General features: G+C 71.5%; 51 protein-coding genes and 1 tRNA gene. 26 read left to right on the top strand and 26 right to left on the bottom strand.

Annotated features, from left to right (window positions below; genetic code table 11):
* The first annotated feature begins 76 nt into the window (after positions 1 to 76).
* The 3 genes from ACN6LB_RS32595 (at position 77) to ACN6LB_RS32585 (ending at position 2,308) form a co-directional block, all read left to right on the top strand.
* Positions 77 to 1,228, top strand: a complete 1,152-nt coding sequence (locus ACN6LB_RS32595; RefSeq protein WP_445028976.1) for an acyl-CoA dehydrogenase family protein — start codon at positions 77 to 79, stop codon at positions 1,226 to 1,228.
* A 59-nt stretch (positions 1,229 to 1,287) separates the two neighbouring features.
* Positions 1,288 to 1,575 (top strand): YiaA/YiaB family inner membrane protein, encoded by a 288-nt coding sequence (locus ACN6LB_RS32590; protein WP_356147134.1) that lies wholly within the window; start codon positions 1,288 to 1,290, stop codon positions 1,573 to 1,575.
* A 106-nt stretch (positions 1,576 to 1,681) separates the two neighbouring features.
* Positions 1,682 to 2,308, top strand: coding sequence for a TetR/AcrR family transcriptional regulator (locus tag ACN6LB_RS32585; RefSeq protein ID WP_445028975.1), 627 nt, complete (start codon positions 1,682 to 1,684; stop codon positions 2,306 to 2,308).
* Between the two features lie 49 nt (positions 2,309 to 2,357).
* Here ACN6LB_RS32585 and ACN6LB_RS32580 read toward each other — a convergent pair whose 3' ends face one another.
* Entirely contained in the window at positions 2,358 to 2,819 is a 462-nt protein-coding gene (locus ACN6LB_RS32580; protein WP_356147132.1) for a MaoC family dehydratase, read from the bottom strand.
* A gap of 121 nt (positions 2,820 to 2,940) precedes the next feature.
* Here ACN6LB_RS32580 and soxR point away from each other — a divergent pair, with 121 nt between their 5' ends.
* Positions 2,941 to 3,453 (top strand): redox-sensitive transcriptional activator SoxR, encoded by a 513-nt coding sequence (soxR, locus tag ACN6LB_RS32575; RefSeq protein WP_445028974.1) that lies wholly within the window; start codon positions 2,941 to 2,943, stop codon positions 3,451 to 3,453.
* Positions 3,454 to 3,511: 58 nt separating this feature from the next.
* On the opposite strand, the gene ACN6LB_RS32570 is transcribed toward soxR, so the two are convergent.
* Complete coding sequence (locus ACN6LB_RS32570) at positions 3,512 to 4,579, bottom strand: RNA ligase (ATP) (RefSeq protein WP_445028973.1); 1,068 nt, start codon at positions 4,577 to 4,579, stop codon at positions 3,512 to 3,514.
* Positions 4,580 to 4,750: 171 nt separating this feature from the next.
* Here ACN6LB_RS32570 and ACN6LB_RS32565 point away from each other — a divergent pair, with 171 nt between their 5' ends.
* Positions 4,751 to 5,485: a hypothetical protein gene (locus ACN6LB_RS32565; protein WP_445028972.1), complete on the top strand. Its 735-nt coding sequence runs from the start codon at positions 4,751 to 4,753 to the stop codon at positions 5,483 to 5,485.
* On the opposite strand, the gene ACN6LB_RS32560 is transcribed toward ACN6LB_RS32565, so the two are convergent.
* Together ACN6LB_RS32560 and ACN6LB_RS32555 are read right to left on the bottom strand one after the other, a co-directional pair.
* Positions 5,431 to 6,159 carry a 3-keto-5-aminohexanoate cleavage protein gene (locus ACN6LB_RS32560; protein ID WP_445028971.1) on the bottom strand — a complete coding sequence of 243 codons (729 nt, stop codon included), beginning with the start codon at positions 6,157 to 6,159 and terminating at the stop codon, positions 5,431 to 5,433. The two genes, ACN6LB_RS32565 and ACN6LB_RS32560, sit on opposite strands and share 55 nt — an antisense overlap.
* Before the next feature lie 153 nt (positions 6,160 to 6,312).
* Positions 6,313 to 6,915, bottom strand: coding sequence for a hypothetical protein (locus tag ACN6LB_RS32555; protein ID WP_356147116.1), 603 nt, complete (start codon positions 6,913 to 6,915; stop codon positions 6,313 to 6,315).
* Positions 6,916 to 7,179: 264 nt separating this feature from the next.
* Between ACN6LB_RS32555 and ACN6LB_RS32550 the strand changes: the two genes are divergently transcribed.
* Positions 7,180 to 9,969 (top strand): penicillin acylase family protein, encoded by a 2,790-nt coding sequence (locus tag ACN6LB_RS32550; protein ID WP_445028970.1) that lies wholly within the window; start codon positions 7,180 to 7,182, stop codon positions 9,967 to 9,969.
* Between the two features lie 17 nt (positions 9,970 to 9,986).
* Here the strand turns inward: ACN6LB_RS32550 and ACN6LB_RS32545 are convergent, their stop codons facing one another.
* The gene (locus ACN6LB_RS32545; RefSeq protein WP_445028969.1) at positions 9,987 to 11,297 is read right to left on the bottom strand and encodes a serine-threonine protein kinase; all 1,311 of its coding nucleotides are present in this window, start codon (positions 11,295 to 11,297) and stop codon (positions 9,987 to 9,989) included.
* 81 nt (positions 11,298 to 11,378) lie between these two features.
* Complete coding sequence (locus ACN6LB_RS32540) at positions 11,379 to 12,641, bottom strand: exo-beta-N-acetylmuramidase NamZ family protein (protein ID WP_445028968.1); 1,263 nt, start codon at positions 12,639 to 12,641, stop codon at positions 11,379 to 11,381.
* A 173-nt stretch (positions 12,642 to 12,814) separates the two neighbouring features.
* On the opposite strand from ACN6LB_RS32540, the gene ACN6LB_RS32535 reads away from it, so the two are divergent.
* From ACN6LB_RS32535 to ACN6LB_RS32525, 3 genes are read left to right on the top strand one after another with little or no spacing between them, the layout of a single operon-like run.
* The gene (locus ACN6LB_RS32535) at positions 12,815 to 13,579 is read left to right on the top strand and encodes an SDR family oxidoreductase (protein ID WP_445028967.1); all 765 of its coding nucleotides are present in this window, start codon (positions 12,815 to 12,817) and stop codon (positions 13,577 to 13,579) included.
* On the top strand, positions 13,576 to 15,240 hold the full coding sequence (locus tag ACN6LB_RS32530; RefSeq protein WP_445028966.1) for a class I adenylate-forming enzyme family protein: 1,665 nt from the start codon (positions 13,576 to 13,578) through the stop codon (positions 15,238 to 15,240). Before ACN6LB_RS32535 ends, ACN6LB_RS32530 begins: the two co-directional genes overlap by 4 nt.
* A gap of 56 nt (positions 15,241 to 15,296) precedes the next feature.
* The gene (locus tag ACN6LB_RS32525) at positions 15,297 to 15,890 is read left to right on the top strand and encodes a TetR/AcrR family transcriptional regulator (RefSeq protein WP_356143480.1); all 594 of its coding nucleotides are present in this window, start codon (positions 15,297 to 15,299) and stop codon (positions 15,888 to 15,890) included.
* Between the two features lies 1 nt (position 15,891).
* Here the strand turns inward: ACN6LB_RS32525 and ACN6LB_RS32520 are convergent, their stop codons facing one another.
* The gene (locus ACN6LB_RS32520) at positions 15,892 to 16,617 is read right to left on the bottom strand and encodes a response regulator transcription factor (RefSeq protein ID WP_445028965.1); all 726 of its coding nucleotides are present in this window, start codon (positions 16,615 to 16,617) and stop codon (positions 15,892 to 15,894) included.
* Positions 16,618 to 16,643: 26 nt separating this feature from the next.
* Positions 16,644 to 18,707 carry a sensor histidine kinase gene (locus ACN6LB_RS32515; protein WP_445028964.1) on the bottom strand — a complete coding sequence of 688 codons (2,064 nt, stop codon included), beginning with the start codon at positions 18,705 to 18,707 and terminating at the stop codon, positions 16,644 to 16,646.
* A 177-nt stretch (positions 18,708 to 18,884) separates the two neighbouring features.
* Between ACN6LB_RS32515 and ACN6LB_RS32510 the strand changes: the two genes are divergently transcribed.
* A complete protein-coding gene (locus tag ACN6LB_RS32510; RefSeq protein WP_356143474.1) occupies positions 18,885 to 19,457 on the top strand; it encodes an LGFP repeat-containing protein in 573 nt (190 codons plus the stop codon).
* 120 nt (positions 19,458 to 19,577) lie between these two features.
* Here ACN6LB_RS32510 and ACN6LB_RS32505 read toward each other — a convergent pair whose 3' ends face one another.
* The 6 genes from ACN6LB_RS32505 to ACN6LB_RS32480 form a co-directional block, all read right to left on the bottom strand.
* Positions 19,578 to 20,792 carry an acyl-CoA dehydrogenase family protein gene (locus ACN6LB_RS32505; RefSeq protein WP_445028963.1) on the bottom strand — a complete coding sequence of 405 codons (1,215 nt, stop codon included), beginning with the start codon at positions 20,790 to 20,792 and terminating at the stop codon, positions 19,578 to 19,580.
* Positions 20,793 to 20,798: 6 nt separating this feature from the next.
* Positions 20,799 to 21,821, bottom strand: a complete 1,023-nt coding sequence (locus ACN6LB_RS32500; protein WP_356143470.1) for a phosphotransferase family protein — start codon at positions 21,819 to 21,821, stop codon at positions 20,799 to 20,801.
* Positions 21,822 to 21,958: 137 nt separating this feature from the next.
* Positions 21,959 to 22,282, bottom strand: a complete 324-nt coding sequence (locus ACN6LB_RS32495) for a DUF202 domain-containing protein (RefSeq protein WP_445028962.1) — start codon at positions 22,280 to 22,282, stop codon at positions 21,959 to 21,961.
* Positions 22,279 to 22,671 (bottom strand): YidH family protein, encoded by a 393-nt coding sequence (locus ACN6LB_RS32490; RefSeq protein WP_356143467.1) that lies wholly within the window; start codon positions 22,669 to 22,671, stop codon positions 22,279 to 22,281. Before ACN6LB_RS32490 ends, ACN6LB_RS32495 begins: the two co-directional genes overlap by 4 nt.
* Before the next feature lie 46 nt (positions 22,672 to 22,717).
* Positions 22,718 to 23,233 carry an NUDIX hydrolase gene (locus ACN6LB_RS32485; protein WP_445028961.1) on the bottom strand — a complete coding sequence of 172 codons (516 nt, stop codon included), beginning with the start codon at positions 23,231 to 23,233 and terminating at the stop codon, positions 22,718 to 22,720.
* Between the two features lie 62 nt (positions 23,234 to 23,295).
* The gene (locus tag ACN6LB_RS32480) at positions 23,296 to 24,192 is read right to left on the bottom strand and encodes a DMT family transporter (protein ID WP_445028960.1); all 897 of its coding nucleotides are present in this window, start codon (positions 24,190 to 24,192) and stop codon (positions 23,296 to 23,298) included.
* Positions 24,193 to 24,345: 153 nt separating this feature from the next.
* On the opposite strand from ACN6LB_RS32480, the gene ACN6LB_RS32475 reads away from it, so the two are divergent.
* The 5 genes from ACN6LB_RS32475 to ACN6LB_RS32455 all read left to right on the top strand — a co-directional run bounded on the left by ACN6LB_RS32475 (position 24,346) and on the right by ACN6LB_RS32455 (position 30,271).
* Positions 24,346 to 26,001: an FAD-binding dehydrogenase gene (locus ACN6LB_RS32475; RefSeq protein ID WP_356143463.1), complete on the top strand. Its 1,656-nt coding sequence runs from the start codon at positions 24,346 to 24,348 to the stop codon at positions 25,999 to 26,001.
* Positions 26,002 to 26,211: 210 nt separating this feature from the next.
* Positions 26,212 to 27,162, top strand: coding sequence for a hypothetical protein (locus ACN6LB_RS32470; RefSeq protein WP_445028959.1), 951 nt, complete (start codon positions 26,212 to 26,214; stop codon positions 27,160 to 27,162).
* A gap of 44 nt (positions 27,163 to 27,206) precedes the next feature.
* Entirely contained in the window at positions 27,207 to 28,775 is a 1,569-nt protein-coding gene (locus ACN6LB_RS32465) for an APC family permease (RefSeq protein ID WP_445028958.1), read from the top strand.
* A 115-nt stretch (positions 28,776 to 28,890) separates the two neighbouring features.
* Positions 28,891 to 29,658 (top strand): molybdopterin-dependent oxidoreductase, encoded by a 768-nt coding sequence (locus tag ACN6LB_RS32460; protein WP_445028957.1) that lies wholly within the window; start codon positions 28,891 to 28,893, stop codon positions 29,656 to 29,658.
* Positions 29,642 to 30,271, top strand: coding sequence for a cytochrome b/b6 domain-containing protein (locus tag ACN6LB_RS32455; RefSeq protein WP_356143457.1), 630 nt, complete (start codon positions 29,642 to 29,644; stop codon positions 30,269 to 30,271). The genes ACN6LB_RS32460 and ACN6LB_RS32455 overlap by 17 nt, the downstream gene beginning before the upstream one ends.
* A gap of 46 nt (positions 30,272 to 30,317) precedes the next feature.
* Here the strand turns inward: ACN6LB_RS32455 and ACN6LB_RS32450 are convergent, their stop codons facing one another.
* The 4 genes from ACN6LB_RS32450 to ACN6LB_RS32435 form a co-directional block, all read right to left on the bottom strand.
* Positions 30,318 to 31,349: an L-idonate 5-dehydrogenase gene (locus ACN6LB_RS32450; protein WP_445028956.1), complete on the bottom strand. Its 1,032-nt coding sequence runs from the start codon at positions 31,347 to 31,349 to the stop codon at positions 30,318 to 30,320.
* 13 nt (positions 31,350 to 31,362) lie between these two features.
* The gene (locus ACN6LB_RS32445) at positions 31,363 to 32,121 is read right to left on the bottom strand and encodes an SDR family oxidoreductase (protein ID WP_356143453.1); all 759 of its coding nucleotides are present in this window, start codon (positions 32,119 to 32,121) and stop codon (positions 31,363 to 31,365) included.
* 10 nt (positions 32,122 to 32,131) lie between these two features.
* Positions 32,132 to 33,529, bottom strand: a complete 1,398-nt coding sequence (locus ACN6LB_RS32440; protein WP_445028955.1) for a GntT/GntP/DsdX family permease — start codon at positions 33,527 to 33,529, stop codon at positions 32,132 to 32,134.
* A 130-nt stretch (positions 33,530 to 33,659) separates the two neighbouring features.
* Entirely contained in the window at positions 33,660 to 34,178 is a 519-nt protein-coding gene (locus ACN6LB_RS32435; RefSeq protein ID WP_445028954.1) for a gluconokinase, read from the bottom strand.
* Between the two features lie 130 nt (positions 34,179 to 34,308).
* Between ACN6LB_RS32435 and ACN6LB_RS32430 the strand changes: the two genes are divergently transcribed.
* On the top strand, positions 34,309 to 35,010 hold the full coding sequence (locus tag ACN6LB_RS32430) for a FadR/GntR family transcriptional regulator (protein WP_356143447.1): 702 nt from the start codon (positions 34,309 to 34,311) through the stop codon (positions 35,008 to 35,010).
* A 179-nt stretch (positions 35,011 to 35,189) separates the two neighbouring features.
* On the opposite strand, the gene ACN6LB_RS32425 is transcribed toward ACN6LB_RS32430, so the two are convergent.
* The 4 genes from ACN6LB_RS32425 to ACN6LB_RS32410 form a co-directional block, all read right to left on the bottom strand.
* On the bottom strand, positions 35,190 to 35,573 hold the full coding sequence (locus tag ACN6LB_RS32425; protein ID WP_445028953.1) for a YchJ family protein: 384 nt from the start codon (positions 35,571 to 35,573) through the stop codon (positions 35,190 to 35,192).
* A gap of 11 nt (positions 35,574 to 35,584) precedes the next feature.
* The gene (locus tag ACN6LB_RS32420) at positions 35,585 to 36,964 is read right to left on the bottom strand and encodes a M1 family metallopeptidase (protein WP_445028952.1); all 1,380 of its coding nucleotides are present in this window, start codon (positions 36,962 to 36,964) and stop codon (positions 35,585 to 35,587) included.
* A 125-nt stretch (positions 36,965 to 37,089) separates the two neighbouring features.
* A complete protein-coding gene (locus ACN6LB_RS32415) occupies positions 37,090 to 40,965 on the bottom strand; it encodes a Pls/PosA family non-ribosomal peptide synthetase (protein ID WP_445028951.1) in 3,876 nt (1,291 codons plus the stop codon).
* Between the two features lie 291 nt (positions 40,966 to 41,256).
* Positions 41,257 to 41,341 (bottom strand) — tRNA-Leu (locus ACN6LB_RS32410).
* A gap of 188 nt (positions 41,342 to 41,529) precedes the next feature.
* On the opposite strand from ACN6LB_RS32410, the gene ACN6LB_RS32405 reads away from it, so the two are divergent.
* The 3 genes from ACN6LB_RS32405 (at position 41,530) to ACN6LB_RS32395 (ending at position 44,264) form a co-directional block, all read left to right on the top strand.
* A complete protein-coding gene (locus ACN6LB_RS32405) occupies positions 41,530 to 42,855 on the top strand; it encodes a M20/M25/M40 family metallo-hydrolase (RefSeq protein WP_356149576.1) in 1,326 nt (441 codons plus the stop codon).
* A 182-nt stretch (positions 42,856 to 43,037) separates the two neighbouring features.
* The gene (gene chpH, locus ACN6LB_RS32400; RefSeq protein ID WP_200700911.1) at positions 43,038 to 43,271 is read left to right on the top strand and encodes a chaplin ChpH; all 234 of its coding nucleotides are present in this window, start codon (positions 43,038 to 43,040) and stop codon (positions 43,269 to 43,271) included.
* 186 nt (positions 43,272 to 43,457) lie between these two features.
* Complete coding sequence (locus ACN6LB_RS32395; protein ID WP_445028950.1) at positions 43,458 to 44,264, top strand: chaplin family protein; 807 nt, start codon at positions 43,458 to 43,460, stop codon at positions 44,262 to 44,264.
* A 119-nt stretch (positions 44,265 to 44,383) separates the two neighbouring features.
* On the opposite strand, the gene ACN6LB_RS32390 is transcribed toward ACN6LB_RS32395, so the two are convergent.
* Positions 44,384 to 44,572 carry a DUF5703 family protein gene (locus ACN6LB_RS32390; RefSeq protein WP_445028949.1) on the bottom strand — a complete coding sequence of 63 codons (189 nt, stop codon included), beginning with the start codon at positions 44,570 to 44,572 and terminating at the stop codon, positions 44,384 to 44,386.
* 47 nt (positions 44,573 to 44,619) lie between these two features.
* Here ACN6LB_RS32390 and ACN6LB_RS32385 point away from each other — a divergent pair, with 47 nt between their 5' ends.
* Positions 44,620 to 45,336, top strand: coding sequence for a hypothetical protein (locus ACN6LB_RS32385; RefSeq protein ID WP_445028948.1), 717 nt, complete (start codon positions 44,620 to 44,622; stop codon positions 45,334 to 45,336).
* Between the two features lie 112 nt (positions 45,337 to 45,448).
* Here the strand turns inward: ACN6LB_RS32385 and ACN6LB_RS32380 are convergent, their stop codons facing one another.
* Positions 45,449 to 47,737, bottom strand: a complete 2,289-nt coding sequence (locus ACN6LB_RS32380) for a helix-hairpin-helix domain-containing protein (protein ID WP_445028947.1) — start codon at positions 47,735 to 47,737, stop codon at positions 45,449 to 45,451.
* Entirely contained in the window at positions 47,734 to 48,717 is a 984-nt protein-coding gene (locus tag ACN6LB_RS32375; protein ID WP_356147850.1) for an aldo/keto reductase, read from the bottom strand. The genes ACN6LB_RS32380 and ACN6LB_RS32375 overlap by 4 nt, the downstream gene beginning before the upstream one ends.
* A 174-nt stretch (positions 48,718 to 48,891) precedes the next feature.
* On the opposite strand from ACN6LB_RS32375, the gene ACN6LB_RS32370 reads away from it, so the two are divergent.
* Both ACN6LB_RS32370 and ACN6LB_RS32365 read left to right on the top strand, forming a co-directional pair.
* Complete coding sequence (locus ACN6LB_RS32370) at positions 48,892 to 49,947, top strand: LLM class F420-dependent oxidoreductase (RefSeq protein WP_445028946.1); 1,056 nt, start codon at positions 48,892 to 48,894, stop codon at positions 49,945 to 49,947.
* A 268-nt stretch (positions 49,948 to 50,215) separates the two neighbouring features.
* Complete coding sequence (locus ACN6LB_RS32365) at positions 50,216 to 51,004, top strand: ferritin-like domain-containing protein (protein ID WP_356147844.1); 789 nt, start codon at positions 50,216 to 50,218, stop codon at positions 51,002 to 51,004.
* A 28-nt stretch (positions 51,005 to 51,032) separates the two neighbouring features.
* On the opposite strand, the gene corA is transcribed toward ACN6LB_RS32365, so the two are convergent.
* Positions 51,033 to 52,031, bottom strand: a complete 999-nt coding sequence (gene corA, locus ACN6LB_RS32360) for a magnesium/cobalt transporter CorA (protein WP_445028945.1) — start codon at positions 52,029 to 52,031, stop codon at positions 51,033 to 51,035.
* Between the two features lie 62 nt (positions 52,032 to 52,093).
* On the opposite strand from corA, the gene ACN6LB_RS32355 reads away from it, so the two are divergent.
* The 4 genes from ACN6LB_RS32355 to mshC all read left to right on the top strand — a co-directional run bounded on the left by ACN6LB_RS32355 (position 52,094) and on the right by mshC (position 55,625).
* Positions 52,094 to 52,780, top strand: a complete 687-nt coding sequence (locus tag ACN6LB_RS32355; RefSeq protein ID WP_356147837.1) for a histidine phosphatase family protein — start codon at positions 52,094 to 52,096, stop codon at positions 52,778 to 52,780.
* 121 nt (positions 52,781 to 52,901) lie between these two features.
* Complete coding sequence (locus tag ACN6LB_RS32350; RefSeq protein WP_356147835.1) at positions 52,902 to 53,492, top strand: DUF3090 domain-containing protein; 591 nt, start codon at positions 52,902 to 52,904, stop codon at positions 53,490 to 53,492.
* Complete coding sequence (locus ACN6LB_RS32345) at positions 53,456 to 54,274, top strand: SCO1664 family protein (protein ID WP_445028944.1); 819 nt, start codon at positions 53,456 to 53,458, stop codon at positions 54,272 to 54,274. The genes ACN6LB_RS32350 and ACN6LB_RS32345 overlap by 37 nt, the downstream gene beginning before the upstream one ends.
* A gap of 121 nt (positions 54,275 to 54,395) precedes the next feature.
* On the top strand, positions 54,396 to 55,625 hold the full coding sequence (mshC, locus tag ACN6LB_RS32340; protein WP_445028943.1) for a cysteine--1-D-myo-inosityl 2-amino-2-deoxy-alpha-D-glucopyranoside ligase: 1,230 nt from the start codon (positions 54,396 to 54,398) through the stop codon (positions 55,623 to 55,625).
* Positions 55,626 to 55,700 lie beyond the last annotated feature (75 nt).

The following is a 55,700-nucleotide window of genomic DNA, read 5'->3' as shown; positions in this document are numbered from 1 at the left end:
AGTGCTAATTTAATGTGTGACTTTCGATGGATTTCCCAACGGCTTCCAAGACACGTTCTCTGTGGGGTGACTCGGCATGAACCTGGAGCTCAGCGAGGAGCAGACCGCCGTACGGCAGCTCGCCCGGGACTTCGTGGACCGGGAGATCGCCCCCCACGTCATCGCCTGGGACCGCGCGGAGGAGGTCGACCGGGGCATTGTGAAGAAGCTCGGCCAGGTCGGGTTCCTCGGGCTGACCGTCGACGAGGAGTACGGCGGTTCGGGCGGCGACCACCTCGCCTACTGCCTGGTGACCGAGGAACTCGGCCGCGGCGACTCCTCGGTGCGCGGGATCGTGTCCGTCTCGCTCGGGCTGGTCGCCAAGACCGTCGCGGCCTGGGGGAGCGAGGAGCAGAAGCGGCGGTGGCTGCCGGGGCTCACCGCGGGCGAACTGGTCGGCTGCTTCGGCCTGACCGAACCGGGCACCGGCTCCGACGCGGGAAACCTGTCCACGCGGGCCGTCCGTGAGGGCGGCGACTACGTCGTCAACGGCACCAAGATGTTCATCACCAACGGCACCTGGGCCGATGTCGTGCTGCTGTTCGCCCGCTCCATGGACGCCCCCGGCCACCACGGCGTCTCCGCCTTCCTCGTGCCGACGGACACCCCGGGCCTGTCCCGCCGCACCATCCACGGCAAGCTCGGCCTGCGCGGCCAGGCCACCGCCGAACTCGTCCTTCAGGACGTGCGCGTCCCCGCCTCGGCCATGCTGGGCCCGGAGGGCAAGGGCTTCTCCGTCGCCATGTCCGCGCTCGCCAAGGGGCGGATGTCGGTGGCGGCGGGCTGCGTCGGCATCGCCCAGGCCGCCCTGGACGCGGCGGTGACGTACGCGACCGAACGCGAGCAGTTCGGGAAGACCATCGCCCACCACCAGCTCGTCCAGGAACTCCTCAGCGACATCGCCGTGGACGTCGACGCGGCACGCCTGCTGACCTGGCGGGTCGCCGATCTGATCGACCGCGGGCTGCCGTTCGCCACCGAGTCCTCCAAGGCCAAGCTCTACGCCTCCGAGGCCGCCGTGCGCGCCGCGAACAACGCCCTCCAGGTGTACGGCGGTTACGGCTACATCGACGAGTACCCGGTCGGCAAGCTGCTGCGCGACGCCCGCGTGATGACTCTCTACGAGGGCACCAGCCAGATCCAGAAGCTGCTCATCGGACGTGCGCTGACGGGGATTTCGGCCTTCTGAGTACGTTCCTGAGTACGCCGACGGATGTGGCCGCCGCCTCGTGCGGCGACGCTGTCCCCATGAGTGAGACACCGGTCAAGCAGCAGTCCACGGCGGCCTTCTACGGCCAGGCCGTGGCCTCCTTCGCCGTCGCCATGGCGGCCACCTCCATCGGCATCTTCCGGCTGCACGCCGACGCCTGGGTGCGCGGCTTCCTCGCCATCGCCGTCCTCTACCTGGTGACCTCGTCCTTCACCCTCGCCAAGGTGATCCGCGACCGGCAGGAGGCCGGGCAGATCGTCAGCCGCGTCGATCAGGCCAGGCTGGAGAAGCTGCTCGCCGAGCACGACCCCTTCGAGAAGATCTGACGGTTTCGCCGCTTTCGTGCGGCCCACGGCGCTGAGCGGGCACTCTAAGCGCTCGCTCACCTTCGGAGGTATGGTGTTCGTCATGCCACTGGAAGGGGCGCGAGCGATGAGTACGGCGGAGGAGACGGCCGGCGGCGAGGCGGCGCCGTGGGCCGAGGTCACCCCGGACGCGGCACGGCGGCTGCTCGTCGCCGCCGTCGAGGCCTTCGCCGAGCGCGGGTACCACGCGACGACGACCCGGGACATCGCGGGCCGTGCGGGCATGAGCCCCGCCGCGCTCTACATCCATTACAAGACCAAGGAAGAGCTGCTTCACCGGATCAGCCGGATCGGCCACGAGAAGGCCGTGGAGATCCTGCGAACGGCCGCCCAGGGCGAGGGCGGCGCGACCGAGCGGCTCGCTGACGCCGTCAGCTCCTTCGTCCGCTGGCACGCCGGCGGGCGCACCACCGCCCGCGTCGTGCAGTACGAACTGGACTCGCTCGGCCCGGACGCCCGCGCCGAGATCCTCGCGCTGCGTCGCCAGGCCGACGCCGAGGTGCGCGGGATCATCCAGGACGGCGTGGCGGCGGGCGAGTTCGACGTGCCCGACATCCAGGGCACCACGCTCGCCGTGCTCTCCCTCTGCATCGACGTGGCCCGCTGGTTCAACGTCAACGGCCCCCGGACGCCCGACGAGGTAGGCGCGCTCTACGCCGACCTCGTGCTGCGCATGGTGGGAGTCAAGGGCTGACCCGGTGCGTGCCCCCGCCCGGGGCCCCCACCGGACGCCGTGGCGCGACTCAGAAGTAGAAGCGCGACACCGACTCCGCCACGCACACCGGCTTGTCGCCGCCCTCGCGCTCCACCGTCACCGCGGCCGTCACCTGGACACCGCCGCCCGCCTCGGTGACCTCCTTGAGGACCGCGGTGGCGCGCACCCGGGAGCCCACCGGTACGGGGGCCGGGAAGCGGACCTTGTTCGAGCCGTAGTTGACGCCCATCTTCGCGCCCTCGACCCGCATCACCTGCGGAACCAGTGCGGGCAGCAGCGACAGTGTGAGGTAGCCGTGCGCGATCGTCGTGCCGAACGGGCCCGCGGCCGCCTGCTCCGGGTCCACGTGGATCCACTGGTGGTCGCCGGTGGCGTCCGCGAACAGGTCGATCCGCTTCTGGTCGACCTCCAGCCAGTCGCTGTGGCCCAACTGCTCGCCCACCGCCGCCGTGAGCTCGTCGGCGGATGTGAAGATCCTCGGGTCTGCCATGTTCCTGGCCTCTCGCGTCGCGGTGTCTCCGACTGTATGTCTAAGCAACTGCTTAGCATGGTCGGACGGGAAGCCCATGTCAACGAAACCGCGGTGTGACGCAGTAGGTAGGGTTCGAGGGATGCCCCAGATTCCCGAGAAGATCCACGAACTCACGGTCGGCCAGCTGTCGGCCCGCAGCGGCGCCGCCGTCTCCGCCCTGCACTTCTACGAGTCCAAGGGCCTGATCAGCAGTCGCCGCACCACGGGCAACCAACGCCGCTACTCCCGTGACGCGCTGCGCCGTGTCGCGTTCGTACGGGCCGCGCAGCGCGTCGGCATCCCTCTGGCCACGATCCGCGAGGCGCTCGCCGAACTCCCCGAGGAACGCACCCCGACCCGGGAGGACTGGGCCCGCCTCTCCGAGGTCTGGCGGATCGAACTCGACGAGCGCATCAAGCAGTTGAACCGGTTGCGCGACCACCTCACCGACTGCATCGGGTGCGGCTGTCTCTCCCTGGAGGGCTGTGTGCTCTCCAACCCAGACGACGTCTTCGGTGAGCGGCAGTCCGGCTCCCGCCTCATGGTGGAACGCCGTACCAACGGCCGACCCGACCGGGCCGTGCAGCAGAAGGAGCCCGAGGACTGCCGCTGAGCAGCCCCCGGGCCGGACGCACCCGCGCGGGCGGCGGCGCGCCGTCATGCGTGCTCCCTCACTCGTACTCCGTGCCGCCCTTCCGCGTCAGATACGCCGGGCTGACCGCCTTCGCGATCGCCCGGCCGCCGGTCACCGGGCTGTACCGCTCGGGGGCGGGACGGATGACGACACCTTCGCGCAGGTGCAGCTCGCGCCCGGAGACGGTCTCCCGGCCCGAGGCGATCTCCAGGACACGGCCGATGTCGTACGGGCCCTCGTACAGCCTTGGCACGAGCGGCAGTTCACCCTGCAGCAACTCCGCCGCGTCCAGCCAGCGGACCTCGCCGTCGATCTCCGCCGACACGTCGAAGACGGCGTAACCCAGCGACTCGCGGCGGCCGTCCGCCCCGTACGTCAGATCCTGTACGCCCGCCCCGTACACCTCGCCGAAGATCCCGACCCGGCGCGCGCCGAGCCGCTCGGCGAGCCGGGCCGCGGCCTGCGCGACCCCGTGGCCGTGCACGGCGCGCCAGTACAGGTTGCGCGGATCCTCGCGCAGGGCAAGAGACTTGGCGCCGAAGCCCTTCGACGAGACGTGCACACGGGCCTCGTCCGCGAGGTAGGTCAGCAGGCAGGCGGAGCCGTGCAGCTTCTCGGTCAGGACGACGGGCTCGCCCGGCGTGAAGATGTCCGGATAGCGCTGGATGTTCTCCATGTCGACCCAGGGCAGCAGATCGGGCGCGACCTCGACTTCGCCGTTCATGGTGGGCGGGATCGGCGGCACCCACTTGACGATGCCCAGCGCCTCCGCGAAGTCGGCGTCGTCCTCGGCGGCCCGCGCCAGGTCGACGTCCGCGAGCGCCTTCGGCCGGCACACGATTCCCTGCGACAGCTCGCCGCGCAGCCGTACCGCCCTGACGCGGTCGGACCTACTGCCCGCGAGCCGTCCGGTCAGCCCCAGCTCCTCGACGAGCGGGGCCGGGAGCACGGCCTGCTCCGGAATGTAGACGGCGGTCTCGCCGGTGCGATACGCCCCCTTGGCGACGACGGCCCGGTACAGGCCCACCTGGGCCAGCTCCAGTGCGTCGGCGTTGGGGTGTTCGTGAATGGTCAGCACTTCGGCGGTGACGCGCAGCGTCGACATCGGGACTCCTCGGTTCCTTCCGCGGGGTTGCTCAGCTGGGTTTCATCACCGCCAACTGTCGGGACGGGAAAGGGGTGGAGCGAGAGATTTTGTGCCTGGTAATGTCGCGATCTTCGGTCGGCGGACCCCGCTGGTCCCGCCCGGTCCGGAGTCCTGACAGGACCGACTCGCATGCGTTCCACCGCGCTTGACGCCGCACTCGTGGCCATCGACGCCGCCTTCGACGGCTGCACCAGCCCGGGCGAGACCGGCTGCGGCCGCTGCCACTCGCCCGAGGAGACCGCTTACCTGCGCACTCCGCACGTCGCCGTGCCGATGGACGTGGTGCGGATGTACGTCTACGAAGTCAGCGATCACTTCGACGACCACGCCGCCGCGATGCGTCGACTGCTGCCGCAGGCGGCGCGGGCGATGGCCGACGGCAGCCTGGAGGGGATCGGCTGGGGAGCCCATGGCCTGAGTCGGGTCAACTGGCGCTGCTGGCCCGCCGACCAGGCCGCGGCCGTCGAGACGTTCGTGCACACCTGGTGGCAGGACGTCCTCGCGACGCCCGAGCCGCCGTACCCGGTGGAGGCCGTCTTCGAGACCTGCGCGTCGATCGCCCGGACCGTGACCCCGTTCCTCGACGGGTGGGCCGACGGCCCGGTTGCCGACAGGCACCTCGCCGCCTGCGCCGACGAGTGGCTCTACCATCTGCTCTCCGACCTCTCGCCCTTCGACTGGTGGTACGACGACAGCAAGGACGCGGCCGTCGCGGACCTGCGGGCCTGGCTGTCCCGGCATGCCGCCCCGCGCCTGCGCGCCTGCGGACAGCCGGATCCGGCCATCCGGTCCGAACTGCTCGCTCTCCCTTACGACGAGCGCTGGGCGCATCCGTACTGGGCCACCGCCTCGGCCACCAACTGAGCGTTGGACAGCGCCCGTTGCCCGTCCGGCAGGACCAGTGTGTCCTCCAGGCCGATACGCGTCGCGAGTCCCAGCCGACCGGCCAGCCGCAGCACCGGCCAGGCGCCGCCCTCCTCGCCGTGCAGCAGCACCGGGCGGCCGGGGCCGCTGCCGAGGCCGGCCAGAAGAGCGCGGGCGGACCGCACGGCCGTCGCCGCGTCGGTGTCGGTCACCTCGGCCAGTACGCGCAGCACCCGCGACCGGAGCGGCGACACCGCGAACCGCGCCGCGCCGTCCGTGCCGGACCACAGGCCGGCCTCCACACCGATCCCGCGGTCCAGCAGGGCCGCCGCGACCTCCTCGGCGCCCGGCTCGTGCCAGTTGACCGAGGCGTGGTCGGGCAGCACGGTCCAGGAGCGGACGCGCTCCACCCGGGCCGCGGGGTCAGGATCGGCCCACGCGCCCGTGGTCACACCGATCGGGACCCGCACCTGCGCGCGTATCGCCACCAGGGTGGCCGCGACCGCCTTCGGCGAGAGGGTGTCCTGTCCGCAGGGGGACTTGGGGTGGACATGGACATCCGAGGCCCCGGCCGCGACGGCCTCGGCCGCGGACCGGGCCATCGCCACCGGGGAGAGGGGCACGACGGCACCGTCGACCGCCCCACGCGCTCCGTTCAGACAAACCTGCACCATGCCTCGAATGGTGCCGGCCGCCACTGACAACCCGGCCGATCGCGGACCGCAGGTCACCGACCGCCGTCCGCAGGCCGCCCTCTGCGGGTCAGGGCGCGGCAGGCACCCGCACGGGGGGTGCGGCTTCGTGATGCGCACGCACCCCCGTCGTGCTCATGCCGACATCAGCAACGGCCCGCGCCTGGCGTCCGCCAGGGCCTCGGACGTCAGGACGGGCCGCGGCACGACGATTCCGCAGCGGGTGCACACCGGGCCGGAAGAGGGCTCATGGGCCAGGTCGTACCTCCAGGTGAGGCGCTCGCCGCCGCACACCGGGCAGCCGCCGCCCGGCTCGCGCTCCAGTGCGGCGATCAGCCGGCGCAGTACCTCGGCCAGTGGTTCACGGGGGTGGATCCTCGGGTCGTCGCACCAGGCGACACCGAACCCGCCCCAGGTCAGCCGGTGCCAGTCGTCGACCGTGCCCGGCCTGCGCAGCCCGTCGTGCTTCTCCTTCTTGCGACGCTGCGCGAACTCGACCTCATAGGCGAGCCAGACGGAGCGGGCCTCCTCCAACTCCTCCAGTGCGGCCACGAGCCGCGCCGGATCGGGGGAGCGGTCCTCGGGGCCGAACCCGACCCGGGAGCACAGGTGGTCCCAGGTGGCCCGATGCCCGTAAGGGGCAAACCTCTCAAGGCACTTGCGCAGTGAGTACCGCCGCAGCGCCAGATCGCACCTCGGATCTCGCACCTGTCTCGCCAGACTCCGGAAACCGGCCATCGCCCTGCACCTCCGTCACACCTGCACCTGTACTTCGGTTACCTCGGCGTCGTCGAACGGACGTCGCCGAATAGACGTATCGACAAGCGATTCGGCTCCATCCGATTTCCGATGACCTCCATCAGCGGGCCGCGAGGACACCTCGGACGGCTGCCGTTTCTCGCGTGTCTGCCGTGACGACTCCAAAAAGTGACGCATGTTCATCTTCTATCTCGGGGCTACCGGCGGTAACGTCCCGCCCACCCCCGTAGGGAGGAAGTTGCCATGCCACGGCGCACCCCACGTACCACCCTGGACAGACTGAGAACTCCCCACAGATTCCCCGGGTTCCTCAAGGCCGCATCCGTATGCGCCCTCATTGCCGGTCTCTTGTCTCCGCTTTCCCAGGCATCTGCCGCGAACACGGCCGCGACCGCCGCGAACGACTACTGCGGCGGCCAGTGCTCCGACATCCTCCCGCCCGGCGAGAACGGCAACGCCACCCTCGCCCAGATCCTCCTCAACCAGGCGTTCGGCACCCAGCCCGATCACGCCGAGGACCAGCTCGCGCCGTACGGCAACCTGCCCTCGGGCTATGCCTCGCTCACCGACGCGAAGATCAACAACTTCTTCAACGACGCCTCCTTCGGGGTCGCGTCCGACCAGGTCGCCTCGACCACGAAGCCCGGCGGCCGCAGTGACGTGACGATCGTCCGCGACAAGAAGACGGGCGTCCCGCACATCACGGGCACCACCCGCTACGGCACGGAATACGGCGCCGGGTACGCGGCCGCTCAGGACCGGCTGTGGCTGATGGACGTCTTCCGGCACGTCGGACGCGGCCAGCTGACGTCCTTCGCGGGCGGTGCGCCCTCCAACCAGGGCCTGGAGCAGGAGTTCTGGCGCAACGCGCCCTACACCGAGGCCGATCTGCAGGCCCAGATCGACCGGGCCATCGCCGACAACGGCGCGCGCGGCCAACAGGCCCTCGCCGACGCCAACGCCTACCTCGACGGCATCAACTCCTACATCGACGCCTCCGACAGCGGGCGGTACTTCCCCGGCGAGTACGTCCTGACCGGCTGGAAGGACTCCATCACCAACGCCGGCACCATCAACCACTTCAAGCTCACCGACCTGGTCGCGCTGGCCTCGGTGATCGGCTCGCTGTTCGGATCCGGCGGCGGCGGCGAGGTCAACAACGCCCTCTCGCTGATCGCCGCGCAGTCCAAGTACGGCGTCGCCGAGGGCACCAAGGTCTGGGAGTCCTTCCGCGAGCGCAACGACGCCGAGGCGGCCCTCACCGTCCACAACGGCGAGAGCTTCCCCTACGCGACCAAGCCCGACGACCCGCAGGGCGAGGCGCTGCCCGACGCCGGCTCGGTCACCCAGGAGCCGCTGGTCTACGACCGCACCGGCAGCGCGGCCACGGCAAGCGCCACCGGCGCGTCCACCGCGGCGGCCAGGACGTCGCTCACTTCCGCCAAGCGCGGTATGTCCAACGCCCTTGTGGTGAGCGGCAAACACACCGCGAGCGGGCACCCGATCGCCGTCTTCGGCCCCCAGACCGGCTACTTCGCTCCACAGCTGCTCATGCTGCAGGAGATCCAGGGCCCCGGCCTCAGCGCACGCGGTGCCTCCTTCGCGGGCCTGAGCATGTACGTCGAACTCGGCCGCGGCCAGGACTACTCGTGGAGCGCCACGACCTCCGGCCAGGACATCATCGACACCTACGCCGTCGAACTGTGCCAGGACGACTACCACTACCTGTACCACGGCACCTGCACGGCCATGGACAAGGTCGAGCAGACCAACTCGTGGAAGCCGACGACCGCCGACGGCACCGCCGCGGGTTCGTACCGCATGCAGGTCTACCGGACCAAGTACGGCCCCGTGGAGTACCGCGCCACGGTCGGTGGCAAGAAGGTCGCCTACACCACCCTGCGCTCCTCCTTCATGCACGAGGCCGACTCGATCATCGGCTTCCAGATGCTCAACGACCCGGACTACGTGAAGAGCCCGGCGACGTTCCAGAGCGCGGTGCAGAACATCAACTACACCTTCAACTGGTTCTACGCCGACTCCGCGCACACCGCGTACTACAACAGCGGCAACAACCCGGTGCGCGCGAGCGGCGTCGACGCCGAGTTCCCGGTCTGGGCGAGGGCGGCGTACGACTGGAAGGGCTGGAACCCGGCGACGAACACCGCCACGTACACCGCGCCCTCCGCCCACCCCAACTCCGTCGACCAGGACTACTACATCTCCTGGAACAACAAGCAGGCCAAGGACTACACGACCGCGTCCTGGGGTGACGGCTCGGTCCACCGCGGCAACCTCCTGGAGGACCGGGTCAAGAAGCTCGTCACCGCGGGCGGTGTCACCCGCACCGCTCTGGTGAAGGCGATGGCCGACGCGGCCCTGGCCGACCTGCGGGCCGAGGACGTGCTGCCAGACCTGCTGAAGGTCGTCAACAGCTCGACGGTCACCGACTCCACGGCCGCGGCGGCGGTCAGCAAGCTGTCCGCCTGGATCTCGGCCGGCGCCAAGCGCACGGAGACGTCGGCGGGTTCGCACGCCTACGCCAACGCCGACGCGATCCGCATCCTGGACGCCTGGTGGCCGCTGCTGGTGAAGGCCGAGTTCGAACCGGGCCTCGGCAGCGACCTGTACGCCGCCTTCGGCAACAACATCCCCATCGACGAGTCGCCGTCGGCCGCGCACGGCCCGACCGGCGCGCACGCCGGAAGCTCCTTCCAGTACGGCTGGTGGAGCTACGTCGACAAGGACATCCGGACCGTGCTGGGCGAGTCGGTGCAGGGCGGCCTGGCGCACACGTACTGCGGCGGCGGCAGCCTCAGCGCCTGCCGTGACCTCCTGATCAGCACCCTGAAGGACGCCTCCGGCAAGTCGGCGTCCGCCGTCTACCCGGGCGACGACCAGTGCTCGGCGGGCGACCAGTGGTGCGCCGACTCGATCGTTCAGCGCACGCTCGGCGGCATCAAGCACGGCAAGATCACCTGGCAGAACCGTCCGACCTACCAGCAGGTGGTGGAGTACACCTCGCACCGGTGACACCGAGTGGCGGCGGGTCAGACGATTCGGCCCGCCGCCAGCACCACCTGGGCCAGTTCCTGGTGGCAGATGTCGCTGTGGGCCCCGGCCGGGGGCCCGCCCCGGTTGACCACCGCGGCCGCGTCGATGTTCACGCAGCCCGCCGCGGGCAGCTTCGCCCGCAGTGCGTCGGCCAGCTTGAGGGAACGCGTGCCGTCCACCGCCTGCACCCCGTCGTGGCCCATCGCACCCCATTTGGCGCCCAGCAGACGGCCCAGGTCGAAGCCAGCGAGTGACGCGTCGTCCCCCGACATCCGTGAGGCGAGCGGGTAGATGGTGCCGAGCGACGAGTCGAAGTGGGAGTAGCAGCACACCAGGGGCCCGTCGATGCGCTTGTGCTGGCCGTGCAGGACCCCGCTCGCCCGGGCGTCGTGCGGCAGCCGTGCCGCGAACGCGTAGTGCGAGAAGGCCCCTTGGAGCAGCGTCACGGACTTCACCGTGCGCACCCCGTCGGGCAGCCCGCGCAGCGCGAACGAGACCAACCGGGCGCCGAAGCTGTGCCCGACCAGGTGCACCCGCACCCCGGGCGCGGCCGCGGCGAGCTGGCCGACCACTCGCCCGAGCCCGCGCTCGCCGACGGTTCCGGCGCGCCGCTTCATCGCGAAGTACGTGGCCTGGCGCAGCAGTTCATGGGCGCCGTCCCATGGGTTGGGCAGTGCGAAGCCCTCCCCTCCTGGCGCCTCCAGCTGCGCCAGCGCCTGTGCGAACTCCTCACAGGCCGCCGCGGGATGCGAGAACATCTCCGGCTCGCTCTCCGGCGCCCCGTTCGCCAGCGTGTCCGCGGTGAACAGCGCCTGCGGCCCCGGCGGGACGACGTCCACCAGCATGCGCACCAGCCGCCCGAACTCCTCCAACTCCGCTTGTTCGCCAGGCTGTTGGTCCAGCAGTCGAGTGAGCTGGTCGATCACGGTGGCCCGGCCGGGGAACGTCTCCAGCAGCGCGTGCCGCGTGTCCTTGTCCAGCACCGGACGCGGCGGCAACTCGGCGGCCACCGACCGCGGGAAGTCCGGGATCGGCTCGTCCGAGAACCGCATGGACGGCCATACGACCCCCACGTAGCCGATCCGGGCCGTCGGTGCGAGGCCGGGGATCGGCGCGAAGTAGCGGCTGTAGAGGCGGGTCGCGCCCGAGCGGTCGTTGTTCCAGCCGTGCGCGAAGACGATCAGGTCCTGGACGCCGCGCTGCGGGATCTCGGCGAGCAGTCGATCGCGCTCGTGCCCGTCGGCATCGCCGTCCGCGTCGAAGGTCAGTTCCCAGTAGGGAGTCACACTCATTGCCGACTGTGCCATGACAGTCCCCCTCGTCCCCCGTAGTGGTGCGATGTGGGCGCATCGTCCTGCTACCGGGCGGGGTTGGCCATACGTCACGACTCACTTGTAGATGAGGTATTCCTTTCGAATCCTCCGGAACGCGGCCAGTTCCTCCTGCCAGCCCGCCACCACCTCGTCGGTGCTCGCGCCGGCGTCGATCATCGTGCGCACCCGGGTGGAACCTGTCAGCTTGTCGATCCAGTTGTCGGACCGCCAAGCGAAGCCGCTCCACACCTTCCTGGCGCTCACGAGAAGCGCGATCCCGGTGCGCACGGGGTCGTACGCGGCCCTGTCGTGCACATGGATCTGCACGCCGCCGATCGTCTTCCCCTGGAACTTCGAGAAGGTCGGCGCGAAGTACGCCTCCCTGAAGTGCACGCCGGGCAGGCCGAGTTCGTTCGCCGCGGCCGCCCACTTCCCGTCGATGCCCTCCGCACCGAGCAGCTCGAAGGGGCGGGTCGTGCCGCGCCCCTCCGAGAGGTTGGTCCCCTCGAACATGCAGGTCCCCGCGTACACGAGGGCGGTGTCGGCGGTCGGCATGTTCGGGCTCGGCGGGACCCAGGGCAGGCCCGAGGCGTCGTGGAACTCCGACCGCTTCCAGCCCGTCATGAGTACGGTGCTCAGCGCAACGGGCGCGGCGAGGAACTCCCCGTTGAACAACCGCGCGAGCTCCGCGACCGTCATCCCGTGCGCCTGCGCGATGGGCTGCCGTCCGACGAACGTCGCGAACTCCTTGTGCAGGACGGGCCCTTGGGCCGCGCGCCCGGTCATCGGGTTCGGCCGGTCGAGCACCACGAAGCGCTTGCCCGCGAGCTGGGCTGCCTCCATGCAGTCGTACAGGGTCCAGATGTAGGTGTAGAAGCGGGCGCCCACGTCCTGGATGTCGAACACGATCGTGTCCACGCCCGACGCCGTGAAGATGTCGGCGAGCGGCTGCCCGCTCTTCAGGTACGTGTCGTAGACGGGCAGTCCGGTCGCCGGGTCGTCGTAACGGCCCTCCGAGCCGCCTGCCTGCGCGGTGCCGCGGAAGCCGTGCTCGGGGCCGAAGACGGCGACCAGGTTCACGCGCTCGTCGGCGTGCATGACGTCGACGATGTGGCGGACGTCGCGGGTGACGCCGGTCGGATTGGTGACGACGCCGACGCGCCGGCCGTCGAGGAGCGCGTAGCCCTCCGCGGCCAGGCGCTCGAAACCGGTGCGGAGCCCGCGGCCGCGCTCGGCCGCGGCGGCTGACGACGGCGCCGGCGCCGCGACCGCGACGGCCGCCGTGGTCGCGGCGAGCAGGCCTCGTCTGGACAGGCTCCTGCGTCCGGACAGGTTCATACGGTGACCTCCGTGTTCCCTGCGGCTGTCATGACCACGCACGCTAGCGCGCGCGGCGGCCGCGGAGAACGAACGTGACCGAAGCGCCCCTTCCGTCGGTACATACCGACTGGTTAGTCTGGCATCGCAGCAGTGCTGATCGACTGGTGTCGATATCGCGTCGAAGGAGACCGATGGTGGAAGCCGTGCAGGATGCGGGAGTGGTCGTCACCGGAGCGGGAGGCGGCATCGGTGCCGCGCTGGCCCGCCGCTTCGCCGCCGAAGGGGCCAGAGTCGTCGTCAACGACCTGGACGCCGCCAAGGCCGCGGCCGTGGCCGAGGAGATCGGCGGCATCGCCGTTCCGGGCGACGCGTCCGCGATCGTGACCGAGGCCCTCGACGCCCTCGGCGGCACCATCGACGTCTACTGCGCCAACGCGGGCCTCGGCTCCGCCGGCACCGAGGCCGCCGACGAGCGGGTCTGGGAGCTCGCCTGGGACGTCAACGTCATGGCACACGTCCGCGCGGCCCACTCGCTGCTCCCCGGCTGGCTGGAGCGCGGCAGCGGCCGTTTCGTCTCCACCGTCTCGGCGGCCGGACTGCTCACCATGATCGGCGCCGCGCCCTACAGCGTCACCAAGCACGGCGCGTACGCCTTCGCCGAGTGGCTGTCGCTGACGTACCGCCACCGGGGCCTGAAGGTGCACGCGATCTGTCCGCAGGGCGTGCGCACCGACATGCTCGACGCCACCGGCAGCGCGGGCGACATCGTCCTGCGGCCGACCGCGATCGAGCCCGACGACGTCGCGGACGCCCTCTTCAAGGGGATCGAGGAGGACCGCTTCCTGATCCTGCCGCACCCGGAGGCCGCCGGGTACTACCAGGCGCGGGCCGCGGACCCCGACCGCTGGCTGACGAACATGAACCACATCCAGCAGAAGTGGGAGGCCGGCCGGTGACCGCCCCGACCTACGCCGACAAGCCCTGGCTGGCCCTGCTCAACGACGCCCAGCGTGGCCCCGTGAGCCCCGCCGACTCCCTGGTGCACGCCCTTCGCGCGGCCGTCGCCGACACCCCGGACCGCGCCGCGCTCGCCTACTTCGACGCCCGGCTGAGCTACCGCGAGCTGGACGAACTGAGCGATTCCGTAGCCGGGCACCTCACCGCCCGCGGCCTGGAGCGCGGCGACCGGGTCGCGATCCTGCTGCAGAACTCCCCGCACTTCGTGCTCGCGCTGCTCGGCGCCTGGAAGGCGGGCGCCACCGTCGTTCCGGTCAACCCGATGTACAAGTCGGGCGAGGTCGGGCACGTGCTCCGGGACGCGGAGGTGAGCGCCCTGGTGTGCTCGGACCGCGCGTGGGAGTCGTATCTGCGCGAGGCGGCCACCGGCTCGCCGGTGCGCATCGCCCTCACCGCCTGTGAGCTGGACTTCCAGACCCGCGGCGACGCACGCGTGCTCGGCTTCGAGCGGCTGCCGCAGGCCGAGGACGCCGACGACCTGGTGACCGTCGCCCGGCAGGGCCACAAGGCCCCCGAGGGCCGCGACGCCGACCCGTCCGACATCGCGCTGATCAGCTACACCTCGGGCACCAGCGGCACCCCCAAGGGGGCCACCAACACGCACGGCAACATCATGTACAACGCCGAGCGGCAGCGGACCGGGCTGGCGCTGCCCGAGGCACCGGTCTACTTCGCGATGGCACCCCTCTTCCACATCACCGGCATGGTCTGTCAGCTCGGCGCCTGCCTCGACAGCGCGGGAACGCTCGTCCTGGCGTACCGCTTCGAGGCGGGCGTCGTCCTCGACGCCTTCGCCGAGCACCGGCCGCAGTACACCGTCGGCCCGTCCACCGCCTTCATGGCGCTGGCCGCCCACCCGGACGTCACCCCGGACCACTTCTCGTCCTTCGTGAACATCTCCTCCGGCGGTGCACCGCTGCCGCCCGCCCTGGTGGAGAAGTTCCGCGCCGGCTTCGGGCCCTACATCCGCAACGGCTACGGCCTGACTGAGTGCACCGCGCCCTGCGCCTCCGTGCCGCCCGGCCGGGAGGCCCCCGTCGATCCGGGCTCGGGCACCCTCGCCGTCGGTGTGCCCGGCCCCGACACCGTCGTCCGCATCGTCGACGAGCAGGGCGCCGAGGTGCCGTTCGGCGAGCAGGGCGAGATCCTCGTCCGGGGCCCGCAGGTCGTGCCCGGCTACTGGCGGCGCCCCGAGGCGACCGCCGAGACGTTCCCGGGCGGCGAGCTGCGCACCGGCGACATCGGCTTCATGGACCCCGAGGGCTGGCTCTACGTGGTCGACCGGAAGAAGGACATGATCAACGCGTCCGGCTTCAAGGTGTGGCCGCGCGAGGTCGAGGACGTCCTGTACACCCACCCCGCCGTCCGTGAGGCGGCCGTCGTCGGGATACCGGACGGCTACCGCGGGGAGACCGTCAAGGCGTACATCAGCCTCCGTCCGGGCAGTGCGGCGGACCCGGACGACTTCGCCGCCTACTGCAAGGAGAGACTGGCCGCCTACAAATACCCGCGTCAGGTGGAGATACTGCCCGACCTGCCGAAGACGGCGAGTGGGAAGATCCTCCGACGGGAGTTGCGTTCGCGTCCGGGCGACGCGTAGAAGCGCATAACCTCGCACGACAACGGATACAGCGATACGGAAGGCAGGTGGCGGCAGTGCCCAGGACGACGGACGGAGACGGTACGCCCGTCCCGCAGCGGCTGCTCGCCGCCGCCACCCGGCTCTTCGCGGAGCGCGGCTACGACCGGACGTCCGTGCAGGAGATCGTCGAGGCGGCGGGCGTCACCAAGGGCGCGCTCTACCACTACTTCGGCTCCAAGGACGATCTCCTGCACGAGGTGTACGCGCGCGTGCTGCGCGTTCAGCAGGAGCGTCTGGACGCCTTCGCGGACGCGGACGAGCCCGTCGAGGAGCGGCTGCGGCGTGCCGCGGCCGACGTCGTCGTCACGACGATCGACAACCTCGACGACGCGATGATCTTCTTCCGCTCCATGCACCACCTCAGCCCCGAGAAGAACAAGCAGGTACGTGCCGAGCGCCGCCGCTACCACGAACGCTTCCGCGCCCTGGTGGAGGAAGGCCAGAAGGAGGGCGTCTTCTCCACGGCCACCCCGGCCGACCTGGTCGTCGACTACCACTTCGGCTCGGTCCACCACCTGTCGACGTGGTACCGCCCCGGCGGCCCGCTGGGCCCGCAGGAGGTCGCCGACCACCTGGCGGACATGCTGCTGCGAGCGCTGCGCCCCTGATTCACCAGCTGTCGTCCTCGGCCTGACCGGGGGAGAGTCCCGCCTCCCGGGCCCAGGCGGCGGCCTCCGCGCGGTCCGCGACGCCCAGTTTGGCTAGGACCGCGGACATGTGGTTGCTCACCGTCTTCGGGGAGAGGCCGAGCCGGACTGCCACCGTCGCGTTGGGCGTCCCCTCGGCGATCAGCGTGAGGACGTCCCGCTCGCGAGGGGTGAGCGCCGGGCACGGGTCGGGCCGCGGCAGCGGACGGCTGAGCTGCCCCAGCACCCGCCGGGCCACCCCGGGACCGAAGATCGCCTCCCCCGCGGCCACCGCCCTGATCGCCCGTACGATCTCGTCCTGGCCCGCCCCCTTGAGCACATAGCCGCGGGCCCCCGCCCGCATGGCCGCGAACACCGAGTCGTCCTCCTCGACCATGGTGAGCATCAGCACCGCCACCGCGGGTGCCACCCGGCCGATCTCCCGGGTCGCCTCGATGCCGTTCATGTCCGGCATCCGGATGTCCATCACGACCACATGCGGCCGCAGCGTCACGGCGGCCCGCACGGCCTCCCGCCCGCCGGCCGCGACCCCGACCACCGACACCCCCGCCGTGCCGTCCCGCACGGACTCCAGCAGCGCGGCGAGCCCGGTCCGTACGACGGGATGATCGTCGGCGAGCACGACACGCAGCGCGCCGGAACCCCCCGTGGCCTCGGCAGCCGTGAACTCTTCGTCCTGCGGTTCCATCCGCGCCTCCCCGGCGTCCCGGCCGCTCACAAGTCCCCCACCGCACCCGCCGTCCCGGCCTCCCCTACCAAGGGCGCCTCGGCGGCGCCCCGTCCCCGTACGCCGTCGCGCGCCAGCGGCAGCACCGCCACCACCCGCCCGCGTCCGGCCACACAGCTGCCGCCCAGTTCCGCGGCCCGCTCCCGCATCGAGGTGATGCCCACGCCGGGCCGCCAGGGCGACTCCCCGTCCTCCCGCGTGCCGTCGTCGCGCACCTCCAGCCGGAGCCCGGCGCCGATCTCGATGCGCAGGTCCACGTGCGAGGCGCGGGCGTGCCGGGCGGCGTTGGTGAGGGCTTCGACGGCGATGCGGTAGGCCGCGACCTCCACGGCGGCGGGGAGCGGGGGCAGCAGCTCCGGAGCGGTCATACGGACGACGAGGGGAGTGCCGTCCGCGCGCCAGGACAGCCGGGCCGAGCGTTCCCGCAGGGCGCCGAGCAGGCCCAGCTGGTCGAGGTCCGGCGGGCGCAGGCCGTCCACCAGGCGGCGGACCTCCCCGACCGCACCGCCGATCTCCGCCCGCAGCTCGGTCAGCAGCGCCGCGGCCCGGTCCGGGGCGAACGCCAGCAGATTGCGCACGGCGTCGGCCTGGAACGCGGCCCCGGCGAGCGTCGGCCCGAGCCCGTCGTGCAGATCGCGGCGGATCCGCCGGCGCTCCTCCTCCCGCGCGGCGACGATCCGCTCCCGGGACTGCTGGAGCTGCCGGGACAGGTCGGTGGCGTGCAGGGCGGCCGCCAGCGGCACCGCGAGCAGTTCCAGGACCGCCAGGTCGGCCGGGGCCGGCTGCCGCTCGCCCGGCCGCAGACCGAGGATCAGTTCGCCCACGGTCCGGCCGTCGTAGTCCAGCGCGACGGTATGCGTGAGCTCACCGCGCGAACCCCAACTGCCGCCCGCCGCACCGGACTCCGTGACCAGGCAGACGTACGGCAGTCGCAGCCCCTCGCCGACCGCCTCCGGCACCGCGCCCACGCCGGTACCCGCCAGTCGCTCCCCGATCCGGGAGACCGCGCGCACCGGATCGTGCCGGTCGCCGTACAGGGCCCGGTCGACCATGGCCTGGAGCAGGCGCCGGGCAGGCTCGAAGACGAGGGCAAGCGCGACCGTGATGAGCGCGGGTCCGATCAGCTCGGGGGCCGGGTCCAGCAACGACTGGAAGAAGGTCACCAAGCCCACGTAGGAGGCGATCACCGCCACCGTCAGCACCCCGTACAGCACGCCCCGGGAGACCACCAGCCGGATGTCGAGCACTTCGTGGCGGAGTACGGCGATGGTGATGGCGACAGGCATCGGCAGTGCAAGCCATGAGACGGGTAGCGGGAATCCGACGGCCAGCAGCACCAGGTTGAACCCCAGCGGCAGCACACCGGCGATCAGCCACAGGAGCTGACGGCGCTCCTGCTCCCCGCCCCGCCGGTAGCGCACGGCGAAGGCGGCGAGGACCGCCGCCAGCACGAGACCGGCCTTGACCAGCTCCACCGTGTGGAGCACCGGCCCCCAGCCGGACGGCAGCGGGACGAACAGCGGCTCGGCCGCGGTGCCGTGGAACAGTCCCCAGTCCGAGGTCGCCCAGACCACGATGTCCAGCGGGGCGGTGACCAGCTGCGCGATCAGCACGGGACGCCACCGGCGGCCGGGCAGCCGGCCGTCGGGGAAGAGGAAGTAGGCGAGGGCGAGGACGGTCGCGGAGCCGGTGATCCAGGTGTAGCGGCCGACCGTCGTGAGCGCCCGCAGCGGCGCGGTCGGCCAGCCCGCCGTCAGCCCCTCGGCCGTCAGCCCGATCGAGAGCCCGGTGAACGCATGGCCGAGACCGAAGGCGAGCAGCAGCCAGCCGAGCGGATTGCGCGGACGGTGCAGGGCGATGAGCGTGCCGCAGACGCCGTAGGCGAATCCCATGGCCAGGTCGACGACCATGTCGTACCGGGTGACGTCGGCCACCGGGACCCCGGCCACGGCCAGCGCGACCGCCCCGACGGCCACCTGGACCAGGGCGAGCGACAGCAGGGCGTACGCCATCACGGTGCGCCGCCGGGTCCGCCCGTACCGGTCCTCCATGCAAGCCATCGTGCTGGCTCGCCGCCCGGGTGTCATGGGAACGGTTCCCGGTCCACCCGGGAGAGATCCCGGTGAGCGCCCGGCGCATCCCTCTCAACTCCCGGCCCGGCGAGGCCCGATGCTCGAAGCAGCGGGCCGGGGGAACGGCTGTCGGTCCGGGAACGGGGGAGAACGACCATGCTTTCAGTGAAACGGCGTCTGGCGGGCCTTGCGGCGGGGTGCGCGCTCGCCGTCGCGGGCACCGCGGCCGTGCCGGTCGCCGCGCACGCCGCGCCCGGAGATTCCATCTGTGTCAACCGCCCGGACGTCGGCGCCAACCGCTACATCCGCGACCACTACCAGCGGCTCGGCGGGGCGGACAGCAAGCTCGGCTGCCCGATCGAGGGCATGGAGACGTTCAGGTCGGGCGGCACGGTGGTGGCGCAGCGGCAGAAGTTCGACAACGGCGACATCGCCTGGTCGCCACGCCAGGGCGACGCGATGGTGGTCACCGCCTGGGAGTACCAGGGCGCCGCGTTCTTCAGCTGGGGCCCCACCCGCCCGTTCGACTACGACCTCTTCCTGGTCCGCTACACCAGTGCGGCCGACGCGTTCGGCACCCAGCGCAGCGCCGTCGGCGGTACCTGGGGCGGGACGCTGGTGCGCAAGGAGACCACGGGCGCCTACACGTTCATCGTCGAGGGCTGCGACGACGGCACCTGGGGCCTGACCTGCAACCAGGGCTGGACGCTGCCCGTGTCCACGCGCTGACCGTCACCCCAGGGGTATAGCGGGGACAGCGGGGGAAACGGGGGAACTCCGGGATCGGGGGGAGCCCGGGGCGGGGGAGCAAGGGCCGGCGAGGGCGCACACCCTCACCGGCCCTCGCGGCTATGCGTACTTCTTGATCTCCCGGTGCGCCAGCGACCGCTGGTGCACCTCGTCGGGACCGTCCGCGAGCTTCAACGTCCGGGCGGCGGCCCAGAGTTCGGCCAGCGGGAAGTCCTGGCTCACGCCCCCCGCACCGTGCAACTGGACGGCCTTGTCGAGGATGTCCACGACCGTGCGCGGCGTGGCGATCTTGATGGCCTGGATCTCGGTGTGGGCACCCCGGTTGCCGACGGTGTCCATCATCCAGGCCGTCTTCAGCACCAGCAGCCGCAGCTGCTCCACGGCCACACGGGCGTCGGCGATCCAGTTCTGCACGACACCCTGCTGGGCGAGGGGCTTGCCGAAGGCCGTACGGGACACCGCCCGCCGGCACATCAGCTCGATCGCCCGCTCGGCCATGCCGATCAGCCGCATGCAGTGGTGGATGCGTCCCGGGCCGAGCCGCGCCTGCGCGATGCCGAAACCGCCGCCCTCCTCGCCGATCAGGTTGCTCACCGGCACCCTGACGTGGTCGAAGAACACCTCGGCGTGCCCGCCGTGGGAGTGGTCCCCGTAGCCGTACACCTGCATGGCGCGGCGGACGTCGAGCCCCGGGGTGTCGCGCGGCACGAGCACCATGGACTGCTGGCGGCGGACGTCGGGACCCTCCGGATCCGTCTTGCCCATCACGATGAAGATCTTGCAGTCCGGGTTCATCGCTCCGGAGATGTACCACTTGCGGCCGGTGATGACGTAGTCGTCGCCGTCCCGCTCGATGAGCGTGGTGATGTTCGTGGCGTCGGAGGAGGCCACCTCGGGTTCGGTCATCGCGAACGCCGAGCGGATCTCGCCCGCGAGCAGCGGCTCCAGCCACTGCTTCTTCTGCTGCTCGTCGCCGAACTGCGTGAGCACCTCCATGTTGCCCGTGTCGGGCGCCGCGCAGTTCAGCGCGGCGGGGGCCAGGTGCGGGCTGCGGCCGGTGATTTCGGCGAGCGGCGCGTACTGGAGGTTGGTGAGCCCCGCGCCGTACTCGGAGTCCGGAAGGAAGAGGTTCCACAGCCCCTGGCGGCGGGCCTCGGCCTTCAACTCACCGAAGATCGCCGGGGTTTCCCACGGAGAGGCGAGCTGGGCGCGCTGCTCGTGCTCGACGGCCTCCGCCGGGTAGACGTACTCGTCCATGAAGGCGAGCAGCTTCCCGCGCAGCTCCTCGGTACGCGCGTCGAATGCGAAGTCCATGGCGGATCAGCCTTCCTGAAGGGTGGTCAGGCCGTGCTCGATGAAGAAGGGGACCAGTTCCCCGATGCGGTCGAAGCCCGCGCCGACCGTCTGGCCGAGCGTGTACCGGTAGTGGATGCCCTCCAGGATCACGGCGAGCTTGAACCAGGCGAACGCCGTGTACCAGGAGACGGCGGACACGTCGCGCCCCGAGCGCGCGGCGTACCGTTCGATGATCTCGGCCGGCTGCGGGTGCCCGGCGGCCGAGGCGGTCGTGCTGATGGGGGAGTCGGGCAGGTCCAGCGGCGCGCTGTACATGACCAGCAGTCCCAGGTCGGTGAGCGGATCGCCGAGCGTGGACATCTCCCAGTCCAGAATGGCCTTGATCCGGTCGTGGTCGTCGATCAGTACGTTGTCCAGGCGGTAGTCGCCGTGGATGACCGTCGCCGTGGGGGAGGTGGGCAGTGCGCGGCCCAGGGCGGCATGCAGCTCGTCGACGCCGGCGAGTTCGCGGTTGCGGGAGGCGTCCAACTGCTTGCCCCAGCGCCGCAGTTGGCGGTCGAGGAAGCCCTCGGGCCGGCCGAAGTCGGCGAGGCCCACCTCGGCGGGGTCCACCGCGTGCAGCTCGACGAGCGTGTCGACCAGCCCGAGCACGGCGTCACGGGTACGCGCGGGACCGAGGGGGGCGAGCTGCTCGGCGGTGCGGTACGGGGTGCCCTCCACGAACTCCATGACGTAGAAGGGTGCGCCCAGCACCTCGTCGTCCTCGCACAGCAGCACCGGGCGGGGCACCGGCACGGCCGTCGGGTGCAGTGCGCTGATCACCCGGTGCTCGCGCCGCATGTCGTGCGCCGTGGCCAGGACGTGGCCCAGCGGGGGCCGCCGGACGACCCACTTCGCGGTACCGTCCGTCACGGAATAGGTGAGGTTCGACCGTCCGCCCTCGATCAGCCGGCCGGTCAGCGGGCCGGTCACCAGGCCGGGACGCTCGCTGTCGAGCAGGCCGCGCAGCCGGTCGAGATCGAGACCTGGCGGGTGGTCGGGGCTCATCGTTTCTCCTCAACACACGGAAACCGGACGTCAACCATGATGCCGACCGGTCGGTATGCCGTCCAGTGCGGGGGCAAAACGTGATCGGCGTCTCCTCCGCCCGGAGCCGCGTGGTCGGGTTCCCGAGCCAGGGAGACTCAGAGGACCAGTACCGCCGCGCACACGGCCAGCGCCACCGTGCACAGGGCCGCGGTAGTACCGTGCCGGGCCGAGAGCGCCGCCGGGCCGTCCGCCCGTGCGTCGGCCAGCGTCCGGATGCGGCGGTGGGCCACGGCGAGGAACCCCAGCCAGATCGCGCAGGACAGGGCGCCGACCACGATCCCGGTCGGCGTACCGTCGCGCAGCGACGCCTTCGCGGCGAACAGGGCGGCGACGGTGCTCGCGAGCGTCGTGCGCCGCCAGGCGAGCCGGGTGCGCTCCGGCTGAAGGCCCGGGTCCCGGTCCCGGGCGGGAGCGGTCACCCTTCCCAGCCGACGAGCACGACGAAGACCATGGCGACGGCCACGACCGCGACGGCGATGCTCAACACTGCCGGGAAGCGCGACACCGGCAGGTCCTCGCCCTTGCGCATCGCCTGCTCGCACCGCACCCAGTGGTTGACCGCGCGCAGCGAGCACAGCACGCCCGCCGCCAGCAGGGCCAGCGCGAGCCCGACCCGCCATCCCCACCGCAGGTCGGGCAGGAACTGGTCCACGGCGAAGCCCCCGCCGATCAGCGCGAGCGCCGTGCGCAGCCACGCGAGAAAGGTCCGCTCGTTGGCCAGCGAGAAGCGGTAGTCGGGCGTCCCGCCCTCCTCCCGGACCTCCTCCGGCGCGAACCACAGCCGGACGTTCCGCACGAATTCGATCACGCCCTGGACCCTACCGGGACGCCCGCCCGCCGCCGCCGAGGCGGTGTCAGCCCATCGACCGGTAGGCCTTCAGACGCTCGTACGCCGCGAGGCCGTCCGGCACCCAGGTCCAGTCCGTGAGGCGGCGCTCCACCTCGTCCGCGGGGAGGAAGTCGTGCCAGGCGACCTCCTCGACCTGGGGGCTCACCGGAAGGTCGCAGCGCACCTCGTACACCGCCGACCACCAGCTCCGCCCGCCCCCGTCGTCGTACAGGAACCTGAACAGCGGGACGGGCCGCGGGAGCCCGCGGATGCCGAGTTCCTCCTCGGCTTCCCGCAGGGCCGCATCGTCGTACGTCTCGCCCGCGCCGACGACTCCGCCGACGAACATGTCGTAGAGGGAGGGGAAAACCAGCTTGGTGGGGGTGCGGCGGTGGACGAAGATCCGGCCGTCGGCGTCCCGTGCCTGGATGAACACGCAGCGGTGGCGCAGACCGCGCGCGTACGCCTCCCCGCGCGGGGACTGCCCGATGACCTGGTCGTTCTCGTCCACGATGTCGAGGATCTCGTCGGCGGCGCTCATGAGGCCATCCAAGCAAGACCGCCCCGGCGGAGCGACGCCGCCCACGAGGAAAAGGGGACGGATCAGCGCTTCAGCGCCGGCACCCGCTCCACGGGTGCCGCCGCGCCGCTCGGCATCGCCGGATGCAGGCCGAGGAGCACGATGCCCACGACGATCGCCGCGAGGCCCGCGGCCTCCCAGGCCAGCGCGCCGCTGTCGGTGCGCAGCCGGTCGCCGAGGAATCCGACGCCGCACGCGATCCCGGCCAGCGGCTGGGCGGCAGTCAGGGCGGGCAGGGACATCCGCAGGGGCGCCGTCTCGAAGGCGCTCTGGACGAGGATCAGCCCGACGACACCGAGGCCCGCGACGGCGTACGGCTGCCATGTCGAGAACAGCGTGAGCCAGCCGCCGCCCTCCGTCACCAGCTGCCCGCTCACCCGGGTCAGCGCGTCCTGCACGCCGTAGAGCAGCCCGGCGGCCAGCGCCAGCAGGACCGGCGCGGCGCTCAGCCGGGACCGCTTCGCATACGCCGTCAGCAGCAGCGCGCCGCCCACCATCAGCCCGATGATCAGCCAGTGCCGCAGCGGATCCGCGACCGCGTCGCCGCCGCGCGGCTCCCCGGCCACGATGAACGCCGTGACACCGCCCGCGAGTATCAGCAGCCCGCTCCAGCCCTGGCGCCCCAGCGACTGCTTCGTCTGCCGGCGGGTCAGGGCCATCGCGAAGAGCAGGTTGGTGGCCAGCAGGGGTTCGACGAGGGAGATCTCCCCGTTGCTCAGTGCGATCGCGCCGAGCGCCATTCCGCAGACCATGAGCCCGATGCCGCCGAGCCAGCGGGGCACCCGGATGAGGTCGAGCAGCAGCCGGGGGGAGAGGAAGTCGTTCAGCGGCGCGTGCGAGGCAGCGTTCTGCTGGAGCACGAAGCCGAAGCCGAGGCAGCAGGCCGCACTCACGGCGAGGACGAGAACCAGTACCGACACGCTGCGTACCTCAATACATCGGGGACAGGGACGGGGCGGGGTTACGGGTATCGGAAGACTGTAGCCGAGTCCCCGGAAACCGGCAGTTGACTGGGTCACTTCGTTGCCCAAGGATCTGACCGACCAGTAACAATGCTCCGGGAGGGCCTGCTCATGGCGTACGACGCAGATGTGATCGTGATCGGGGCGGGCCTCGCCGGGCTCGCGGCGACCGCGGAGCTCGTCGACGCGGGCCGCAAGGTGATCCTTCTCGACCAGGAGCCCGAGCAGTCGATCGGCGGCCAGGCGCACTGGTCGTTCGGCGGGCTCTTCTTCGTGGACTCGCCCGAGCAGCGCCGGATGCGGATCAAGGACAGCCACGCGCTCGCCCTCCAGGACTGGATGGGCACGGCCGCCTTCGACCGCCCCGAGGACCACTGGCCCCGCAAGTGGGCCGAGGCCTACGTCGACTTCGCGGCGGGCGAGAAGCGGTCCTGGCTGCACAAGCAGGGCGTCCGCTTCTTCCCGGTCGTCGGCTGGGCGGAGCGCGGCGGCTACGACGCCAACGGGCACGGCAACTCCGTACCGCGCTTCCACATCACCTGGGGGACCGGCCCGGGGCTCGTGGCGCCCTTCGAGCGGCGCGTGCGGGCCGGGGTGGCCCGCGGCCTCGTCGAGCTGCGGTTCCGCCACCGCGTCACCGGGCTGTCCCGCAGCGCGGGCGCCGTGGACACCGTCACCGGGGAGGTCCTGGAGCCGTCCGGCATCGAGCGCGGCCAGGCCAGCAGCCGTGGGGTCACCGGCGCCTTCGAACTCAAGGCGCAGGCGGTGATCGTCACCTCCGGCGGTATCGGCGGCAACCACGACCTGGTCCGCGCCAACTGGCCGGAGCGGCTCGGTACCCCGCCCGAGAAGATGATCTCCGGCGTGCCCGCGCACGTCGACGGCAAGATGCTCGCCATCGCCGAGGAGACCGGCGCCCACCTCATCAACCGCGACCGGATGTGGCACTACACCGAGGGCATCCAGAACTGGAACCCCATCTGGGAGAACCACGGCATCCGTGTCCTGCCCGGCCCGTCCTCGCTCTGGCTCGACGCCCGCGGCAACCGGCTGCCCGTCCCGCTCTTCCCCGGCTTCGACACGCTCGGCACCCTTGAGCACATCATGAGCACCGGGTACGACTACACGTGGTTCGTGCTCGACCAGAAGATCATCGGCAAGGAGTTCGCGCTCTCGGGCTCGGAGCAGAACCCCGACCTCACCGGCAAGTCGATCCGGGACGTCATCGGGCGGGCGCGCACCGATGTGCCAGGCCCCGTCAAGGCGTTCATGGACAAGGGCGTCGACTTCGTGGTGGAGAAGGACCTCACCGCACTGGTGCGCGGCATGAACGCGCTCACCAAGGAACCGCTGATCGACGAGGCGGAGCTGCGCCGTGTGATCGTCTCGCGCGACCGGGAGATCGCCAACCCGTTCACCAAGGACCTCCAGGTCACCGCGATCCGCGGCGCCCGCACCTACCTCGGCGACAAGCTGATCCGCACGGCGACCCCGCACCGCATCCTCGACCCGAAGGCGGGCCCGCTGATCGCGGTGCGCCTGAACATCCTCACCCGCAAGACCCTCGGCGGCCTGGAGACCGACCTCTCCTCGCGCGTGCTGACCGAGGGCGGCGACCCCCTGGAGGGCGTGTACGCCGCCGGTGAGGCCGCCGGGTTCGGCGGCGGCGGGGTCCACGGCTACCGCTCCCTGGAGGGCACCTTCCTCGGCGGCTGCCTCTTCTCCGGGCGTACGGCGGGACGGGCGGCGGCGAAGGCGCTGGGCTGAGCCCTGGCTTGTGCCGGACGAAGGGGGCTCGGGCTGCCGAGCCCCCTTCGGGCAGCGGCGGCACTCCTCTGCGGAGAGGGAAACTCCCTGCAGAGCAAGGTAGTTGACATGTGAACCTGTCTTTGGTTGCCCTTGACTAAACCCTTGGGTGGAGGTTTGCTGTCCGTGATCAAAACCTGACCAGCCGTGCCCTGTGAGGAATTGCCCGCGGTGCCCCCACCCCCTCTCGGTCGCGGTCGTGGCCGCAAGCGCGCCTCCCTGCCCTTCGACGCCGCGTTCGACGACGACGAACTCGTCGCCGCCCGCGCCTCGTTGAGCCAGGGACGGTGGACCGCGGTCCGTGCGCTGCTCGTCGCCACCGGCGACGACTGGGACCGCCGCGGGCACCGTGTCACCGTTCTCGCGCAGGAGCCCGCCACCCTTGCCTGGGCCCGCGACTGGCGGCTCGCCGAACCCGAGTCCGCCGACGCCTCCGTACTGCTCGCCTGCGCCACGGTCCACCGCGCCCTGAACGGCAAGGAACGCCCCGAGCCGGCCCGCGAGGCCTGTCAGGCCGCGGCCGCGCTGGCCCCCGCCGACCCGACGCCCTGGCTCGGCCTGCTGATCCTGGAGCGCTCGCACGGCACCGAGGAGGACGTGGTCCGCCTCTTCGACGAGGTGCGCCACCGCTACCCCGACCACCACCACGCCCACCACCTGATGGTGGCCCGGCTCGCCGAACGCCGCGCCGCGGCCGGCCAGGACCCGCTGCACGAGGTGTACGACTTCGCCAACTGGGCCGCCGAACAGGCCCCCGCCGACTCGCCGCTCGCAATCCTCCCGGTCGTCGCGCACGCCGAGCGCTACCGCGTGCTGGCCGCCGCGGGCAGCGAGAGCGGCGACCCGGCCGCCTCCGGGCACTGGGTCGGGCGCCGCGCCCGCCAGGTGATGAAGGCCGCCTTCGACTGGTGGCTGGAGTGGGAACGCGACGACCATCCGCGCCGCCATGTCGACCTCAACTTCCTTGCCCACGCCAAGTTCTGCGAGGGCCGGGGCGCCGAGGCAGCCGCCCTGTTCCACCGCATCGGACCGCACGCCACCCGGGAGCCGTGGTCCTACCCCGACCGGGACCCCGACAAGGCCTTCCGTGCCGCCCGCGACAGCGCGCTCGGCACGGCGTGAACGACCACCCCCGAGATCCGAACATCCGAAAGGACAACCCCGCGATGACCACGGGCAGTTCGAGTACTTCGCAATCCGGCAGACCCGCCCCCGGCAGCGGTGACGGCATCAGCACGTTCAAGGGCCAGGACCGCGCCCTGCGCGCCGACCGCCTCGGCACGGGAGGCCTGCTGCTCTCGGTCCTCGCCGCGACCGCGCCTCTCATGGTGGTCGCGGGTGTCATGCCCACCACATTCGCGGTGATGGGCATCGTCGGGCAGCCCCTGCTCTTCGTCGTCCTCGGCATCGTCCTGGTCCTCTTCAGCGTCGGGTACGCCGAGATGAGCCGCCACGTCCACAACGCGGGCGCCTTCTACGCGTACATCTCCCGCGGGCTCGGCGGCACCGCGGGCGCCGGCGCGGCGCTGCTCGCCCTGGTCGCGTACAACGCCCTCCAGGTCGGCATCTACGGCATCTTCGGCTTCGAGGTGTCCGGGCTGTTCTCCACCTACCTCGACCTCCAAGTCGCCTGGTGGATACCGGCGTTGGCGGCCGTGGTCGCGGTCGGCGCGCTCGGCTGGCTGAAGATCGACGTCAACGCCAAGGTGCTGGGCGTGCTGATCGTCATCGAGGTGGCGCTCGTCGTCATCTTCGACATCGCCGCCGTCGCCGACCCGGCGAAGGAGGGGCTGTCGCTGCACGCCTTCAACCCGGACACGCTCACCGGCGCGGGCGTCGGCACCGCCCTGTGCTTCTGCATCGCCGCCTTCACCGGTTTCGAACAGGCCCCCGTGTACGCGGAGGAGACGAGCCGCCCGCACGTCCTGGTCCCGCGCGTGATGTTCCTCGCCGTCAGCTTCGTCGCCGTCTTCTTCGCGATCAGCTCATGGGCGTTCACCGTTGCCGCCGGTCCCTCCGCGATCGTCGGCACCGCACAGAAGGAGAGCGCCGGCCTGCTGTTCTCCCTCACCGAGTCCCGCCTCGGCGGTACCTTCACGGACGTCCTGCACGTCCTGTTCGTGACCGGCATGTTCGCCGCGCTGCTCAGCTTCCACAACGTCGTCGCGCGGTACGCCTTCGCCATGGGCCGCGAGGGTCTGCTGCCCGCCGGCTTCGGCCGGACCACCGGCGCGAGCGGCGCCCCCGGCACCGGCTCGCTGCTGCAGACCGCCGTGTCCCTGATCGTCGTCGCCGCCTTCGCCGTGAGCGACGACAAGCCGGCCGGCGACCCGACCGCACCCGTGCTGCACCTGTTCACCTGGTTCGGCAACGTCGGGGCACTCGGCGTCATCCTGCTCATGGCGGCCGCCTCGGTCTCCGTGATCGTCTTCTTCGCCCGGCGCGGTACCGCCGGCGCCCAGGCCTGGCGCCTGGCCACCTCCGCGATCGCGGCCGTCGCCCTGCTGGTGATCGCCTTCTACACGATCAAGGACTTCGACGTCCTCGTCGGCGCGGGCCCGGACTCCTCGCTGACCTGGCTGCTGCCCGCCATCATCGGGGCGGCCCTGGTCCTCGGCCTGGTCCAGGGCCTGGTGCTGCGCTCCCGCAGGCCCCAGGTGCACGCCCGCATCGGCCTCGGCAACGAGGCGTTCCAGCTGGACAAGGCGGCGGAGACGGCCGAGCCCGCCTCCTGAGGGCCGCCTCCCCGAGGGCTCCGGGCCTTACGAGCGCGTAAGAAGTGGTTACGGAATCCTGACGGGCACCCGCCGACGCTGGCCTTTTGGGGGTCGCGGGTGCTCGAATCAGAAGGTGAACCCTGAACCACCCGAAGAGCCGGGAGCGCCGCACTCCGAGGAGCGCGGAAGCCCGATGGAGCACGGCAAGCCGATCGGTCGCCGGGTCCTCCTCGGCACACTGGGTCTCGGCGCGCTCGGCGTGGTGGCCGCGCCGGTGCTCCAGCGCGGCCTGGAGTCCTTCCTCGGCAGCGCCGCCGACAAGGACCCCACCGGCCTGACCGGGCTGCTGCCCAACGGGGGCGGCTTCCGCTACTACTCGGTGACGTCCTCGGTCCCGCACAAGGACGAGACGGACTACCGCCTCACCGTCGACGGCCTGGTCGACCACCCGAAGACCTTCACCCTGGCCGACCTGCGCGCACTGCCCCAGACCCGGCTGGTGCACGACGTCCAGTGCGTCACCGGCTGGCGCGTGCCCGGCACTCCCTTCGAGGGGGTGCGACTGTCCCGGCTCCTTGACGCGGCCGGAGTGCGCTCGTCGGCCGGGGCAGTGCGGTTCAGCTGCTTCGACGGCGCGTACACCGAGAGCCTCACGCTCGACCAGGCCCGCCGCAAGGACGTCCTGGTCGCCCTGCGCATGCAGGACAAGAACCTCGGCCACAGCCACGGCGGCCCCGTCCGCCTCTATGTCGCCCCCATGTACTTCTACAAGTCCGCCAAGTGGCTCTCCGGCATCACCGTCACCGAGGACGTCCGTCCCGGCTACTGGGAGCACCGGGGCTACGACGTGGACGCCTGGGTCGGCCGCTCGAACGGACGCGACGATGAACCTACGAGCTGACGCCCCCGTCGTCCGTGCCGCCGCCCGCGTACGGCGTTTCACCCGTGCCGAGCGCTGGGTGCACCGCACGACGGCCGCGCTGATGGGCGTGTGCGTGGCCACCGCCGCCTGTCTCTACCTGCCCACCTTCGCCGAGCTCGTCGGTCGCCGGGAACTCGTGGTGCGCATCCACGAATGGGCCGGGCTGCTGCTGCCGGTCCCGGTGCTGGCGGGCCTCGCCTCCCGCGCGTTCCGCGCCGACCTGGGGCATCTCAACCGCTGGGGCCCGCACGACCGCCGCTGGCTGCGGGCTGCCCTGCGCCGCGATCCCCTCCGCTCCTCCCGGCCCGCGGGCAAGTTCAACGCGGGCCAGAAGACCTACGCGGCCTGGATCGCCGGAGCGTCCCTGGTCATGCTCGGCACGGGGCTGCTGATGTGGTTCACCCACCTCGCTCCGATCATGTGGCGTACCTCGGCCACCTTCGTCCATGACTGGCTCGCCCTGACGATCGGCATCGTCCTCGCCGGGCACATCGGCATGGCCCTCGGCGACCCGGAGGCCCGCCGTGGCCTGCGCACGGGTTCGGTGAGCGAGGAGTGGGCTAAAAGGGAGCACCCGCTCTGGCGCCCTTAGGGGGCTTCACCGTGGCCGGGGCGGGCGGGGACACCCGCCCGCGCTCTCAACTCCCGATTCCGAAGTCCAGCAGCACCTTGCAGGACCGGCTCCGGTCCGCCGCGAGCGAGAACGCCGACTCCGCGTCCCGCACGGGGACCACCGCGCTGATGAGCCGGTCGAACGCGGGCTCGGCGGCGAGCAGTTCGAGCGCCGCGTCGAACTCCGCGGCGAAGCGGAAGGCGCCCCGCAGTTCGATCTCCCGCGACACCACCAGGTTCCCCGCGAACGGACTCTGCCCCGGCGGCAGCATGCCCAGCTGCACGACCACCCCGCCGCGCCGCACGAGGCGCAGGCAGGTGTCGAGCCCGGCGGCCACCCCGGACGCCTCGACGGCGACGTCCACCTCCGACGGCCACCCGGTGTCGCCTCGGTCATCGGCCCGTACGACGGTGTCGGCGCCCGCCGCGGCGCCGTACTCCAAGGCCTGCGGCAGCAGATCCGTGACCGTCACGTGTGCCGCGCCCGAGGCCTTCGCGGCGGCCACCACCAGACAGCCGATGGGCCCGGCCCCGGTCACCAGCACCCGTCGCCCGGCCACGGCCCCGGCCCGCCGCACGGCGTGCAACGCCACCGACAGCGGCTCCGCGAGCGCCGCCCGGCGCAGCCCGAGTCCGGCGGGCACTGTACGCAACTGCCCGGCGGGCACGACCACTTGGGCCGCGAAACCGCCCTGGACGTGCGGGGTCCGCGCCGCGCTGCCGAGATACCGCGTGTCCCGGCACACGTTCGCACGCCCGTCGAGACACTCGGGGCACACGCCGCACGCGGTCGCCGGGTGCACGGCGACGGCCGTACCCGGCGAGGGACCCGAGGCCCCGTCGCCGTACGCCAGTACCGTGCCCACGATCTCGTGCCCGAGCACCATCGGCTCGCGCAGCCGGAAGTCGCCCACGCCGCCGTGGAGCCAGTAGTGCAGGTCGGAGCCGCACACCCCGCCGTAGCGGACGGCGACGAGCGCCTGCCCGGGGCCGGGGGACGGCGTCGGCAACTCGTCGACCCGCAGGTCGCCCTCGCCGTGGATCACACAACCGATCATCGTCCGAGTCTCCTTAGAGCACGCTGGTCATGCCGCCGTCGACGTACAGCACCTGCCCGCTCACGAAGTCGGCCGCGGGTGAGGCGAGGAACAGCACCCCGCCCACCAGGTCCTGGGTGCGGCCCCAGCGTCCGGCCGGGGTGCGGCGGCGCACCCACGCGCTGAACTCCTCGTCCTCGACCAGGGGCCTGGTCAGCTCGGTCTCGATGTAGCCGGGGCCCAGGCCGTTGACCTGCACGCCCGACGGGCCCCAGTCCGCGCACATGCCCTTGGTGAGCATCTTCAGCGCGCCCTTGGTGGCCGCGTAGGGGGCGATGCCCGGGCGGGCCACCTCGCTCTGCAGCGAACAGATGTTGATGATCTTTCCGTGGCCGCGTTCCGTCATCCGCCGGGCGGCCTCGCGGCCGACCAGGAACGCGCTGGTGAGATTGGTGTCCAGGATCCGGTGCCAGTCGGAGTCCGTGAACTCCAGCAGCGGGGCGCGCAGTTGCATGCCCGCGTTGTTGACCAGGATGTCGAGCGGTCCCACCCGCTCCTCGACGTCCGCTGTTCCGGCGGCCACCGACGGACCGTCGGTCACGTCGAACGCGGCCGTGTGCACGTCGCCCGGCAGTTCGGCGGCCGCCTTGGTCAGGCGTTCGCCGTCCCGGCCGTTGAGGACCACCGTGCAGCCGGCCTCCAGCAGCCCCCGGGCGAGCGCGAACCCGATACCGCGGCTGGAACCGGTGACCAGAGCCGTGCGGCCACTGATGTCGAAGAGCGGATGGCTCATGCCCGTACTCCTAGATCACGAGGGAGAGCAGCAGGACCAGGCCGCCGGCGACCACCGAGATGATCGTCTCCATGACCGACCAGGTCTTGATGGTCTGGCCGACGTTCAGGCCGAAGTACTCCTTGACCAGCCAGAACCCGGCGTCATTGACATGGCTGAAGAAGAGCGAGCCCGCGCCGATCGCGAGGACCAGCAGCGAGGTGTGCGCCGTGGACATGTCGGCCGCCAGGGGTGCGACGAGGCCGGCCGCCGAGATGGTGGCGACGGTCGCCGAGCCGGTCGCGAGGCGGATGGCCACCGCTATCAGCCAGGCGAGGAGCAGTGCGGGGATCGACCAGTCCTTGGAGATGTCAAGAATCATCTGGCCCACACCGCTGTCGATCAGCGTCTGCTTGAAGCCGCCACCGGCGCCCACGATCAGCAGGATGCCCGCGATCGGCGCGAGGGACTTCTCGACGGTCGTCGACAGCCGGTCCTTGGTGAATCCGGCCGCCCGGCCCAGCGTGAACATACCGACGATCACGGCCGCGAGCAGGGCGATCAGGGGTGCACCGATGACGTCGAAGACGCGCTGCACCTTGTGCGTGGGGTCGTCGACGATGATGTCGACCAGCGCCTTGGACAGCATCAGCACGACCGGCAGCAGCATCGTGGCGAGTGTCGCGCCGAAGCTCGGGCGCTTCTCCAGCTCCTCCGAGGCGCGGGCGGGGATCATCTTGTCCGGAGCCGGGACGTCCACCCAGCGAGCCGCGTACTTCGAGAACACCGGACCCGCGATGATCACCGTCGGGATGGCGACGAGGACACCGAGTGCGAGCGTGAGGCCGAGGTTCGCCTTGACCGCGTCGATCGCGACCAGCGGGCCGGGGTGCGGCGGGATCAGGCCGTGCATCACGGACAGACCGGCGAGCGCCGGGATGCCGATGCGCATCAGCGAGTAGTTGCCGCGCTTGGCGACCATCAGCACCACCGGGATCAGCAGCACGATGCCGACCTCGAAGAACAGCGGGAGGCCGATCACCGAGGCGATCAGCACCATCGCCCACGGCATGGCACGGCCACCGGCCTTGGCGAGGATCGTGTCGACGATCTGGTCGGCGCCCCCGGAGTCGGCGAGCAGCTTGCCGAGGATCGCGCCCAGCGCGATCAGGACGCCCACACCGGCGACGGTCGAGCCGAGTCCGGTGGTGAAGCTGACGATGGCCTTGTCCAGCGGAGCCCCGGCGAACGCGCCCAGCGCGAGCGAGCCGATGGTCAGGGCCAGAAAGGCGTGCAGCCTGAACTTGGTGATGAGCAGGACGATGACGGCGATGCCCGCCAGAACGGCGATGCCCAGCTGCGCATGACCCGCCGAGGTGATCGGCTCGACGGTGTCCGCTGCCAGCATCTCGACGCTGAGTCTGGTCACGGTGGTTCCCTTGCGTGTACGGGGAGGAAGGGGGACCCAGGGGGTACAGCGAGGCCCTGGGGAAGTGCGGGGGACTTACCGGCAGGCGCGGGGCCTGCCGTCGGGGTGCGGACTCGCGGCAGGCGGGGGCCTACCGCTGGGGCTGGACGAGCTCCTGCAGCGCGGCCGCGGCCCGCTCGGTGATCTCGCCCGGGCTCCCGGAGACGTCCACGGCGACACCCGCCTCGTCCGCGTCGAGCGGTTGAAGCGTGGCGAACTGCGAGTCCAGGAGCGCGGTCGGCATGAAGTGGCCGTGCCGGTGCGACATCCGGTCCTCGATGAGCGCCCGGTCGCCGGTGAGGTGCACGAAGACGATCCCGGGTGCCGCCGCCCGCAGCCGATCGCGGTAGCTCCGCTTGAGCGCGGAGCTGCTGACCACGCCGCCGAGCCCGTCCCGGTCGTGCGCCCAGGCGCCGATGGCGTCCAGCCACGGCCACCGGTCGTCGTCGGTGAGCGCGGTGCCGGCCGTCATCTTGGCGATGTTGGCCTGCGGGTGGAAGTCGTCGCCCTCGGCGTAGGGAACGCCGAGCCGGGCCGCAAGCAGGGGACCGATGGTGGTCTTGCCGGTGCCTGCGACACCCATGACCACGACGACATGGGGGGTGATCATCGTTGCCTCACTGTCTCCGTCGACATCTGATGTCGACGCCACTGAAACCCATTAGGTACGACAAATTCAAGAGTCTGTGATGTATAAGTCTGACTTTTTATTTCGGACAGCGGCCTCGTACCCTGACCCCATGACCACACGGGGCCGGGGGCTGCACGGACATGTACTGGACAGCCTCGGGCCGGCCATCACCGCGGGCGAGTACCCGCCGGGGAGCGTGCTGCGCACGGACGAGCTCGCCCAGCGCTTCGAGGTGTCACGCTCGGTGATGCGAGAGGCGGTCCGGGTGCTGGAGTCGATGCACCTCGTGGAGTCCCGCCGCCGGGTGGGCGTGACCGTCCGCCCCAAGGCCGAGTGGAACGTCTACGACCCGCAGGTCATCCGGTGGCGGCTGGCCGGCGCCGACCGCCCCCACCAGCTGCGCTCCCTCACCGTGCTGCGCTCCGCCGTCGAGCCGGTCGCCGCGGGCCTCGCCGCGCGGCACGCCACGGCGGCGCAGTGTGCCGAACTCACCGAGTGCGCGCTCGGCATGGTCGCCACCTCACGCGGCCACCAGCTGGAGGGGTATCTCATCCACGACGTCGCCTTCCACCGGGTGATCCTCAGCGCGTCGGGCAACGAGATGTTCGCCCGCCTCGGCGACGTCGTCACCGAGGTCCTCGCGGGCCGCACCCACCACGAGGTCATGTTCGAGGACCCCGACCCGGCCGCCGTCACCCTGCACGTGCAGGTCGCGGAGGCGGTCCGCGCGGGCGACGCGGTCCGCGCCGAGGAACTCACCCGCGAGATCACGGTCGGCGCCCTTCAGGAGCTCGACATCCTGGCGCCGTAGGCCGTCGGCAGCGGCTAGGGGGTGTTTTGAAAGTCCTGTGCGGTGCCCGCGGTGTTCGGTGCGTGCCCTCGGCGTGCCGGACGAAGGCTCTCGTACTGGACGTACTTGGGGCTTCGGCCGGTGCGGCGAGGGTGCGTGCCGGGCGCCGTGGGTGCTGTGCGGGACTTTTAAAACACCCCCTAGTCGAGGAACTCCCCGTCGACGTACACCCACGCCCCGTCGACCCGCTCGAACCGGCTGCGCTCGTGCAGCGAACCGCCCCGATAGGAGGCCCGGAAGGTCACCGTCCCGGCGGAGTGGAACGCCGATCCCTGTCCCGTGTCGAGGATCTCCAGGCCGGTCCAGCGCATCCCGGGATCGAACTCGACCCGCGGCGGCCGCGTCTTCGGATGCCAGGTGCGCAGCAGATACCCCTCGTCCCGCTTCACGAAGGCGCTGTAGCGCGAGCGCATCAGCGACTCGGCGGTCGGCGCCGCCGCGGCGCCGGAGAGGTAGCGCCCGCAGCAGGCGTCGAAGGCGGCAGGAAGCCCGCAGGGGCAGGAACGACTGGTCACGGCTGCCATTCTGCCGTCCCTTACGCGGAGTCGGCGTTCGAGGGCGGAAACAGCGGCCGGGCCGGCACCGGTGAGGCGAGCGAGGGCAGCGGCGGCAGCCGCGTCTCGTACAGCCAGGCCGAGAGCAGGTCGTCCACCGGCTCCGTCGCGAACCGGGCGACGTGCGCGGCGAACGTCGTCGTGGTGACCGCGCCGCCCCGGTGCAGGGCGGCCCAGCCGCGCAGCATCCGGAAGAACGCCTCGTCGCCCAGGGCGCAGCGCACCGCGTGCACGACGAGCCCGCCGCGTTCGTAGAGTCGGTCGTCGAACATCGACTTGCGGCCCGGGTCGGCCAGCCGCAGATCCTGCGGCAGCCCCGACAGCAACCGGTGTGCGGTGGCCGCGAGTTGCTGCGCCGGGCGCCCACCCGACCGCTCCGACCACAGCCACTCCGCGTACTTCGCGAAGCCCTCGTTCAGCCAGATGTGCCGCCAGTCCGCGATCGACACGCTGTTGCCGAACCACTGGTGCGCCAGCTCGTGCGCGACCAGCCGCTCCGAACCCCGGGCCCCGTCCACGTGGTTGGCGCCGAACAGCGACAACCCCTGTGCCTCGACGGGGACATCGAGCTCCTCCTCGGTCACCACCACCGCGTACTCGCCGAACGGGTAGGGCCCGAACAGTTCCTGGAACAGCTCCATCATCGCGGGCTGTCGCGCGAAGTCCCGGGAGAACTGGGGCAGTAGATGCGCCGGGATGTGCCCGTGCTGCGGCACACCGCCCAGGCCCGGGTCGCCCAGCAGCACCGTCTGGTACTTTCCGATCGACAGCCCCACCAGATAGCTGGAGGTCGGCGCCGACTGCTCGTACACCCAGGTCGTCGTCGACGCCTTCGTCGTACGGGTCAGCAGATGGCCGCCCGCGACCACCGAGTACGCCGACGGTGTGGTGACGGAGATCTGGTAGGCGGCCTTGTCCGCCGGGCGGTCGTTGCACGGGTACCAGGACGGCGCCCCGACCGGCTGGCTGGCCACCAGCGCGCCGTCCTCCAGCTCCTCCCAGCCGATCCCGCCCCAGGGGCTGTTCACCGGCTTCGGGTTGCCCGACCAGTGGACCTCGACGGTGAACGCGGCCCCCGCCCGGATCGGCTTCGGGGGGCGGATGCGCAGCTTGCCGCCGCGGTGCGTGTAGTGCGGTGCCTTGCCGTCGACACGGACCCGGCCGATCCTGAAGTCGGCCAGGTTCAGCTGGAATTCGGCGAGCGCGCCACGGCCCGCTATGGCGCCGAGCCGCGCCGTGCCGGACAGCCGGTTCGGTCCCGGGCGGTAGTCCAGCGCCAGCTCGTACCGGTGCACCCGGTAGCGGTGATCACCGTTGGCCGGGAAGTACGGGTCCGATCCCGCTGTCTGCTGAACGGTCACTGCTGCGTCTGCTCCCTGCACTGTGCTCGTACGACGTGCCGATGCGCCGTCCCCCGAACACCGTACGGGCCGCTCGGGCCTGTCCGGCGGATCAGGCCGCTGCGACCTGATCCCGCGGACGGACCCTAGGAACGCCACGCTTCGATCGGGTTGCCCAGCCAGCGGGTGTCGTCGGGAACCGACTCCGCCGCCATGACGAGCGATGCGGGACCCAGGGTGGAGCGGGCGCCGACGGTGCTGCCGGGCAGGACGATTCCGCCAGGGCCCAGCGTCGCGCCCTCACGGAGGACCACAGTATCCGTCCGCAAGATCCGGTCGTGGAAGAGGTGGGTCTGCAGCACGCAGCCGCGGTTCACGGTCGCCGCGTCCTCCAGGGTCACCAGGTCGCTCTCCGGCAGCCAGTAGCTCTCCACCCAGGTGCCCCTGCCGATCCGGGCGCCGAGCCCGCGCAGCCACGCCGTCATCAGCGGCGTTCCCGGCACCGCGCCGGCCAGCCACGGCACCGCGACGACCTCCACGAAGGTGTCGGCCAGCTCGTTGCGCCACACGAAACCGCTCCACAGCGGGTGCTCGCCCGCCCGGTGCCGCCCCACCAGCAGCCACTTCGCCACGATCGACAGCCCGCACGCGAGGACACCCACGGCCAGCAGGACGAACCCGGCCAGCAGCGGCGCCCACCCGCCGAGCACGCTGAGCGCGGCCACCGTCAGCACCGCCAGGGCCGCCGAGCAGAACACCGGCACGATCCGGCACAGCTCGACCAGACCGCGCGCCCACAGCAGCCGCGCCGGCGGGTCGTACGTACGGCTCTGGTCGCCGTCCGACGCCGCACGCGGCAGCTTCACCGGCGGCAGCCCCAGATACGAGCTGCCCTTCTTCGCCTTCTTCGGCGTCGCGGACAGCACCCCCACCAGACCGCCGTCCGGGACGCTGCGCCCGGGCGCGGTCATCCCCGAGTTGCCGAGGAAGGCCCGCCGCCCGATCTCGGCCCGCCCGATCCGCAGCCAGCCCCCGCCGAGCTCGTACGGCGCGGTCAGTGTGTCGTCCGCGAGGAACGCGCCCTCGCCGACCGTGGTCAGGCTGGGCAGGGCGAGCACGGTGGACACCTCGGCGCCCCGCCCGATCCTCATCCCGAGCAGCCGCAGCCACACCGGCGTGATCAGCCCGGCGTACAGCGGGAACAGCGTCTCGCGGGAGCGGTCCATCAACTGCGTGACCGTCCAGGCCTGCCAGCCGATCCGGCTGTGCGTCGCATGGGCGCCGGTCCGCAGACCCAGACTGAGCAGCCGTACGGCGATCAGGAGCAGCATTGCGTACGCCAGCCCGAAGGCGAGCGTCGCCGGAACCAGCGCGAGCGCGGCACCCCGCAGCGCCTCGCCCATACCGGCGTCCGGACCCACGAACAGGCTCACCACCAGCAGCGCGGCCAGCGCGGCGACCACGGGCAGCGCGCTCAGCGCGAAGCCGGTCGCGCCGTACATCGCCCGCCAGTACGTGCCGCGCCGCGGCCGGTCCTTGGGCCACGCGCGCTTGGCCTTGCCCAGCTTGACGGCGGGCGCCCCGGCCCAGCGCTGACCGGTGGGCACCTGCCCGACGACGGCGGAGCCCGGTGCCACCTCGGCCCGCTTGCCCACCCGCGCACCCGGGAACAGGATGCTGCGGGTGCCGACCACCGCGCCGGCCCCCACCTTCACCGCACCGATCTCCAGCCGGTCGCCGTCCAGCCAGTGGCCGGACAGGTCCACCTCGGACTCGACGGCCGCGCCCCGGCCCAGCTTCAGCAGCCCCGTGACCGGCGGCAGCGAGTGCAGATCCACATCGGGGCCGATCTTGGCACCCAGGGCCCGCGCGTACCGCTCCAGCCAGGACCCGGTCAGTGAGGTCGCGCCGCTGAACTCGGCCAGCCGCTCGGCCGTCCACAGCCGCAGGTGCACGCTTCCGCCACGCGGATAGCGGCCCGGCCGCACGTTCCTGAGGAGCAGCCGCGCACCGCCGGCCGCGATCGCCAGCCGCCCGGGCGGGCTGAACAGCAGCAGCGCCCCGGCGCCCACGAGCCACCACGACGCGGTCGGCGCCCACGGATACGGGCCGAACCAGTGCAGTACGTTGCCCAGCGCGGCCAGCGCCACCGTCCAGCGCAGCCCCATCAGGGTGAACAGCGGAACGAGCAGGAGCAGCTGGACGGCCTTGGCGCGCAGCGGGACCGGCGCGACGATCCGCTCGGCGCCGTCGTCCTGCGCGGACTTCTCCAGGTGCCGGGCCAGCTTGCGCAGCACCGGCTGCTGGTAGATGTCGAGGACGGCCGCGCTCGGGTAGCGGGTGCGCAGCCGGGTGGTGAGCTGGGCGGCGGCCAGGCTGCTGCCGCCGATCGCGAAGAAGTCGTCGCGCGCCCCGGACACCGGGATGCCGAGCACCTCGCTCCACTGCTCGGCGAGCCACGCCTCCGTCCCGTACAGCTGCTCGGCGGGACCGCTCGTCTCCAGGTCGGGCAGCGGCCACGGCAGGGCGGCCCGGTCGACCTTGCCGGAGGTCCGCGTCGGCAGGTCCCCCACCGGGGCGAGCAGCGGGACCAGGGCGGCGGGCAGCTCGGCACGCAGCTTCTCGACGGCGCTGGCGTGGTCCCAGCCGTCCTGGGTGACGACATAGCCGACGAGCAGCTGGTTGCCGCCGCGGGCGGTGCGCACGGCGGCGGCCGCCCCAGCGACCCCGGGCAGCGCCTGAAGGGCGGCGTCCACCTCGCCCAGCTCGATCCGGCGGCCGCCGAGCTTGATCTGCTCGTCGGCCCGGCCCAGGAAGATCAGCCCCTCCGGCTCGGCCTTGACGAGGTCGCCGCTGCGGTAGGCGCGCTCCCAGCCGAGGGACTCCAGCGGCGCGTACTTCTCGGCGTCCTTCTCCGGGTCGAGATAGCGGGCCAGGCCCACCCCGCCGATCACGAGCTGTCCACTGGCGCCCATCGGCACCGGCTCCCCGGACTCGTCGACGACGGCCAGCTCCCAGCCGTTGAGCGGCAGCCCGATCCGGATCGGCTCCTCACCGGTCATCAGCGAGGCGCAGGCGACCACGGTGGCCTCGGTCGGCCCGTAGGTGTTCCACACCTCGCGCCCCTCGGTCACCAGGCGCTGCACCAGCTCGGGCGGACAGGCCTCGCCGCCGAAGATCAGCAGCCGGACGTCGTTGAGCGTCTCGGGCTCCCACAGGGCGGCGAGCGTCGGCACCGTGGACACGACGCTGATCTCCTGCTCCACCAGCCAGGGGCCCAGGTCGGCGCCGCTGCGCACCTGGGAGCGCGGCACGGGGACCAGACAGGCGCCGTAGCGCCAGGCCAGCCACATCTCCTCGCAGGACGCGTCGAAGGCCACCGAGAGACCCGCCATGACCCTGTCACCCGGACCGATGGGGTCCTCGGTCAGGAACAGCCCGGCCTCGGCGTCCACGAACGCGGCGGCGCTGCGGTGACTCACCGCGACACCCTTGGGCTTCCCGGTGGAACCGGAGGTGAAGATGATCCACGCGTCGTGCTCGGTGCCCGGGCGGGCGGCCGGTGTCTCACTGCGGCCCAGCACGGTCAGCTCGTGCCCGGCCCCGACGACCGCGCGGACCTCCGCCTCGCCGAACACCAGCTCGGCCCGCTCGTCCGGGTCCTCGGCGTCCACCGGCACATAGGCGGCGCCGGCCGCCAGTACGGCGAGGATGGCGACGTACAGCTCGTTGGTGCCCGACGGGACGCGCACGCCGACCCGGTCGCCGAGCCCGACCCCCGCCGACGCCAGCCGACGCCGCAGCGCCTCGACCTCGACGGCCAGCGCACGGTAGGTGAGCGGAGTGGTCCCGTCGTCCAGGGCGAGCTCGCCGGGGTAGGACCGCACGGACGCCTCGAAGACGTCGACGAGCGTGCGCGGAGAGGCCGTCGACCCGGCGCGGAAGCGCGCGACATCGCCGAACGGGTCGGTCAGTTCACCATCGAGCAGGCTGAGATCGGGGCTCTCGTGCAGGGCGGCCATCGGATCCTCGTGTCTCGACCCGGAGCACCCGGGGCGCCGGGCGGGCCCACAGGTCTGCCTGGGGATGTTCCGCGACGACTCCGAACAAACCCAATACTTTAGTACCGGAGTGACTACGGCCTGTCGTGAAGGCCAAGTCCGAGCAACCGCGGGGCGACTTGGGGATGCGTGGTCGTATGCCCTGAGCTGAGGCTTTACCGGTCTGAGGAGAGGTGCGCCACACTTTGCGCACGATCTGCGCACAACGAGTGAGGGCCGCGACCAGTGGTCGCGGCCCTCACTCCTTCAGTGTGTCCGAGGGGGGACTTGAACCCCCACGCCCGATAAAGGGCACTAGCACCTCAAGCTAGCGCGTCTGCCATTCCGCCACCCGGACAAGGTGTCTGTCGCGCGGGGTTTCCCTCGCGGCGACAGAGGAAACATTACCAGGCTTTCGAGGACCCCCTGATCACCCCCTGTGCCGACGTGAACGGCGTGTGACGGGCCGGGTCCTGCCTTGGGGAGGGCCGGGGATCGGAGAGAGGATGAGGGGGACCACCAGCAGTGACAGTGGGAGGAAGCAGCGTGAGCGAGTCGAGCACGACCAGGGGCGTCTCCGGCGAGGACGAGGTCGTGGACCTCTGTCGCGAGCTGATCCGTATCGACACCAGCAACTACGGCGACCACTCCGGGCCGGGTGAGCGCAAGGCCGCCGAGTACGTGGCCGAAAAACTTGCCGAGGTCGGCCTCGAACCGAAGATCTTCGAGTCGCACCAGGGCCGCGCCTCCACGGTCGCCCGCATCGAGGGCGAGGACCGCTCGCGGCCCGCGCTGCTCATCCACGGTCACACCGACGTCGTACCGGCCAACGCCGCGGACTGGACCCACGACCCCTTCTCGGGCGAGATCGCGGACGGCTGTGTGTGGGGCCGGGGCGCCGTCGACATGAAGGACATGGACGCGATGACCCTCGCGGTCGTCCGCGACCGGATGCGCAGTGGGCGCAAGCCCCCGCGCGACATCGTGCTCGCCTTCCTCGCCGACGAGGAGGCGGGCGGCACCTGGGGTGCACGGCACCTGGTCGACAAGCACCCGGACCTCTTCGAGGGGGTCACGGAGGCGATCGGCGAGGTCGGCGGGTTCTCCTTCACGGTCAACGAGAAGCTGCGGCTGTATCTCGTGGAGACCGCGCAGAAGGGCATGCACTGGATGAAGCTGACCGTGGACGGCACCGCCGGACACGGTTCGATGATCCACAAGGACAACGCCATCACCGAGCTGTCCGAGGCCGTCGGCCGGCTCGGGCGGCACAAGTTCCCGGTCCGCGTCACCAAGACGCTGCGGCACTTCCTCGACGAGCTGGGCGACGCGCTCGGCACCGAGCTCGACCCGGAGAACATGGACGCGACGCTCGCCAAGCTCGGCGGCATCGCCAAGCTCATCGGCGCCTCCCTCCAGAACACCGCCAACCCGACACAGCTGGGCGCGGGTTACAAGGTCAACGTGATCCCGGGCCAGGCGACCGCGCATGTCGACGGGCGGTATCTGCCGGGATACGAGGAGGAGTTCCTCGCCGACCTCGACCGGATCCTCGGACCGAACGTGAAGCGCGAGGACGTGCACGGCGACAAGGCGCTGGAGACCACCTTCGACGGCGCGCTCGTCGACGCGATGCAGACAGCGCTGGTGGCCGAGGACCCGATCGCGCGTGCGGTGCCGTACATGCTCTCGGCCGGCACCGACGCCAAGTCCTTCGCCGACCTCGGAATCCGCTGCTTCGGTTTCGCGCCGCTGAAGCTGCCGCCGGAGCTGGACTTCGCGGGCATGTTCCACGGGGTCGACGAGCGGGTGCCGGTGGATGCGCTGAAGTTCGGTGTGCGCGTGCTCGACCGCTTCATCGAGGCGTCCTGAAATCAGGCCGTGAAAGCGCGTCCTGAATTGCTCCGGTGAAACGAAACTCCAGTATTCGCCAGTCTGTGCGGGTCCCACTGAGAAGAGTGAATCCGACCATAAGCTCGTAGCTCCATTACTCCCTCCTCGTTACAGGTGGTGCGGTCCGAGGGTTTGGATCGCTTTGCCAACAAGGAGGAATAATGATCAAGAAGGTCGTCGCCGCTGCGGCTGCCACTGGTGGCCTGGTTCTCGCGGGTGCGGGCCTGGCTGTCGCCGATGCGGGTGCTCAGGGTGCCGCCGTGCACTCCCCGGGTGTCGCTTCCGGCAATGTCATCCAGGTGCCCGTTCACGTCCCGGTGAACGTCTGCGGCAACACGGTCTCCGTGATCGGGCTGCTGAACCCCGCCTTCGGCAACACCTGCATCAACAAGTGACGTTGTGCCTCACCCCATGAGGGTCTTTCCCTGAGGGGAATTCCCATCGGGGTCTGAGTCGGTCGGCTCCGGAGTGCGCGCCATGCGCTCCGGGGCCGACCGGCTTTCGGCGCACGCGCAGGGGGTGCGTGCGTTTTCCGGGCGGTCCGCCCATGCGGACTGAGGGACGAAGGCAGGAAATCAGTTATGCGACAGGTCACCCGCAAGGGCCTGATGACGGTGGCGGCCGCGACCGGCGTCATCGCCGCCGCCGGCGGCTACGCACACGCCGACTCGGGCGCGAGCGGCTCCAGTTCGGATTCACCCGGCGTGCTGTCGGGCAACACGGTGCAGGCGCCGGTGCACGCGCCGGTCAACGTCTGCGGCAACACCGTGAACGTCGTCGGACTGCTCAACCCGGCGGCGGGCAACAAGTGCGTCAACCGCGGCGGCGGCAGCAGCGGCGGTTACGGCGCACCGTCCGGCGGCGGGTCCCACGCCGGCGGGCACGCCAGTGACTCGCCGGGGGTCGGCTCCGGCAACCACGCGGAGGTGCCGGTCGACGTGCCGGTCAACGTCTGCGGCAACAGCGTCAACGTGGGGGGACTCGGCAACGGGACCACGGGCAACGCGTGCGGGAACGGCGGAGGCGCCGGCGGCGGCCACTCCACCACGCCTCCGGGCGGCGGTCACCAGACGCCGCCTCCGGGCCACCCCGACCAGCCGGGCAACCCGGATCAGCCCGGCAATCCGGGCAACCCGGACCACCCGGGCAAGCCGGGGAACCCGGAGCACCCCGGCAACCCGGGCACGCCGCCCTCCTCGGGCGACGAGCACCCGGGCGGCTCCTCGGGCGTCAACCACCCGGGGACGCAGTCCGTCACCCAGCCGCTGGGCAGTGCGCAGCTCGCCCACACCGGCAGTGACCTGCCGCTCGGTCTGGTGCTGCCGGCGGGAGCGGGCGCACTGCTCGCGGGCGCCGTGCTCTACCGCCGGGCGCGGTCGGCGGCGTAGCCCACGGGCAGAAGGGACAAGCCCCCGCAGAGGTGGGCACAGCGCCGCATACTTCCCCTGCGGCGTGCCAGACGGAGCGGGGCCCGCCTCGGCGGGGCCCGCTCCGTTTCAGCCTTTCCTCACCAGGTGGCGCGCACCTGGCGGATGATCCGCCGGCGCAGCCGCACCTTGCGGCTGCCGTCGGCATGCAGGCTGAGGCGGTCCAACTCCCAGTGTCCGTACTCCGCATGGTCCGTCAGCAGGCGTGTCGTTTCCTTGCGGGAGACCCCGCGCGGTACGTACACGTCGACAAATTCGTATTCCGGCATCGCATCTATTGTGCGGGCAGAGGCCGTGTACGGATAGCGTCTGCCCTATGTCTGATGCTGTGCAGCCCACCGCTGCCGAGGTACGTGCCGCCGCCGAGGCGGTCAAGACCGCGCTCGACCGCCACCTGGCGGCGGTCGAGCGCAGGTCGGGCGATGACGACCCGGCCGTCTACGAGGCGTTCAACGAGCTGGCCGCGGCGGCCGAGGAGTACGACGAACTTCTCTACGACCGCTACGACGAGGTCACACCCTTCGAGATCCCTGGTTCGGAAGACACCCTGCCGCCCTACACGGGCCCGGAGGAGCCGAACGCGCTGAGCGTGCTGATCCGCCGGGACTACGCGGTGGTGGAGCCGCAGCGCCTGCTGGCCCAGGCCCAGCGGGTGGAGGCCGCCGAGGACGAGGGCGTGGTGGGTGAGGACGTCGAGGCGTCCGGCACGGTCCACGGGGCGCTCGGCGTCCTGTTCGGCGAGTTCGAACCGGACGAGATCGCCTCCCGGCACAAGGAGTTCGGCCTGGAGGAGGGCGACTCCACGCTCTGGGTCACGGCCGCGGACGAACCGGCTGATCCCGGCGAGTGGCTGGAGTCCCCGTTCGAGCAGACCGACCCGCAGCGCGTGATCTGCCGCTTCGACGTCAGCGCGGTCTTCGACGACGACGCGGAGGACGACCTCGACGAGGACGACGACCTCGTCCCCGGCCCCGCGCTCGACGGAGATCTGGACGACGACAGCGATCTTGAACCGTTGGACGCTGATCGCTGATCGCTGATCGCTGAACTTGATCGCCGATCGCTGAAAGGTGATCACTGAGAACGCATGAGGTGGCGGCCACCGGGACTCCGGTGACCGCCACCTTCGCGTGTGAGCCGACGGCTCAACCGGCCGCCGGGACCTGCGCCTTGAGCAGGACCGGCAGACGGGTGGTGCGCGGCTTCTGGGGGACCTCCGCCACCGCCCGCGGGAGGGCCTGCTCCACCCCGTGCACGATGGAGAGATGGCGCTCGGCGCGGCCGAAGGCCGTGTAGACCCAGGGCCGGGTCAGGGCCTGCGCGGCGTCGCCGGGGAGCACCACGACCGCGGCGGGCAGCCGCAGGCCCACCGCCTGGTGCGCGGTGAGGGCCCAGCCGTGCCGCACCGACTGCTCCACCCGCTCCTTCGCCACGACGACGGGGGCGCCCGCGCACTCCAGGTGCAGTCCGTCGGCGTCGGCCTTCAGCACCTGCCCCGGCACCGTACGGCCAGGGGCGGGGGAGTAGGCGATCCGGTCGCCCGGGTCGAAGCCGCCGAAGCGGCCGGGGCCGGGGTTCAGCCGTTCCTTGAGGGCCGCGTTCAGCGCGCGCGTACCGGCCGCGCCGCCGTGCCCCGGCGTGATCACCTGTGTCTGCTCGGCGGGGATGCCGAACGCGCGCGGCACCGAGTCCGCGACGAGCTGCACCGTGCGGTGCACGGCCTCCCCGGCGTCCCGCACCGGGACGATCACGACCTCCTTGCCGGGCGCCTCGACCTGGTTCAGCTCGCCGATGCCGATGCCGGAGACCAGTTCGCCGATGGGCCCCGGGTCGGGCGTCCGCGAGGCCACCTGCGGGAAGACCCGCGCGGCGAGCAGATCGGCGAAGACCCGTCCCGGACCCGCGGACCACAGCACGCCCGGGTCGCCGCTGAGCACCAGCCGGGACCCGTCCGCCAGGGACTCGGCGAGCAGGGCCGCCGTCTCGACATCGAGCTGCGGGGCGTCCAGCACGACCAGGAGGTCAAGGGCGAACGCCCCGTCCGCGTCCCGGCCCGGCCCTTCGGTCCCGGAGAGCAGAGCGGCGACCGTGGTCACCGCGGCATCGAGCGCCTCGCCCTCGGTGCCGGTCTCGCTCTCGGTGCCGGTCTCGTCCGCGGCGCCCGTCGACTCCCGTGCTGCCGCGACCAGTTCCGCGAACCGGCGCTGTCCGTCCGCGGTGTGCGCGGCCGCGTACGCCCGCAAGCCCAGTGCGCGGGCCGCCGCGACCAGCGCCGCCGGTTCCGCGCGGGCCGCCTCGCCGCCGGTGTGCAGCACCAGGCCGTGACCGGCGACCGTGCGCATCAGCTCCGCGGTGGAACCGGTGGCCGACTCGGCGGCCCGGGCCCAGTCGGGCGCGTCCTCCTTCGGCAGTGCGTTGACCACCCGGGCGAGGCCGTCGGCGAGGCTCTCCTCGGCGAGGGCGTACCGCTCCAGACCGATGAGAACGCGGACCGGCTGCTCCTCGGGCTCCGCCGTCTCCTCCTGCGCCTCCTCCCGCGCCGGCGCGGCAGGCGCGGTCGTCTCAAGAGCGTCCTGGAAGACCAGGGCCTCGCCCTCCGCGAGCGCGCCCTGCACGGCCGTGTCGGGGTCCGGCACCGAGCGCTGCGCGAGCGCCGCGGTGAGCGCCGGGGCGTCGAGAGCGGTGTGCCCGGCGAGGGCCGCCTGCTCAAGGAGCCAGACGGTGAGGGCCCGGCCGCGCCGCTCGTCGTCCGGGCCGCACTCCGCGCCGAGCAGCGCCCGCGCGAACCCGTCGGCCTGCTCCGGCCGCACCGCCGAGATCCGCAGCAACTGCCAGGGGTCCTCCCGCAGTTGCCCGTCCGCGTCCTCGCCGAGGACGGCGACGACCTGCGGCGCGAGCGCGTCGGGCGCCCCGCCCTCGGTCAGTACCGCGCGTACGGCGTCGAGGGCCTCAGGTGCCACGGGCGAGGGCGCGGCGGGCGTCGCGACCACGGGCTCCGGCCGCCGCACAGGTTCGGGGACCGTCCTGCGAGGTGCGGGCGCGGGCTCGCGGAAGGCGGTGGCCGGCGGCTTGGCGCCGCTCTCCACGGCGCGTACCGCGGCGAGCAGGTCGGCGGCCGTTCCGCTGAGCTTGCCGCCGGCCTCGACGGGGCCCTGCTTCTCGGCCTTGCGCTGCGCGATCCGCTCCCGCAGCTCCCGCTGGGCCGCCAACTCGGCCTGTGCCTCGGAGAGTTCCGCGGGGGCTGCGGCCTCGGTGGTTTCGGCGGTTTCCGTTGCTTCGCCGGTTTCGTCGGCGGCACCGGCCTCGCCGCCGTCCCCGTCCTCGCTGTCGGGCGCCGTTTCCTCGGTGGTCCCGGTCTCCGGCGCGCCGTCCTGCGCACCGGCCCCCGGGGTCCCCGGCTCCGCTTCCTCCGTGGTCTCGGGCTCCGTGGTCACAGCGTGCTCCAGTCGTGATCGGGATAGTGGTGCACGGGTGCCGACACGTCGTCGAGCGCCCGGCAGATCTCGTCAGGAAGACTAAGGGTCTCCACTGACAATGCGGCCGTGAGCTGCTGCGCGTTGCGCGCGCCGATGATGGGGGCGGCGACTCCGGGGCGGTCGCGGACCCAGGCGAGCGCCACTTGGATCGGCGTCACCGCCAGGCCGTCCGCCGCGGTCGTCACGGCGTCCACGATGCTGCTCGCCGCGTCGTCGAGGTACGGCGCGACGAAGGGGGCCAGGTGCTCGGAGCCGCCCCGGGAGTCGGCGGGCGTCCCGCCCCGGTACTTGCCGGTGAGCACACCGCGACCGAGCGGCGAGGAGGGCAGCAGGCCGACGCCCAGGTCGAGGGCGGCGGGCAGCACCTCCCGCTCCACACCGCGCTGGAGCAGCGAGTACTCCATCTGCGTACTGGCCAGACGGGTGCGCACGCCGGGCGCCGCGAGCTGCCAGGTGGCCGCCTTGGCGAGCTGCCAGCCGCAGAAGTTGGACACGCCCGCGTAGCGCGCGCGGCCGCTGCTGACAGCGATGTCGAGTGCCTGGAGCGTCTCGTCCAGCGGCGTGCCCGGATCGAAGGCGTGCACGTGCCACAGGTCGACGTAGTCCGTGCCGAGCCGGGCGAGCGAGGCGTCGAGCGCGGAGAGCAGATGCCCGCGCGAGCCGTCGAAGCGGCGGTCGGGGTCCGGTACGCTCCCCGCCTTCGTCGAGATGACCAGGTCCCGGCGCGGCACGAGCCCTTCTATGAGCTGTCCGAGCAGATACTCGGCCTCCCCGTCGCCGTACACGTCCGCGGTGTCGACGAGGGTTCCGCCCGCTTCCCAGAACACCTTCAACAGCTCCGCGGCGTCGTGCTCGCCGGTGTCCCGCCCCCATGTCAGCGTGCCGAGTCCGATCCGGGACACACGCAGGCCGGTACGGCCGAGATGCCTCTGCTCCATGGACGCCGAGATTACTGGCCGGAACTCGGTACGTGGGGGCCCTGTGGACAACCTGGATCACCAGGACCTGCCGACGCGGGTCCTGTGCGCCGAAACCCTTCCCTGCCACGCTGTCCACCGGCGCGCTAGTGTCTCCGGCACAAGGGACGTTACTGATCGGTAAGGGGATCGGCCATGCAGCTCGGGATCAACCTCGGCTACTGGGGTGCCGGAATGGACGCGGACAACCTGGCCGTCGCCCAGGAGGCCGACCGGCTCGGCTACGCCGTCTGCTGGGCCGCGGAGGCCTACGGCTCCGACGCGGCCACGGTGCTCACCTGGGTCGCCGCCCAGACGGAGCGCATCGACGTCGGCTCGGCCATCTTCCAGATCCCGGCCCGCCAGCCGGCGATGACCGCGATGACCGCAGCGACCCTCGACTCCCTGTCGGGCGGCCGCTTCCGCCTCGGCCTCGGCGTGTCCGGGCCGCAGGTCTCCGAGGGCTGGTACGGCGTCAAGTTCGACAAGCCGCTGGCCCGCACCCGCGAGTACGTCGAGATCGTCCGCAGGGCGATGACGCGCGAACGGCTGTCGTACGAGGGCGAGCACTGGACGCTGCCCCTGCCGGACGGCCCGGGCAAGCCGATCAAGCTGACCGTGCACCCGGAGCGCGAGCACATCCCGCTGTACATCGCCGCGATCGGCCCGAAGAACCTGGAGCAGACCGGCGAGATCGCCGACGGCGCCCTGCTGATCTTCCCCTCGGCCGAGCACATCGAGGACACCGCGCTCACCTACCTGCGCGCCGGCCGTGAGAAGGCCGGCAGGACCATGGAGGGCTTCGACGTCTGTCCGACGCTGCCGCTCGCGGTCGGCGCCGACAAGGACGTGACGGCGCTGGCCGACATGTTCCGCCCCTACACCGCCCTGTACGTCGGTGGAATGGGCAGCCGCAAGCAGAACTTCTACAACCAGCTCGCCCAGCGCATGGGATACGAGAAGGAAGCCGCCGAGATCCAGGACAAGTACCTGTCCGGCGACAAGGAGGGCGCGGCGGCCGCCGTCCCGCACACGCTGATCGACCAGACCACGCTCCTCGGCTCCGTCGACCGCATCGCCGACCGCATGAAGGCCTACGCGGCCGCCGGCGTCACCACGCTGACGCTGGCCCCGGCCGGCTTCACGCTCGACGACCGCATCGCCTCGCTCCGGGCGGGCTTCGAGGCCCTGGAGCGCGCCGGGCTGGCCTAGTTCCGACGCGACGGACGCGCACCATCCACAGGACGCGGGGGTGCGCGTCACCAGCGGGATTGAGGAGTTCTGCGGCCGTGGTGGGGGCTCGGGGGGTCTTCCCCGCCACGGCCGTCACGGAGAACAACGCGCAAGGTCCCGGTGGGTTACGCGCCGGAGCGTCCCTCGTCATCCTTCGTTTGGCGGATTTGTCGGACACATCGGTTGCCGCGCCCCTGACATCCCATTTGACTCGGTTTCTGCGGAACCCTGCATGGAGGTGCCAGTGATGCTTTCGGCCAAGAGTCTGTTCCAGGAGATCATCGACAACGACGAGTCGTTCCGGCTCTTCTGCTCCATCGCCGCCGGCGGGGAGACCCAGGGAGGCTGGGAGAACGCGCGGATCGCCGCCCTCGTCCCGCCGAGCGAACGGGAACTCGCGCCCAGGATCACCCGGCACGGCGCCGACGAGGACAAGCACGGGCGGATCTTCAACGCCCTCATGAAGAAGCGCGGCCTGCGCCCCGTCGAGGTCCCGGCGGACACCGACTACACGATGCTCCTGGAGCGGCGGGGAATCGGCCTCGCGCACGACAGGCTCAAGAGCGACGAGCCGCTCACCGTGCAGGACATCGTCACCTATCTGGCCCACAGCCGCGTCACCGAACAGCGCGCCTCCGAGCAGATGGACCTGTTGCGCAGGCACTTCGCCGATCACCCCGACATCGGCCGCGCGGTGCGGATGATCTCGAACGACGAGGACAACCACCTCGCGTACTGCCACGAGGAACTGCTGCGCCTCGCACAGGCCGGGCACGGCCGCCCCATCCAGCGGACCCTGCGCGAGTGCGCCCTCGCCGAGATCCGTGTCTACCGCGACGTCAGCCTCGCCGTGATGGACCACATGGGACGCATCCTCGGTTGGCCGAAACCCAAGGCGTCGGTCCTCGCCGCGGGCATCCACGCCGTCTACGCCTACGAGCGTGTCGCCGGATGGCGGCGGATGGTCTCGTTGAGGATGCCCGAGCGGCGCGACGCGCTCGGCGGCCCCGCGACCAGCGCCCCGGAGTTCGCCTAGGAAACCGCCACGCACGCGCGGCGGGTGACTACAGCCATCCCCGCCGCTTGAACAGCCGGTACAGGCCGACCTCCAGCACCACCATGGCGAGGATGACCACCGGATACGACCACTGCCAGTGCAGCTCCGGCATGTGTGTGAAGTTCATGCCGTAGATCCCGGCGATCATCGTGGGCACCGCGGCCATCGCCGCCCACGCCGAGATCTTCCGCATGTCGTCGTTCTGCCGGACGCTCATCTGCGCCAGATGCGCCGAGAGGACGTCCGAGACCAGCCGGTCCAGCCCCTCCACGGACTCGTTGACGCGCGTCAGATGGTCGCTGACGTCACGGAAGAAGGGCCGCGCGTCGTCGTGGACGAAGGGCACCGCCACGCCGGACTGAACCAGGCCCGCCAGCCGGGTCAGCGGTGGCCCGAGCGGGCCGGTGGCGCGGCGGAACTCCAGGATCTGCCGCTTGAACCTGTAGATCCGCGACGCGGTGTGCCGCGATCCGCCGCCGGTGGGGGAGAAGACCTCGGTCTCCAGCTCCTCCAGGTCGGTTCCCAGCTCGGTGGCCACGTCGAGGTAGTGGTCGACGATGGAGTCCGTGATCGAGTACATCACCCCCGTCGGCCCGTGCCGCAGCGTCTGCGGCTGCTCCTCCAGATGACGCCGGATGCTCCCGAGCGGCGCACCCTCGCCATGGCGCACGGTCACCACGAAGGAGTCGCCGACGAAGATCATCAGCTCTCCGGAGGTGACGGTGTCGCTGTTCGGCTCGTACGTCACCGGCTTGAGGACCATGAACAGCGAGTCGTCGTACACCTCCAGCTTGGGGCGCTGGTGTGCCTTCAGGGCGTCCTCGACGGCCAGCGGATGGAGCCCGAACTCCTCGGTGACCGTGTCGAACTCCTTCTCCGTCGGCTCGTAGAGGCCGATCCACAGAAAGCTGTCGCCGCGGGCGCGCGCCTCGGCCAGTGCGTCGGACAGGTCGTCGGGCCCCTCCGTCCGGCGGCCGTCGCGGTAGATGGCGCAGTCGACGATCACAGAGCGTATTCTCCCCTCGCCCACCCGGGAACGCATGCCGATGGGCGCCTACGCTGGGCCGCATGCCCACCCTGATCCTCGTCCGGCACGGACGCTCCACCGCCAACACCGCCGGACTGCTCGCCGGCTGGACCCCGGGCGTCGCCCTCGACGAGCGTGGCGCCGAGCAGGCCGCGGCGCTGCCCGGCCGCCTCGCCGCGCTGCCGATCTCCGAGGTCGTCACCAGTCCGCTGCAGCGCTGTCAGGAGACGCTGCGGCCGCTGCTCGACGCGCGTCCCGGGCTGCGCGTACACACCGACGAGCGCATCGGGGAGTGCCACTACGGCGACTGGTCCGGCCGCAAGCTCGCCGAGCTGATGGACGAGCCGCTGATGGGAGTCGTCCAGGCCCATCCGTCCGCGGCCGCGTTCCCCGGCGGTGAGTCGATGCGGGCCATGCAGACGCGGGCCGCCGAAGCGGTCCGCGAGTGGAACGCGCGCGTGGAGCGCGATCACGGCGGCGACGCCGTGTACCTCATGTGCTCGCACGGCGACATCATCAAGTCTCTGGTCGCGGACGCACTCGGACTTCATCTGGACCTCTTCCAGCGGATCTCTGTTGAACCGTGTTCCATCACCGCGATCCGTTACACACGACTGCGGCCGTTTCTCGTACGCCTCGGCGACACCGGCGACTTCGCTTCGCTGGCGCCGCGCGAGGAACCGCCGGCCGATGACGCCACGGTCGGGGGCGGTGCGGGCGCACCGTGATCGTCGACCGCAGTAGGGTGAAGCGGTCGAAGCAGCGCAGTAGTTGTCGCAAGTGTTGTCAGCAGCCGATGCGGGCCGACGCAGTCAGCCGGTTCGCATGTCGATTCAATGGAGACAGGACGTGTCCCGTCAGGTGTTCCTCTACGACCCCCCGGACCGTTTCGTCGCCGGTACGGTCGGGTTGCCCGGGCGCCGTACCTTCTTCCTGCAGGCCTCCTCGGGCCCCCGGGTGACCAGCGTGGCCCTGGAGAAGACCCAGGTCGCGGCGCTCGCGGAGCGTATGGACGAGCTTCTCGACGAGGTCGTACGGCGCACGGGCGGCATCGCTCCCGTCCCCGCCATGGCCCCGGCGGAGGTCTCCGACACCGCACCCCTGGAGGCCCCCGTGGAGGAGGAGTTCCGGGTCGGCACCATGGCGCTGGCCTGGGACGGTGACGAGCAGCGCATGATCGTCGAGGCGCAGGCCCTGGTGGAGCTCGACGCCGACTCCGAGGAGGACCTCGCCGAGGCCGAGGAAAGGCTCCTGCAGGACGAGGAGAACGGCCCGCCGATGCTCCGCGTCCGGCTCACCGGCGCGCAGGCACGGGCCTTCGCCAAGCGTGCCCTCGACGTCGTCAACGCAGGACGGCCGCCCTGCCCGCTGTGCAGCCTCCCGCTCGACCCGGAAGGACACGTATGTCCGCGCCAGAACGGATACCGCCGCGGAGCGTGACCACGGCCGAACTGCTCGCCAAGGGCGAGCTCAAGGTGCGCGGGCGGATCCGTGAGGCCTCGAACGCGGTGCTGTACTGCTCCGTCTCCTACGAGGGCCGCGACGCGTTCTGCGTGTACAAGCCCGTCGCCGGGGAGCGGCCCCTGTGGGACTTCCCCGACGGCACCCTGGCACAGCGCGAGGTCGCCGCGTACGAGGTGTCCGAGGCGATGGGCTGGGAGCTCGTGCCGCCCACCGTGCTGCGCGACGGACCCTACGGCGAGGGCATGTGCCAGCTCTGGATCGAGGCCGAACCCGACACCGGGCTGCTCGCCCTGGTGGACGGCGAGGAGCCCGAGGAGGGCTGGAAGGCGATCGGCTTCGCCGAAGTCGGCGAGGGACGGACCGCGCTGCTCGTGCACGCCGACGATCCACGGCTGCGCAGGCTCGCCGTGCTCGACGCGGTGATCAACAACGCCGACCGCAAGGGCGGGCACCTGCTGCCGGGGGACGAGGGACGGTTGTACGGGATCGACCACGGGGTCACCTTCAACGCCGAGAACAAGCTGCGGACACTGCTGTGGGGATGGGCGGGGGAGCCGCTGACCCCGGAGGCGGTCGCGACGCTCACCTCCCTGCGCGAGGGCCTCGCGGCCGGCGCACCGCTCGCCACCCGGCTGGCCGAACTCATCACCCCCGCCGAGATCGACGCCACGCGCGCGCGGGTCGCCGCGCTGCTCGCCTCGGGCACGCACCCGGAGCCCAGCGGGGAGTGGCCCGCGATTCCGTGGCCGCCGGTGTGACACGTCCGCCGGCGCCGTGAGCCTCGGACGCACGGCGGCAGGCAACGCGCAAGAGGGCGTTTCCAGCCGTCAGGGGTGGTCCGGTTCGTGTACGGAACATCCGTCCGGTTACGCTCATGACATGCATGCCTGGCCCGCTTCTGAGGTCCCCGCCCTGCCTGGTGAGGGCCGCGACCTCCGGATCCACGACACCGCGACCGGTGGGCTCGTCACCCTTGCCCCCGGTCCCGTCGCCCGTATCTACGTCTGCGGCATCACGCCGTACGACGCGACCCACATGGGTCACGCGGCGACCTACAACGCGTTCGACCTCGTGCAGCGCGTGTGGCTCGACACCAAGCGGCAGGTTCACTACGTCCAGAACGTGACCGACGTCGACGATCCGCTGCTGGAGCGGGCCGAGCGCGACGGTATCGACTGGGTCGCCCTCGCCGAGAAGGAGACCGTCCTCTTCCGCGAGGACATGACCGCCCTGCGGATGCTGCCGCCGCAGCACTACATCGGCGCCGTCGAGGCGATACCCGGCATCGTCCCGCTGGTCGAGCGACTGCGGGACGCGGGAGCGGCGTACGAGCTCGAAGGGGACGTGTACTTCTCCGTCGAGTCCGATCCGCACTTCGGGCAGGTGTCCCACCTGGACGCCGCCGCGATGCGCCTGCTGTCCGCCGAGCGCGGTGGCGACCCGGACCGCCCGGGCAAGAAGAACCCGCTCGACCCGATGCTCTGGATGGCCGCCCGTGCGGGCGAGCCCAGTTGGGACGGCGCCTCGCTCGGCCGGGGCCGCCCCGGCTGGCACATCGAGTGCGTGGCCATCGCCCTGGACCACCTGGGCATGGGCTTCGACGTGCAGGGCGGCGGCTCCGACCTCGCCTTCCCGCACCACGAGATGGGCGCCTCGCACGCGCAGGCGCTGACCGGCGAGTTCCCGATGGCCAAGGCGTACGTCCACGCCGGCATGGTGGCCCTCGACGGCGAGAAGATGTCGAAGTCCAAGGGCAACCTGGTCTTCGTCTCCAAGCTGCGCTACGACGGGATCGACCCGGCGGCCATACGGCTCGCGCTGCTCGCGCACCACTACCGGTCCGACTGGGAGTGGACGGACCAGGTCCTTCAGGACGCCGTCGCCCGTCTCGACGCCTGGCGCGCGGCCGTCTCCCGGCCCGACGGCCCCTCGGCGGACGCTCTCGTCGAGGAGATCCGCGAGGCCCTCTCGAACGACCTGGACGCGCCCGCCGCGCTCGCCGCGGTGGACCGCTGGGCGGTGCTCCAGGGCGCACAGGGCGGTACGGACGAGGGCGCTCCCGGCGTCGTATCGCGTGCCGTGGACGCTCTTCTGGGCGTCGCCCTGTAGTCGCCGCTCCCTGGCGAACCTCTTCGATCAGCCGGGGGGGGGGGGGGGGGGGGGGGGGGGGGGGGGGGGGGGGGG

It is taken from the genome of Streptomyces sp. SAS_270 (genome assembly GCF_052543295.1).
The sequence above is the reverse complement of the archived record's forward strand: the minus strand, read 5'-3'. Positions and strand labels throughout refer to the sequence as shown.

Bases quoted from the DNA above. Each gene is read 5' to 3' on its own strand.
- ACN6LB_RS32450 (WP_445028956.1), bottom strand. From the start codon at position 31,349: ATGATCGGTTGTGTGATCCACGGCGAGGGCGACCTGCGGGTCGACGAG.
- ACN6LB_RS32580 (WP_356147132.1), bottom strand. From the start codon at position 2,819: ATGGCAGACCCGAGGATCTTCACATCCGCCGACGAGCTCACGGCGGCG.
- ACN6LB_RS32540 (WP_445028968.1), bottom strand. From the start codon at position 12,641: ATGAACCTGTCCGGACGCAGGAGCCTGTCCAGACGAGGCCTGCTCGCC.
- ACN6LB_RS32390 (WP_445028949.1), bottom strand. From the start codon at position 44,572: ATGCCGGAATACGAATTTGTCGACGTGTACGTACCGCGCGGGGTCTCC.
- ACN6LB_RS32435 (WP_445028954.1), bottom strand. From the start codon at position 34,178: ATGATCACCCCCCATGTCGTCGTGGTCATGGGTGTCGCAGGCACCGGC.
- ACN6LB_RS32510 (WP_356143474.1), top strand. From the start codon at position 18,885: ATGCTTTCAGTGAAACGGCGTCTGGCGGGCCTTGCGGCGGGGTGCGCG.
- ACN6LB_RS32515 (WP_445028964.1), bottom strand. From the start codon at position 18,707: ATGGAGGACCGGTACGGGCGGACCCGGCGGCGCACCGTGATGGCGTAC.
- ACN6LB_RS32565 (WP_445028972.1), top strand. From the start codon at position 4,751: ATGCGTTCCACCGCGCTTGACGCCGCACTCGTGGCCATCGACGCCGCC.
- ACN6LB_RS32345 (WP_445028944.1), top strand. From the start codon at position 53,456: ATGTCCGCGCCAGAACGGATACCGCCGCGGAGCGTGACCACGGCCGAA.
- ACN6LB_RS32505 (WP_445028963.1), bottom strand. From the start codon at position 20,792: ATGGACTTCGCATTCGACGCGCGTACCGAGGAGCTGCGCGGGAAGCTG.
- ACN6LB_RS32465 (WP_445028958.1), top strand. From the start codon at position 27,207: ATGACCACGGGCAGTTCGAGTACTTCGCAATCCGGCAGACCCGCCCCC.
- ACN6LB_RS32365 (WP_356147844.1), top strand. From the start codon at position 50,216: ATGCTTTCGGCCAAGAGTCTGTTCCAGGAGATCATCGACAACGACGAG.
- ACN6LB_RS32520 (WP_445028965.1), bottom strand. From the start codon at position 16,617: ATGGAACCGCAGGACGAAGAGTTCACGGCTGCCGAGGCCACGGGGGGT.
- ACN6LB_RS32375 (WP_356147850.1), bottom strand. From the start codon at position 48,717: ATGGAGCAGAGGCATCTCGGCCGTACCGGCCTGCGTGTGTCCCGGATC.
- ACN6LB_RS32590 (WP_356147134.1), top strand. From the start codon at position 1,288: ATGAGTGAGACACCGGTCAAGCAGCAGTCCACGGCGGCCTTCTACGGC.
- ACN6LB_RS32485 (WP_445028961.1), bottom strand. From the start codon at position 23,233: ATGAGCGCCGCCGACGAGATCCTCGACATCGTGGACGAGAACGACCAG.
- ACN6LB_RS32545 (WP_445028969.1), bottom strand. From the start codon at position 11,297: ATGGCACAGTCGGCAATGAGTGTGACTCCCTACTGGGAACTGACCTTC.
- ACN6LB_RS32560 (WP_445028971.1), bottom strand. From the start codon at position 6,159: ATGGTGCAGGTTTGTCTGAACGGAGCGCGTGGGGCGGTCGACGGTGCC.
- ACN6LB_RS32445 (WP_356143453.1), bottom strand. From the start codon at position 32,121: ATGAGCCATCCGCTCTTCGACATCAGTGGCCGCACGGCTCTGGTCACC.
- ACN6LB_RS32415 (WP_445028951.1), bottom strand. From the start codon at position 40,965: ATGGCCGCCCTGCACGAGAGCCCCGATCTCAGCCTGCTCGATGGTGAA.
- ACN6LB_RS32370 (WP_445028946.1), top strand. From the start codon at position 48,892: ATGCAGCTCGGGATCAACCTCGGCTACTGGGGTGCCGGAATGGACGCG.
- ACN6LB_RS32570 (WP_445028973.1), bottom strand. From the start codon at position 4,579: ATGTCGACGCTGCGCGTCACCGCCGAAGTGCTGACCATTCACGAACAC.
- ACN6LB_RS32355 (WP_356147837.1), top strand. From the start codon at position 52,094: ATGCCCACCCTGATCCTCGTCCGGCACGGACGCTCCACCGCCAACACC.
- ACN6LB_RS32455 (WP_356143457.1), top strand. From the start codon at position 29,642: ATGAACCTACGAGCTGACGCCCCCGTCGTCCGTGCCGCCGCCCGCGTA.
- ACN6LB_RS32555 (WP_356147116.1), bottom strand. From the start codon at position 6,915: ATGGCCGGTTTCCGGAGTCTGGCGAGACAGGTGCGAGATCCGAGGTGC.
- ACN6LB_RS32535 (WP_445028967.1), top strand. From the start codon at position 12,815: ATGGTGGAAGCCGTGCAGGATGCGGGAGTGGTCGTCACCGGAGCGGGA.
- ACN6LB_RS32395 (WP_445028950.1), top strand. From the start codon at position 43,458: ATGCGACAGGTCACCCGCAAGGGCCTGATGACGGTGGCGGCCGCGACC.
- ACN6LB_RS32475 (WP_356143463.1), top strand. From the start codon at position 24,346: ATGGCGTACGACGCAGATGTGATCGTGATCGGGGCGGGCCTCGCCGGG.
- ACN6LB_RS32385 (WP_445028948.1), top strand. From the start codon at position 44,620: ATGTCTGATGCTGTGCAGCCCACCGCTGCCGAGGTACGTGCCGCCGCC.
- chpH (WP_200700911.1), top strand. From the start codon at position 43,038: ATGATCAAGAAGGTCGTCGCCGCTGCGGCTGCCACTGGTGGCCTGGTT.
- mshC (WP_445028943.1), top strand. From the start codon at position 54,396: ATGCATGCCTGGCCCGCTTCTGAGGTCCCCGCCCTGCCTGGTGAGGGC.
- ACN6LB_RS32585 (WP_445028975.1), top strand. From the start codon at position 1,682: ATGAGTACGGCGGAGGAGACGGCCGGCGGCGAGGCGGCGCCGTGGGCC.
- ACN6LB_RS32595 (WP_445028976.1), top strand. From the start codon at position 77: ATGAACCTGGAGCTCAGCGAGGAGCAGACCGCCGTACGGCAGCTCGCC.
- ACN6LB_RS32500 (WP_356143470.1), bottom strand. From the start codon at position 21,821: ATGAGCCCCGACCACCCGCCAGGTCTCGATCTCGACCGGCTGCGCGGC.
- ACN6LB_RS32425 (WP_445028953.1), bottom strand. From the start codon at position 35,573: ATGGCAGCCGTGACCAGTCGTTCCTGCCCCTGCGGGCTTCCTGCCGCC.
- soxR (WP_445028974.1), top strand. From the start codon at position 2,941: ATGCCCCAGATTCCCGAGAAGATCCACGAACTCACGGTCGGCCAGCTG.
- ACN6LB_RS32550 (WP_445028970.1), top strand. From the start codon at position 7,180: ATGCCACGGCGCACCCCACGTACCACCCTGGACAGACTGAGAACTCCC.
- ACN6LB_RS32430 (WP_356143447.1), top strand. From the start codon at position 34,309: ATGACCACACGGGGCCGGGGGCTGCACGGACATGTACTGGACAGCCTC.